Here is a 55613-nt window from a genome sequence, read left to right as displayed (position 1 = left end):
TCTTTAACACGCACTAAAACGTCTTGCTGTTCGGTAACGATATTTTTGAGTTCGCCCATGATAAATCTCCTATTTCACACGATGGTTGGTAGTGGAGATCTATGCCCTGCTTGCGCCGGCCGATCTCCTTGGTAGCCATCATAGGGAAGTGCCTAGAAAATGAACGCAAATATTGTCGGACAATCTTACCACTATAGCGAATAATTTGTGACTCATTGTTCACAAAAAAGCCCGTCACTGGCCAAACACCATGTGACAGGCTTTTGTTGACCAAGCGCTTAACGCTCAGCCATGCAAGCGAAGCTTATTTAGCAGCAGCTAGCGACTTCATGATCTCAGCACGGGCGGCATCAGCATTTTCCCAGCCCATGATTTTCACCCACTTACCAGCTTCTAAATCTTTGTAATGGGTAAAGAAATGCTCGATCTGGCGCAGTAAAAGCTCAGGCAGATCACTGTGCTCTTTCACTTCTTTATAAAGTGGTGACAACTTGTCGTGCGGCACAGCGATCAATTTCGCATCGATGCCCGACTCATCTTCCATCATCAGCATGCCTACTGGGCGAGCACGTATAACAGCGCCGGGCACGACGGGATGTGGAGTCACTACCAATACATCTAGCGGATCGCCATCTTCCGATAGCGTGTTAGGAATATAGCCGTAGTTCGCTGGGTAAAACATTGCGGTGCCGATAAAGCGGTCGACAAATAGCGCATCTGCGTCTTTATCGATCTCATATTTGATGGGCGCGTAATTGGCAGGGATCTCAATGACGACGTAGATATCATTGGGCAAGTCTTTACCAGCGGGGATTTGGGCGTAGCTCATAGCAGGCGGTCTCGAATGGGCGAAAAACGCGCGTATTATAGCCCGCTTACAGCACTTTCGTGCAGCCTTCGCCGACCGCTCAGACGATTTGCGCAGTGACAGTGGTCTAATATGGTAAAAAGATAATAGTTTTTTTGAACTTAGGGCCGCCATGCACGCAGCGTCATCAATTATCTGGCTTCTCGCCGCCGCACTTATCATCGTGCCACTTTCACGCCGACTAGGCCTGCCCTCGGTTATCGGCTATATGATCGCTGGCATGCTCATCGGCCCGCATATCATCGGCATCATTCATGACACCAACGGCGTCATAGAAATTGCTGATTTCGGCATCGCCATGCTGCTGTTTTTGATCGGCATTGAGCTTGAGCCCAGCCGGCTCTGGGTTTTACGGCGCTCGGTATTTGGCCTTGGTAGCGCACAAGTGCTGCTCACCGGCAGCGCTATCGCGCTGGTTTGCTGGCTGATGGGCCTAAGCCCGATTGTTAGCGCAGTCATCGGTGCAGGTTTAGCCATGTCTTCAACGGCGTTTGCCCTGCAATTACTCGCTGAAAAAAACCAACTCAGCGCCCAACACGGCCGCCAAGCCTTTGCTATTTTGCTGTTTCAAGACATGGCAGTAATCCCTCTGCTCGCTATCATTCCCATGCTTTCTGGTGATGCTGCCGAGATGATTAACAGCCCTCAGCTAGTGCCTGTCGTCGCGGTATTTTCTGCGCTGTTTTTCGCCAGCCGATTTCTGGTTCGACCCATTTTTCGCTTCATTGCAAATAGCGAAACGCCCGAGCTATTCACCGGCATGGGACTATTCATCATCGTGGGCATGACATGGCTGATGACCGAAATCCACTTATCGGCATCGTTAGGCGCGTTTGTTGCCGGCGTTTTACTCGCCGATAGCGAATACCGTCATGAACTAGAGGCTCAAATCCAGCCATTCAAAGGCTTGCTGCTTGGGCTCTTCTTCATGACGGTTGGCATGACGGCCAATCTGCCATTGCTGGGCCGAGAGGCGGTCGTCATTGTGCTCGGTGCCGCAGCATTAGTTCTGCTCAAAGGCGCCATTCTTTGGCTCTTGGCTAGACTCAATGGCAGCGACAACAAAGCCGCAATTCGTCTTGCCGTCACACTGCCACAGGGCGGCGAATTTGCCTTTATTGTTTTCACTACTGCCGTAACAGCCGGTCTGCTCGACCGACACCTGGGTGAAATGCTAGTGCTTGCGGTCACGCTCTCCATGGCCATGACGCCAATCGGCTTCTTGCTTTTGGAGCACGTGCTTGAGCCCCGATGGGGAGTGCAACAAGAGCGTAGCTACGATGAAGTGCCCAATGACAATAAGCATGAAGTCCTAATTGCTGGCTTTGGCCGCGTTGGACAAATTGTTGCGCGTGTACTGCGCCTGCATCACATCCCATTTGTTGCTTTAGAAAGTAACGCTCGGCAAGTCGACTTCGTGCGTCTATTTGGCAATAAAGTCTATTACGGCCGCCCAGATTCACACGCACTACTACTTGCCGCGGGAGCAGCCAAAGCCAAAGTTATTGTGCTCGCCATCGATGACGTAGATGAGTCTGTGCATACCGCCAAGCTGATACGCCGCCACTTCCCCAATACGCCCATTTATGCTCGCGCACGCGACCGCATGCACTCTTACCGCTTGATGGATATTGGCGTTAACTTGATACATCGAGAGACTTTTGCCAGCAGCTTGGAGCTCGCTAGTGATGTCTTGCAAGAGATTGGCTTTAGTGAGGGCGATGCCAAGGCTGGCGTGAAGCGCTTTCGTGAGTACGATGAGGATTTGCTGATACGCCAGCAAGCCATCTACCAAAATGAAGCCGAGCTGGTCGCCAGTGCGAAACAGTCGATACGGGAGCTAGAAGAGCTTTTTGCTAGCGATGCGCGCGCCGCCAAACGGCGCAACACATCGGAGCAAAATGACGAAGCTACTTAACGTAGTAAGTCTGCAGAGGTGGGAAGCCGTTGAACTCAACCGAACTGTATGAGTTGGTGTAAGCGCCCGTGGTCAGCCAATACAGGCGATCACGCGGAGCCAAGCTCATGGGCAGATGATAGCCAACATTTTCGTACATGATGTCGGTGGAGTCGCAAGTTGGACCCGCCAGCACTACGCTACCTTCTTTGTTGTCGCTCTCATCCATTTTTTCAGTGTAGATGGGGTATTTGATCGACTCGCCCATGGTTTCCATCAGACCTTGGAAAAGACCGACATCGGTATACACCCAGCGCTTTAAGTCGGTACGCGACTTACGCGAAATCAGCACCACTTCCGACACCAGCACACCAGACTCACCGACCAGTGAACGGCCTGGCTCAAGGATGATTTCTGGAGCTTCATCGCCGTAGTCATCATGCAAATAGCGCAGGATTTCTTGCGCATAGATATTGATCGGGTTGACCTCGGAAATATAGTTAGCAGGGAAGCCGCCGCCCATATTGATCATTTTCAACTCGAGGCCTTCTTCGAACTTCATCCAGTCGAACATATACTTCACTTTCGACAACGCGGCATCCCAGACTGCGATGTCTTTTTGCTGCGAGCCGACATGGAAGGAAATGCCATAAGGGATCAAGCCTTGGTTTTTCGCTTGCACTAACAAGTCGATCGCCATATCAGGGTGGCAACCAAACTTACGCGACAATGGCCATTCGGCGGTCTCACCACCTTCTACCAAGATGCGCACAAAAATTTTCGAGCCCGGAGCGTACTCAGCAATGTTCTGCAAATCGGCTTTCGAGTCGGTAGCAAATAAGCGAATGCCTTGCTCATAGGCCCATTTCACGTGTGCGGCTTTTTTGATGGTGTTGCCGTAGCTAACGCGGTCAGGCGATACGCCCGAGTCCAACACTTTGCTGAGCTCAAACATCGAGGCACAGTCAAAGTTAGAACCTAGGTCGCGCAGCAGATCGATCACTGGCTGGCCCGGGTTAGCTTTCAGTGCGTAATGCACTTTGGCTTTCGGGAAGCAGTTAGTCAGCTCTTCATACTTCTGTTTGATGATGTCGAGGTCGACGACCAGAAACGGAGTCTCTTTATCGTCGGCTACTTTTTTAATTTTTGCCCATTCAGCATCGGTGCAATAGTCAGATAAACGCATAACAAACCTTCCTTCAGTTTGAGAGTAGAAAAAAGCCCTTAGACGCCGGCTTTGGCTAGATTAAAAGGCTGCTCCAAGCGTCAGGTTGCTGCGTGGCACGTGGCTGGTTCGCCCTGGCACTGACGCCGCGAAGGTTAAAGGCAAAAGATGACACAATCAAGAATGCAGAGCCTTACAAATTTGCTTTAGCAGACTCCGTCAACATTAACGTTGAGCGCTCGGCAATAGTTTTACATAGGCGCGTTATTGAACAAACTAGACTGTTAATAGACAGGTGGGCGATAAGCCGCCGCGCAATAGTGGCACACCTCTCTCACAACCAAAGTCGCGAGGGACGTAGTGGTGAGCCGGGCGATCTTCCGGAAGTAATGACCAGCGGCGATAAACCTCAGCGACGAGCTCGCTACAAAACCCGCCTCGGCGGAACGACAGCGCCTCTTCTCCGCGCACCCAAGCACTGATGTGTTGGCGAATGAAGTTGCGATAGGGCTTAGCTCTCCACTCATCAATAAGTGACTCTAAATGCGCTCGAGCCTGCGCATCCGTTTGCACATGCTGAAGGCGACGCACCGCCACTAAGCCTTGATAACTTGCGATACGATCATCTAATGCAACTAATTGAACGCCATCGAAAGGCTTTCCTTCGGTGATGTCATGCACCTTGCTTGCCAACGTTGCCTCCCACAGCAAAGGCGTTTGCGGCATTTCCGGCAAACGCACAACGAGACCGACGTGTGACCATCTACTACCAGTCAAACCACGCACTAGACGTGCCGCAAAGCTTCGCCCAGAAAACAATATTAAATCACCTGTTTTAAGCTGATCACGCATCTGCACATAGGGCTTGTTGGGGAGCATGACAGGGTCTTGAGTGGCGGCCTGCAATGAGAAATTTACTGCATTAGGCTTCTCTTTGGTTTTTTTCATGCGAGCAGTCTGCTGCTCGAGCATGACAGTGACTGGATAGTCCAACGACAGCAAGATTAAGTTTTTATGACTATTTAGTGACAGGCCTTTGCGCCTCCTCTGCGAAGCCCTAGAATCCGCACCATCAATCGTTCTGCTCCGGAGCAGCCCATGAGTCAGTTTGACAACGTCACTGTGATGACAAAAGCCAACGTCTACTTTGATGGCCACTGTGTCAGTCATGCCATTATTTTGGCTGATGGCACACGCAAAACTTTAGGTGTGATTTTGCCCTCAACGCTTACCTTCACCACACAAGCAGCTGAGATCATGGAAATCACCGCCGGCCATTGCCGAGTTCTACTCGCTGGCTCAGATACTTGGACTGATTATCGCGACGGCAGCTCGTTTGACGTGCCAGCGAACTCCAGTTTTGAAATCGAAACGCTCGAAACCCTAGACTATATCTGCCACTTTGCCTGAGAACCGCTATGTTTGAATGGATTGCTGACCCACAAGCTTGGATCACCCTTGCCACACTCAGTCTCTTAGAGATTGTGCTGGGCATCGACAATATTATTTTCCTGACCATTTTGGTCAATAAAGTCGCGCCTGAAAAACGCCAAGCAGCTCGTGTTTTTGGCCTAGGCTTGGCTATGGTCTCGCGTATTGCGCTGCTACTGTCAATCACCTGGGTTATGCGTCTTACCGAGCCATTGGTGACACTCGCTGGCATTGCGATCACTGGGCGTGACTTGATCTTAATTGGCGGTGGCTTATTCCTACTCTGGAAATCGGCAACTGAGATTTTCGATACCGTTGAAGGTGAGTCAGCGCATGTTCAAGTGACGAACGCAGCCTCGGCAGCTGGCGCCAGCTTCTTCGCCATCATTGTGCAAATTGCCATTATTGATATCGTGTTCTCGCTCGACTCTGTCATCACGGCGGTTGGTTTGGCAGACGATGTCAGCATCATGGTGATCGCCATCGTCCTGTCGGTAATTGTGATGATGTTTGCCGCTAAACCGATTGGCGAGTTTGTTGACCATCATCCATCCATCAAGGTGTTGGCATTAGCATTCTTGGTTTTGGTTGGCACCATGCTTATCGCCGAAGGCTTTGGCCAGCACATGCCTAAAGGCTATATCTACGGCGCAATGGCATTCTCGGTAATGGTTGAGATGCTCAACATCCGTATGCGTAAGCGTCGCACGCCTAAAAGTGAGGCTTAAGCGCTAAGCTCGCAAGGCACTAACGCTGGCCATCCCCGCCAGCGTTAGTGCAATCGAGCCCAGCACATGCAAGCTAATGTGCGTCAGTGCCGGCAACCAGAGCTGACGCTGCAATAAGCTCACCGCCTCCAGCGAAAACGTAGAAAATGTCGTTAGACCGCCTAGCAGGCCGGTCATCAAGAGCAAGCGTGTGGTGTCTGAAACGCCAGGGTGCGCGCTAAATAACGCCGCTAAAATGCCAATGGCATAAGCACCAATCCAGTTTGCTAGTAATGTGCCAGCGGGCAGGGTTGGCCATAGTGCGTTAAAGCCCATGCCTAACATCCAACGCAATAAAGCACCGATGGCTGCCCCTACCGCTACGGCAAGTGCCGCCAATAGCGTCATGCGCTGGCTCCATGCTTGCCAGGGCCTTGCTCACCGCCAGCTCGCGCCTGAAGCGCCGCTAGCAAGCGCTGATGAATGCCGCCAAAGCCACCATTGCTCATCACCACAATGGCGTCCCCCACTTTTGCCTCACGGCTCACTCTCGCAATAATCGCATCCAGATCTGTCGCCAAACTGGCTCGCCCATTGCTGGCAGCTACTACGTCGGCCAAATCCCAATCCATGCCCGGTGGCTGATACCAAATGACCTGATCGGCAGGCGCTGACGACTGTGCTAAATGCACCTTGTGAGCACCCAAACGCATGGTGTTTGAGCGCGGCTCAATGATCGCCCAAATACGTGCCGCCCCTTGGCGTTCACGCAGACCATCGAGCGTGCTGCGGATGGCCGTGGGGTGATGCGCAAAGTCATCATAAAGCGCAATGCCGTCGGGCGTGCCGAGCAGCTCCATGCGACGCTTCACGCCAGGGAACTGCGATAGCGCCTCAGCAGCCTTAGCCACACTGACGCCGACATGTTCAGCGCTAGCAATCGCCGCCATGCCATTGCGCACATTGTGCAGGCCAGTCAAAGGCCAGCGCACTTCGGCGGCACGTTGACTGTTGTGCCAGATGGCAAAGGCCGAGCCATCGGCTTCAAGTAGTTCGGCCTGCCAAATTGGCGCTCCTTTTTCACTCGAATGACCAATGGCCATGGTCTGCGTCGGCGTCCAGCAGCCCATAGCAATGACTTCATGCAGCGCCGACTCATCCTGTGGAAATAGAATGCGACCGCCGCCAGGAATAGTCCGAACCAAATGGTGAAACTGCTTTTGAATGGCTGCGAGGTCATCAAAAATATCGGCGTGATCGAACTCAAGATTATTCAGCACCGCCGTGCGTGGCGCGTAATGAACAAACTTCGAGCGCTTATCGAAAAAGGCTGAATCGTATTCGTCAGCCTCCACCACAAAATAACGCCCGCCACCCAGCTGCGCGCTGGCCTCAAAGCCCTGCGGCACACCGCCAATCAAAAAGCCTGGAGCTAGACCAGCTTGCTCCAAAACCCACGCCACCATGGTCGTCGTAGTGGTTTTGCCATGCGTGCCCGCGATGCCGATTACATGCCGGCCTTGCAGTACGTGCTGTGCCAACCATGCTGGCCCCGAGGTATAGGGAATACCTTGCTCTAGCACATACTCCACAGCCTCGATGCCGCGCTTCAAGGCGTTACCAATAATCACTAGATCAGGCGCGGGCTGCAGATGTTCAGCTTTATAGCCTTCCATCAGCGTGATGCCCTGAGCCTGCAGCTGTGTGCTCATTGGCGGATACACGGCAGTATCACTGCCGCTGACTTCATGGCCCAGCGCTTTCGCCAACACCGCCAGCGAGCCCATAAACGTGCCGCAAATGCCTAAAATATGAATGTGCATGGATTACGGCTCCGGCGTCATAGCAGGGGTTGCGGGCTCAGCGACAGGCGCTTCGGGCATTGGCAGCATGTCGGGAAATAGCGCAACGGCGACGACCATAACCAGCAAAATCGGCACCATGGCCTGCAAGATGCCGCGTAGGCGTGAGACTGCCAATGTTTGCGCATAAACATGGCCACGCACATTCAAGCTCCACAAAGTCATCGCGATCTGCAAAATCGCCGCAACGCCAAGCAGCACATCGCCGCCTTGCAGGACGATCAACGCGATTGGCACCGCCAGCGCAGATATCCATGTATCTATCAGTACCAATGCTGAGTAGCTCTGCACCCAGCGATTTTGCCAACCGCGGCGCTGCAAGCAAAAAGCCAGCCATAGCGCTTCAGCCGCGAGTGCCATCGCAGAAAGTTGCAATACCGGCTTATCCATCTCGCTGCCGGCCAAGGCCTGTATGCCAAAGCTAAGTGCTAGGTTTAGCAACACTAGCGGAAGAATTAATCGTGGCGCATACGGCAGCGCTTCTGGCCCGACACGGAAGGTCAGCAAAGGCCAGCCCATCGACAAAACAGCTTTCATGAGTCACCTTAAAAATGGTTAGCGCTTAGATTCTCGCAAAGTGGCGTGAGCACGTCATCTATTGTTCCATGTCTATTCGCACGAAGCCCTGTAAAGTTGACTATCAGTACGATTATTGGAGAGCTTTACCGTGACTAGATCCGATGCCCCAGAGCCTACCGTAGCGCAAAACGCCTCGCGTGAGCGATCGATGCCTGCGCGTGAGCCTATGCCGACTAGCTTCAAGCCATTCTGGCGATTTTTAGGCTTATTGTTTTTACTAACACTGTGCATCGGCGGCGCTTCCGCGATCATCGGGCTTGCCCTGTCTGACTGATTCCTCGACAATTCGCGATCTCCGATATTTAGGATGGCCATTATGACCGCCACCACGCACGCGCCACTCGTTGGCATCATTATGGGCTCACAATCTGATTGGTCGACGATGGAGCACGCCGCGAATACGCTGCGCGATCTAGGCGTCTCCTTTGAGGCCGAGGTTGTCTCTGCACATCGCACGCCCGACAAGCTTTTCAGCTATGCCGAAGCTGCCGCTGGCCGTGGCATTCAAGTCATCATTGCCGGTGCCGGTGGCGCAGCGCATTTGCCCGGCATGTGTGCCGCCAAAACGGTACTGCCAGTGCTCGGTGTGCCCGTGCAATCGCAAGCGCTTAATGGCCTAGACTCGTTGCTTTCAATCGTGCAAATGCCTGGCGGCGTGCCCGTCGGCACCATGGCCATCGGCAAAGCCGGCGCTATTAACGCCGCGCTGTTAGCGACACAAATTTTAGCGCTACATGACGCAAAGCTGCTGACGGCCATCGAAGCCTTCCGCGAGCGCCAAACCGACACTGTTCTGGCCAACCCCATCCCCGGAGTAAAAGCATGAGCTTGCGCATCGGCGTGCTCGGTGGTGGCCAACTTGGCCGCATGATGGCCCTCGCCGGCTACCCACTGAACTTGTCATTTAGCTTCTATGATCGTGCGGAGAACTGCCCATCGGCTGTGCTTGGCCAGCGCTTTGGCGACAACGACTATAGCGCCGAGAGCTTGCAAGCCTTTATCGACTCCGCCGATGTTTTCACTTATGAGTTTGAAAATATCCCGACGGCATGGGTCGAAGCTATTGCTGCGCAGAAGCCAGTTTTCCCTGGCGTAAAGTCCTTGGCTGTGTCGCAAAATCGGCTCAATGAAAAACAGCTTTTTAATGAGCTAAAAATTCCCTCCGCGCGCTATCACGAGATTCGAGCTGAAGCCGATCTTAGTGCTGCGGTTGCCGAATTAGGCTTGCCATTGGTCGTGAAAACTGTGACTGACGGCTACGATGGCAAAGGTCAATTCCTCTTGCGCGAAGCCGAGCAAATTAGCTTGTGCTGGCAGCAACTCGGTGGCTCAGTGCCGCTAATTGCCGAAGAATTTGTACAGTTTCGCCGCGAACTTTCCATCATTGCCGTACGTGCTCAGGATGGCCAAACGCAATTTTATCCGCTCGCTGAAAACCACCATCATCGCGGCATTTTGAGTCACTCAATAGTGCCCGCGCCGCATTTAGATGAAAACACACAGCTCACCGCCGAGCGCTATATTTCCTCGATTTTGCAATCGCTTAATCACGTTGGCGTGCTCACGCTAGAATTGTTTGAAACGCGTCATGGCTTAGTGGCTAATGAAACTGCGCCGCGCGTGCACAACTCTGGGCATTGGAGCATAGAAGGCGCGCATTGCTCACAGTTTGAAAACCATGTTCGCGCTGTCGCAGGCTTGCCGCTTGGTTGCACGCGCGCCGAAAAGCCCTGCGCCATGCTCAATATTATTGGAGAGCATCCAGACAGTGCTGGCATCCTTAGCGTGACCGACGCGCACCTGCATCTTTATGGCAAAACTGAGCGCGCCGACCGCAAACTCGGCCATATCACCGTGCTCGCCGACTCCTATCCCGAGCTTTCGGGCCGCATGCTGAAACTTGCCGATATGCTGCCAAACCCCATGTCCCTGCACTTATCCCGCTAACACGTGGCGAGCGCCCACTTGCCCACTCGCGGCAACTAACGCAATAGCCTAAGCTCAGCCCTCAGCCTGAGCTTAGGAGGCCATTATGGCCAAAACTCCATCCGCTAAAAAAGGCTCCCGCTTACTCAGCCTCGCTGGCATGACCGCGCGCATCGGTGGCGATGTTGCTCGTGATCGCTGGCAACGCCTATGGCAAAAAGACATCGACCGCAGCGCTGCAGACGCCGAGCTTTATACGCGCATAGGCAAAGAAATCGCTGGCACACTCGGCTCGATGAAAGGTGCGGTGATGAAGGTCGGGCAAATCATTTCGCAATACCGCGATGTCTTGCCGCCAGAACTGATTGAGGCCTTAAGCAGCCTGCAAAACCAAGCCCCGCCTCGGCCTTTCAATGAAATCGAGGCCCGGCTGATTGAGGCTTTTGGTAGCGACTGGCGCCAACACTTCAGTCATTTCGATGAAACTGCTTTAGCTAGCGCATCGATTGCTCAAGTGCATCGCGCACGCACGCTAGATGGCCGTGAGGTCGTGGTGAAGGTGCAGTATCCCGATGTTGATGCCAGCATCAAGGCCGATCTTGGTCAGCTGCGCATGGCCTTTAAAATCGCCCGAGTGCTACCGGTCAAAGGCGATCTACTCGATGCTATATTTGAAGAAATTCGCCAAAGCCTAAACGACGAGCTCGATTATTTTCTCGAAGCTTCTACGCTGCAACGCTTCCGCGAGTTTCACAGTGATGATGCTCAAGTTATCGTTCCCGAAGTGCTAGTGGAACTCAGCACACGCCGAGTACTAACGCTGATCTACGAGCCTGGCGACCACTTCGCTCAACTCGACGAGCGCTATGATCAAGCGATACGAAACATCTTGGGCGAGCGCCTATTTCGCACCATCGCCCGCCAGCTTTTTGTGCTGAAAACTGTGCATTGCGACCCGCATCCTGGCAACTTTGCCGCTCGCCCCGATGGCAGTGTGGTGATTTACGATTTCGGCTCAGTGAAAACCATGAGTCACGCTGGTGTGCAGCGCTATGCTGCCATCACTCAAGCCGCTTTTGCTGGCGATGCGCAGCTACTCGAACAAGGCCTGATTGCTATGGGCGCGCGCAATACCGAGCATACACCGCACTTGGGCAGTGATTTTTACGCGCCATGGATACGCTTAGCTCAAGCCAGTATCGACAATAAACTGGTGAAATATGCAGAGTTTCCGCTCGCAGAAATTGCCATGAAGCTAAGCCGCGAAGCGCTGCCACAATGGCGAGCATTTCAGCCGGTGCCTGAGCAAGTCATGATCAATCGTGCTATCGGTGGGCATTACTGGAATTTGCGCGAGATTCGCGCTGAGCTTGCCATGCGGCCATTTGCGGAGAAATTAGTGGCCGAAGCATTGGCTGGTGAAGCGCCGGTCTTGAAACAATAACAGCGTCACAAAGCTAGGCAGCTTTGCATCAGTGCCTAGCTTTGTTAGGGAGCTAAACCTCACTCATCGATGTAATAAACATTACCGCTTTTAGTGCGAATCTCACGCTTGCCGCTTGTGCTCTCAGCTGGCTCTGCGGCGGGAGCTGACGCCGAAGATGCCGGGGCAACGTAAGGCTTAGCAGACGGCGCTGGCACAAACTCAGCTCGTGGCGCAGGCGCCGCAGGAGCATTTGTTGGAGCCGGCGAGGTATCACCTAATGGCCTGTAGACATTGCCACTTTTCGTGCGAATTTCACGTGGCGGCTCAAAGCTATTGCTCGATGACGCAGGTGATGCAGCAGCTGGTGCACGTTCAAAACGCGGCTCTGTGGGTTCTGAAAGCACAGGGTCGCGATCTGATACAAATGGACGTGCTTGCGTTGCTGGTGGCACCATCGGCGGCTGATATGCCCGAGTCTGCGAGGCTGCAGGAGCAGACTTTACGGGAGCCGGTACGCGCTGAATCACCGTTGCATTGTTGGGCATCGGCGTCGACTCAATTGGCTCGGCAAGATCAGCGCTATATACCGAAGGCTCTTCCAGCGCAGCACGAGGCGACGCGGGAATGGTGCGAATTGCTGGCTCTTTCACCACTGGCGCAATAACTGGCGCCGGCTTCGCTGCTGGTGCAGGAATTGGCACTAATGTTGGCGCATCCGCATCCTTTTTATCGCCATCGCGCTGAGTGCCACCTTGATAAATATCTTGGATATTTGGTGGTAGCTTGGTTAAGCGGCCATCGGCATCTAAGCCTAAGTCAACGCGACGCACGGCACCGTATTGACGCTGCGAAATAGTTGCGGCCTGTATGCTGCTGCGAACGATCGTCGGCTGCAGGAACACTAATAGATTACGCTTGGTGCGAGTGTCGCTGGTTGAGCGGAACAGAAAGCCAATGCCTGGGATATCGCCCAAATATGGCACTTTGCTAACCGACTTGGTCACGTCATCCTGCACCAAGCCACCGAGCACAATGGTTTGGCCATCGTCAGCTAGAATCGACGTCTCGATTGAGCGCTTATTGGTAATAATATCTGAGGAATTAATACCATCTACCGAAGGCACGACCGATGACACCTCCTGCTGGACATCTAAACGTACGGTGCCGCCATCGGTAATGGTCGGCGTCACTTTCAGTGTGATACCAACGTCTTGGCGCTCAATCGTAGTGAATGGGTTGCTAACGCCCGAGCCGCTGGTGCCGGTCGAGCCAGTAATAAACGGAACGTTTTGACCAACCACAATTTTCGCTTCTTGGTTGTCCAACGTCATGATACTTGGTGTCGACAGCAAGTTAGCATCCGTTACCGAGCTCAATGCTTGGATGAGCGCACCATAAAATGAGCGATCGCCATTGGAATTGGTTTTCGACGTACCCAAACCAAACGCGGCGCCATTACCTAGGCCGGCCTGAGTGAAGTCATTTGTTGCAAAGGCGGTTGCCAAGCTTGTTACGCTAGCACCCGCATTATTAAAGTTGACCAAACCAACGCCAGCCTGCGGGTTGCCTGCAGCCCACTGCACGCCAAGCTGCTCAGCGTTACTACCAGAGACTTCAACAATAGCAGCCTGAATTAGCACCTGCGCACGACGCTTATCTAGGTCATCAAGCACTGACTCAATTTGGCGCAACTGTGTCGGCTTGGCTCGAACGATCAGTGCATTTTGCGTCTCATCGGCAATCAGGCTAGCGCCTTCTACGGTGATGGTCGTCGTTGATGCACCGCTGCGAGGTGAACTGCTGCTGTCACTGCCGCTGCTGCCAGAGGCTGTTGACACGGTCGAGGAAGATGAAGATTTTTTGCTATCGGTAGTCAGTACGCCTTTCAACACCTCAGCCACTTGGCGCGCGCTAGCGAACTTCAAGCGATAGACCTTTACTTGGTCATCATTCATGTCTGGTGCGGAGTCTAGACTCTGAATAACCGCACGCACGCGGTCACGCAGGGCGCGATCACCACGAACCAGCAAGCGATTGGTGCGCTCGTCTACCACTAAGCGTACTTTGCCAGACTGGCCGCCATTTTTCATAACAGCCGGCGCGCCAGACTCCATGGTTTCAAGAATATTGAGCAGATCAGATGCCTTACCATTTTTGACGGGGATGATCTCAATTGCATCGTCTTTTTCGCCATCATCTAAGTCACGAATAATCGCAACCATGGCTTCGACGTTGCTAGCACGATCGGAAATCACCAAGGCGTTATTGCCCGGCACTGAGGCCATGTGGGCAAACTGCGGCATCATGGGACGAAGGGCCGCCAGCAATTCGGTGGCATTAGCCTGCTGCAAGATCACCACTCGAGTGACTAGCTCTTCGCCATCGCGATAGCTACCGCTATCAACACGAATGCCTGATTGACGAGCATTGGTATCTGGCAAAATCTTCACCACCGGCCCGCTAGGCACGGCAGCAAAACCATTGATGCTCAAAACACTTTGAAATAACTCGTAGAGCTCGCTGGCCGACATTTCGCGAGTGGAGATCACCGTGACATTGCCTTTAAGGCGCGGATCAACCACAAAGTTTTTGCCGGTAATCTCAGCCATCTCGCTAACGAGTGCAGAAATATCGGCATCCTTCAGGTTGATCTTCCAAGTTTTTTCGGCAAAGGCCGCATGGCTGGTGACCAGCATCATGCACAAGGCGAGTGTTTTAAAGACGGGTTTTTTCATAGGGCTTAGAGCCTTTGTTCTAACGTGAGTGTCTGAGTGCCGCGCTGTACTTCGACACGCGCGTTACCGGATTCTTGTAATTGGCCAAGGACTTTCTGGTCGGCCTCAACATCTTTGCCAACAGTTTGGCCATTGATGCTGACAACACGATCGCCAGGCTTTAAGCCAAAGCGAGTCAGCATTTCTTTTGGCGCCGTGATGCTAACAATATAGCCCTGAGATGTGCGGCGCATACCCATCTGACGCAAAGCCGTCATTGGTGAGTTAGCTAAGCGCTCGGCCAAATTGCTCAACACGTTGCGCGCTTGCGCGGCTCGTGCCACGGCTGCATTCGGCACTACTGCTGCCGTGGTAGCGCCAGTTTGGCTAGGCAGATCGAAGCGCAAAATCTCTTCGCGACCAGCGCGGAGCAAAACCACGGTGCTATCTTCGATACGATCAATTTTAGCGCCACCAGGCACTTCGTCACCGGGGCGATATATTTCAGGGCTACCCTTACCGCGCTCGGATATAAATGCGCGCGACAACTCTGCATTCTGGCTCTCTAAGAGGCCATCAAGGCGAAGCTGTAAAGTGGTGTCAGCCACCGCTGATTGTGCCGCTTCTTGCTCACCGAACATTGTGCCAATGCGCCGAGCATCGACCGTTGGCGGCACGCGCAAAGACAGCGACAAATCTGGCGCCACCAAAGGCGCTGATACGCCGGAAAAAATCAGCCATAGATACTTCGCCAACAACCACGCTAGCCATACCGCAGCAATGACGATAATCACAGTGGCTGGATGCTGTGTACGGCGCTGCTCCCAGAGCTGCGTAAAGCGATCACGCATGTTCTAGGCCCTCATTTATGGCTAGCTCAATAGTGTCGGCATCATGCCACAGTGAATAGGCCGCCGTCATAATGGCTCAGCCACAGTCAAAACAATCAGGTCGGGACTATTAGTGCTGCTATAGGTCGGCTTTAAGCGCAGTAAACGATCACGAATCTGCCATTGAATGCGATTGTCATGAGTCAGCGTCAGCGTCGCCAAGGCCATATTGCCCTCGCGTTGGCGTAAATCGCCGACCAAGTTACCGTCTTTGATAGTCCAATTAAGCGCCGAGCTCGGCAGGTTAATTTCCTGCACTTGGCCCTGCAAATTTAAACGCAGCATGCCGCCAGCTGTTAGTAGCGAACCTTCGGCCTGAGTCCAATAACCATCGCTAGAGCGAGCAATTACTAAGGATGGACTTTTCCAGGCAGGGATAGCTGTACCAGGACCTAAGAAAACACTTTGACCGGCAGGCAAGCGCAAATCAGTCAAATCCATTTGCCAGCCTAAGGGGCTTTTCGATGCCGCTAGCACCGCATCAAAAGGTCCGGCAACGCTGGCATTGGCGCTTAAGCGCAAGCGTAAGACTTCCGCGGCTCGCCATTGCCAAGTAATGAAGAATGGCTTTTGGCTATAGGCACCCAGCATTTGACCGTTAAACAACGTGCCGCCCCAATTACTGACGCCAATAGTGGGCTGCATTAGAGGCGCAAGCAGGCGAGCGGGCGCGTGATATAGGACTGAAAAGCCAAATACCAAGAGCAATAGACAAACGAAGGCAAAACGCTTCAAAGAGACCTCAACAGACATCGCGGTCTTGCTGTCATCTAGCAGAGCAAATAACAAACAAGACGTAACTCTTATAGTGGCGACATCATAGCGTGAAATTTCTCGCTTTGCCGCACTCTACGATGCCCTGTTACAAAAACGAACGCCCCGTCAAAGGGGCGTCGATTCACTTACGAAGCGCGGGAAAGCGCTAGAACGGGATGTCGTCATCGAAATCTTCCATTGCTGCCGGCGCGGCGGCTCGCGGCGGCGCAGACGGGCTTGGGCGCGGCGACGATGGCCGAGCTGCTGGAGCCTTGGCTTGCGACGAACCACCACCATCATAGTCATCATACGATGGTGCATTACCATCATCTGAGCTCGATGAATTGCCGCCCTTGCCATCTAGCATTTGCATAGCCATCGCTTTAATTTCGGTTGCGTACTTGTCTTGGCCTGTCGCCTTGTCCTGCCACTTACGTGTGTGCAGACTGCCTTCTAGATAAACCTTAGAGCCCTTGCGCAAGTACTCGCCAGCAACTTCAGCTAAACGCCCGTAAAAAACCACACGATGCCATTCAGTTTGCTCTTGCATAGCGCCGGTATTTTTATCCTTCCAAGCCTCGCTGGTAGCGACAGTGATATTGGCCACGGCACCACCTGACGGCAAATAACGTACCTCGGGATCGCGCCCTAAATTACCCACCAAAATGACCTTATTTACACCACGCATGGCTCTCTCCTAAACGCTATTTTGTTAAAACTAATGTAGACCAGTGACCTAGGCTTCGCCACCTTATGTGGCAATTATTCTTACTGGCCATGGCGTCAGCGATTCTGGCTGCCAGTGCAGCTTATCAACTTTCAAATAAATCAGCGCATCATCGGGAAGCACGACAAGCTCCTCTACGCCAGCAAGCGCACGAATATCCGACAATGCTTGTTCGCTCAGTAACTGCCCTATACCTGGACTTGCCTCACCAACCTGGCCACGACCCTCACCCTCTGGTTGCAGTATTACGCTATGCAAATAGGCTGGCTGTGCCATGGAGTAGGCACGCCATAGCCAAAACATCGTCGCGACTGCCAGTACTAAGAATAGCCCGCCGCCCTGCTGCCATTGATGCAACGCTCCGCCGGTAACGCCGCCCAAAAATGCACCTAAAAACTGCGATGTACTGTAAATACCCATCGCCGTACCTTTGCCGCCAGCGGGGCTGATTTTGCTCACCAACGACGGAAGTAGTGCTTCAAGCAGATTAAATGCGAAGAAAAATAGCGCCACCGAAATAATGAGAGCAACCAGTCCTTTATGCGCAAATGCCAAGGCAATCATGGCGACAAATAGCAGCACCACGGCACTCAAATAAACCTCCCGCATGCGGTGCTTTTTCTCAGCAATAATCACCGCAGGGATCAGCGCAATAAAAGCAATCAACATCACCGGCAAATACAGCCAGCCGTGCTGACTCACGGGCAATCCCGCCGCAACTAGTAATGGTGGCAACGACACAAAGCAAGCAGTCATCACCAAGTGCAGTGTAAAAATACCTATATTTAATCGACGCAACTCAGGTACTGCGAGCATTTCACGCAAATGCGTCATGTAGTGTGGCGGCAGCTGGCGCTGGGCTTGACGAGCACGCGGCACCCGCCAAACACAGAGCAGCATGGCGGCAACACCCATGATAGTGGTTACCCAAAACAGCCCAGACAAGCCAAAAATATCGGCTACCCAAGGCCCTAATACAAAGGCAATGGCGAAGGAAATACCAATACTCATGCCCACTACCGCCATCGCGCGCGTACGATGCTCATCACGCACCAAGTCCGACAGTAGCGCCATCACTACAGCTGAAATTGCGCCTGCGCCTTGCAAAAATCGGCCAATAATGACCCACCAAATACTCGTCGCTTGCGCCGCCACAGCGCCGCCAATGACAAACAGTAATAAGCCGATGAGGATGAGCTTTTTTCGATCGAAACGGTCAGCCCATAAGCCGAAGGGAATTTGCAGCATCAGCTGTGCTAGCCCGTAACTACCGACAGCAAGACCTATCAATAGTGGTGTTGCGCCATCTAACGAGGCGCCATATACCGAAAACACCGGCAAGATCATGAAAAGACCGACCATGCGCAGTGAGAAAATCGTGGCTAGTGAGAATACGGCGTGACGCTCACCGGTGGTCATTGCGGACATATTGGTCTGACAACGAAAATCTGGGGGCATGATTCTAGCACTGACTTGCTCACGGCACAGTGCTGGATTTTTATCTTGTCTAGCATTTGATCTAGCGCATTAGCCTGCGGATGGGCGCCGCTTTTGCGTATACTGGAACATTGATTTTTTCTAGGCTTCAGCATGAATAGCATTAAGGTACGTGGCGCACGTACGCACAACCTGAAAAATATTGATGTCGACATCCCTCGCGATAAATTCGTCGTCATTACAGGGCTGTCTGGCTCAGGCAAATCTTCACTCGCTTTCGATACGCTTTACGCTGAGGGCCAGCGTCGCTATGTCGAGTCACTTTCGGCCTATGCACGGCAATTTTTATCGCTCATGGAGAAGCCCGACGTTGATCATATCGAAGGCTTATCGCCGGCCATTTCGATCGAGCAAAAATCAACGTCACACAATCCTCGCTCAACGGTCGGCACCATTACCGAGATTCACGACTACCTGCGCCTATTATTTGCCCGCGCAGGCACGCCACGCTGCCCAGAGCATAATGTTGAGCTAGCAGCACAAACGGTCAGCCAAATGGTTGATCACGTGCTTGAGATACCTGAAGGCACTGCGCTCATGCTCTTAGCGCCGATCGTGCGTGAGCGTAAAGGCGAGCACTTGCATGTCTTTGATAAGCTCCGTGCTGAAGGTTTTGTTCGCGCTCGCATCAACGGCATCGTTGTCGATCTTGATGAAGCTCCAGCGCTAGATAAACAGAAAAAGCACAATATTGAAGTCGTGGTTGACCGCTTTAAAGTGCGAGCCGATCTGCAGTTACGGCTGGCAGAATCGTTCGAGACCGCCCTGCGCATTGCTGATGGTGTCGCCTGGGTTGTGCCGATGAACGAAGACGGCGCTGAGATGGTGTTCTCTGCACGCTTTAGCTGTGCTCATTGTGGCTACGCCATTGCCGAGTTAGAGCCGCGCCTATTTTCATTCAACAACCCAGCCGGCGCCTGCCAAAGCTGTGATGGCCTTGGCGTTAAGCAATACTTCGATGAGCGTCGCTTGATTGCGCACCCTGAGCTTTCTCTATCGCAAGGTGCTATTCGCGGTTGGGATAGGCGCAATTTTTATTATTACGCCATGCTCGAATCACTTGCTGAGCATTATCAGTTCAGCCTCGATACGCCGTGGGAAGAGCTCAACGCGAAGATTAAAAAATCACTATTAAGTGGCTCAGACAAAGAAGACATTAACTTCACATACCTTGGCGATCGTGGACGGCAAGTACAACGCGCCCACCCCTTTGAAGGCATTCTCACTAACCTTGAACGACGCTATCGCGAAACCGACTCTGCAAGCGTCCGCGAAGACCTGTCCCAGTTCCTTAATTCAGCATCCTGTAGCGACTGCGAAGGCTCACGACTGCGCCTAGAGTCTCGGCATGTCTTTGTTGGCGAAACTAACTTGCCAATGGTTTCGCGCCTGCCTATCGCCAAAGCCAATGCCTATTTTCACGATCTGAAATTGCCGGGTGCAAAAGGCCAAATCGCCGAGAAGATACTTAAAGAAATTCGCGACCGCCTGCAATTCTTGGTCAATGTCGGCCTAGACTATCTCAGCCTTAATCGCTCGGCCGATACGCTGTCTGGCGGCGAAGCTCAGCGCATTCGCTTAGCGTCACAGATCGGTGCAGGCTTAGTCGGCGTCATGTATGTGCTCGATGAGCCATCGATTGGTCTGCATCAGCGAGACAACGAGCGCCTACTTAGCACGCTGATCCATCTTCGTGACCTCGGTAATAGCGTATTAGTGGTTGAGCATGACGAAGACGCCATTCGTGCGGCCGACTTTGTAATTGATATTGGCCCAGGCGCAGGTGCACATGGCGGGCAAATCATCGCCAGCGGCAACGTCGACGACATCATCAACTGCACCGAGTCGGTGACTGGCGACTACCTATCTGGTCGCCGTCGCATCGAAATACCCGCTAAGCGTCACACACCGGATGCTCAAGCACAGCTCCGCATCGTAGGTGCGCGTGGCAATAACCTAAAAAACGTAACTGCCGCCATTCCACTCGGTCTTATGACTTGCATCACAGGCGTGTCCGGATCTGGCAAATCAACGTTGATCAACGGCACGCTATTTCCAATTGCTGCTACCAAGCTCAACGGTGCTGGCGAACGAAATCCTGCGGAACATGATGCGATTGAAGGCATAGAGCTGCTCGACAAAGTCGTCGATATCGATCAAAGCCCTATTGGCAGAACTCCGCGCTCTAATCCAGCGACGTATACCGGCCTGTTCACGCCGATTCGTGAGCTATTTGCCGGCACACAGGAAGCTCGCTCACGCGGCTATGGCCCCGGTCGATTCTCATTTAACGTCAAGGGTGGGCGCTGCGAGGCCTGCCAAGGTGATGGAGTCATTAAGGTCGAAATGCATTTTCTACCGGATGTCTATGTATCCTGCGATACCTGCAAAGGCCTGCGGTATAACCGCGAAACACTAGATGTCCGCTACAAAAATAAAACCATTACCGAAGTCTTAGGCATGACGGTAGAGGTCGCGCGCGAGTTCTTCGACGCCATCCCAGCGCTAGCACGAAAGCTACAGACACTGATTGATGTCGGACTCTCTTACATCACGCTTGGCCAAGCCGCGACCACACTATCTGGCGGCGAGGCTCAGCGGGTGAAGTTAGCGCGGGAGCTATCTAAGCGTGACACCGGACGCACACTGTACATTCTTGATGAACCGACTACCGGCCTGCATTTTTACGATATAGAACAGCTGCTTGGCGTCTTGCATCGCCTGCGCGATGCCGGCAACACCGTCGTTGTGATTGAGCACAATCTAGATGTCATTAAAACTGCTGACTGGGTTTTAGATCTTGGCCCTGAGGGTGGCGACGGTGGCGGTATGATCATTGCCGAGGGCACGCCAGAAGATGTCGCCAATAACTCCGCATCGCATACAGGACGCTTTTTGAAGCCACTGCTGAGCTTATAAGCCAGCAGTAGTTTTAATGGCAATTCTCAGACACAAAAAAGCCAGCGTTAGCTGGCTTTTTTGAATCACACATCCAAAACTTAATGCTTATTCAGCATCAGTCGCTGGACCTGCGATAGCACGATCAACGAGCTCAACATAGGCCATTGGTGCGTTGTCGCCTGGACGGTTGCCAGCTTTCAATACACGCAAATAGCCACCGTTACGCTCTTTATAACGTGGACCAAGAACGGTGAACAATTTGCCAACCATTTGCTTCGAGCGAGTGCGGGCAAATGCCAAGCGGCGATTAGCCACTGTGTCATTTTTGGCCAGCGTGATCAGAGGCTCTGCCACGCGACGCAGTTCTTTTGCTTTAGGCAAGGTTGTGCGAATCAGCTCATGCTCAAACAGCGACACAGCCATGTTTTGGAACATAGCATTACGGTGTGCGCTGGTACGGCCGAGTTTTACATTACTATTACGATGACGCATGGCAGTCTTCCTACACTAATTCAGTTGCCGATTAACGGCCGCGAAAATTCAAACGGTCGTCATTGCGCAGGCTAGCTGGTGGCCAGTTCTCCAAGCGCATCCCCAAAGACAAGCCTTTGGAAGCCAAGACATCTTTGATTTCAGTCAATGATTTCTTGCCTAAGTTCGGCGTCTTCAACAGTTCTACTTCAGTGCGCTGAACCAGATCACCGATGTAGTAAATATTTTCAGCTTTCAAGCAGTTAGCCGAACGAACGGTTAACTCTAGGTCATCAACTGGACGCAACAAGATCGGATCAACATCGTTGCCTGGTAGCGGAGCCACGGATGGGCTATCTGCTTCCAAATCAACGAAGACGGCGATTTGCTGTTGTAACACTGTTGCTGCGCGACGAATCGCTTCTTCAGCATCAATGGTACCGTTTGTTTCCAAGTCAATTACCAGCTTGTCCAAGTCAGTACGCTGTTCAACACGCGCACTTTCAACGACGTAAGCAACACGTAGAATCGGGCTAAACGAAGCATCTAAAAGTAAACGGCCAATTGGACGCGTTTCATCTTCTTCGTAACGACCGTCTGCGGGCTCATAGCCGCGACCGCGTGCAACACGCAGCTTCATTTTCAAGTGCGCGTTAGCGCCCAAGGTTGCAATAACATGCGAAGGGTTAACCACTTCGCAGTTATGTGGCAACGACAAATCAGCAGCAGTTACAACGCAAGGACCTTTAGCATCAATCGCTAAAATGGCTTCTTGCTGTTCAAACAATTTTAGTGCCAAGCCTTTCAGGTTGAGCAGGATTTCGATGACATCTTCCTGAACACCTTCAATGGCGCTGTACTCATGCTCAACGCCTTCGATTTCAACATCGACCACTGCCGCACCGGGCATGGAAGATAGCAAAATGCGACGCAAAGCATTACCCAGCGTATGACCGAAACCGCGTTCAAGCGGCTCCAGGGTGACCTTGGCGCGGGTAGCGCTGACTGCCTGCACAGCGATGCTGCGCGGCGTCAGAAACTCATTAACCTGTGACATGGATGACACCCTCAAATCAAGCGATTACTTGGAGTACAGTTCAACGATCAAGTTTTCGTTGATTTCAGAGGACAAGTCGGAACGTTCCGGACGTGTCTTAAATGTACCTTCGAGCTTGGTGTTATCCACCTGAAGCCATACTGGAACACCACGTTGAGCAGCTAATTCCAAAGCGTTTTTAACGCGCACTTGGCCTTTCGCTTTCTCGTGAACAGTGATGACATCACCAGGAGCTACCTGAATCGAGGCAACGTTGACGCGAACGCCATTTACCAAGATTGCGCGGTGGCTAACCAGCTGACGTGATTCGGAGCGAGTAGCACCGAAACCCATGCGATACACAACGTTATCTAAACGCGACTCAAGCAAAAGCAACAGGTTTTCACCAGTTGAACCACGAAGACGAGCAGCTTCTTTGTAGTAATTGCTGAATTGACGCTCAAGCACACCGTAAATACGACGAACTTTCATTTTTTCACGATGCTGAGTACCGTACTCCGACATGCGACCCTTGCGGGATGCGCCATGCTGGCCTGGTGCTTGATCAGCTTTGCATTTGGTGTCCAGTGCACGAACGCCGCTCTTCAGTTGAAGATCGGTTCCTTCGCGACGGGAGAGCTTACATTTTGGGCCAATATAACGAGCCATATTCCCAGTCTCCTCTTACACGCGACGCTTTTTAGAAGGACGGCATCCGTTGTGCGGGATGGGTGTCACATCTGAAATGCTATTGATCTTATAACCAGCTGCGTTCAAAGCGCGCACGGCGGATTCGCGGCCCGGGCCCGGACCCTTCACTTGCACATCCAGATTTTTCAAACCGTATTCAGCAGCTGCTTTACCAGCAACTTCTGCGGCAACCTGTGCGGCAAATGGGGTGGACTTGCGGGAACCGCGGAAGCCCTGACCACCAGAGGTGGCCCAGGCCAGTGCGTTACCTTGACGATCGGTAATCATCACAATGGTGTTATTAAAAGACGCATGAATGTGCGCGATGCCGTCAGAGACCTGACGGGTCACCTTCTTACGTGCGCGCGAGTTATCTTTCGCCATCTTTTAGCTTCCGAGTTCGGCAGAATGAATAAAAATTACTTTTTAAGTGCTTTGCGCGGGCCCTTACGGGTACGAGCATTCGTTTTAGTACGCTGACCGCGGACCGGAAGGCCACGACGATGACGCATACCACGATAGCAACCTAAATCCATGAGACGCTTAATGTTCATGGACACTTCGCGACGGAGGTCACCCTCAGTTGCGTGTGTAGCTACTTGTGCCCGAACTAAATCGAGCTGCGCATCGGTAAGATCTTTGATCTTAGTTTCCGGTGCGATGCCTACGGCAGAAAGAATCTTCACCGAGGTAGTGCGACCGATACCAAAAATGTAGGTCAATGAAATGACCGCATGCTTGTTATCAGGAATGTTGACGCCGGCAATACGAGCCATTGACCTTTACTCCACTTCTTTTCGTATCAGACCGATGATTCGGACCAAGCGCAAGGCGCGAGAGTCTAACGACTCAACTGGCCGAATGCAACCGTTTGCTGAGATTAACCTTGACGTTGTTTGTGGCGCGGTTCAGCGCTGCAGATCACACGAAGGCTTCCATTGCGACGAACAATTTTACAGTTGCCACAAATCTTTTTTACTGAGGCTTGAACTTTCATGGTCCACCTACTCCAACAAAATTACTAAACGCGAGAATTAACGAATTTGACCAGCAGGACCGAAGCCTTTCAAGTTAGCCTTCTTCATCAATGACTCATACTGCTGCGACATGAGATGGGATTGAACTTGAGACATAAAGTCCATCACCACAACCACGACAATCAACAACGAGGTACCACCGAGATAAAACGGCACATTGAATGATACCTGTAAAATCATCGGCAACAGACATACAGCTGTCATGTAAAGCGACCCAACCAGTGTTAAGCGACCCAATACGGTGTCGATATAACGGCTGGTTTGCTCACCTGGACGAATACCTGGAATATAAGCACCAGATTTCTTCAGGTTATCTGCTACATCACGCGGGTTGAAAACTAAGGCCGTGTAGAAGTAGCAGAAGAAAATAATTAGTACGGCAAACAGTAGTAAGTACAGCGGCTGTGCCGGCGCTAACAGCAAAGACATTTCCTGCAAGATACGCTGGAAGGTCGTTGGGTTAGGCGACTGTGCAAACCATTGACCGATACTGGCCGGGAACAACAATAACGAGCTAGCAAAAATCGCAGGAATAACGCCAGCCATGTTTATCTTTAATGGCAAGTGACTTTGCTGCGCTGCAAATACTCTGCGACCCTGTTGGCGCTGCGCGTACTGCACTGTAATGCGACGCTGGCCGCGCTCCATGAACACAACAGCAGCAACGACAGCAATGGCTAGAACAGTAATTACTAGCAACGCCAGAATACCAATCTCACCTTGGCGAGCTGACTCTAAAGCCATGCCTACGGCGCCAGGCATACCAGCAACAATGCCGGCGAAAATCAGCATTGAAATACCGTTACCAACACCGCGCTCAGTAATCTGCTCGCCAAGCCACATCAAAAATACAGACCCGGCAACCAAACTAACTACTGCTGGCACAAAAAATGCCATGCCATCATTCAACGTTATGCCTTGTGAAACCAAACCAGCTGACATGCCAATCGATTGAATTAGCGCCAGAAAAACCGTGCCATAGCGAGTGTACTGAGTGATCTGCCTACGACCAGCCTCACCTTCTTTCTTTAACGCTTCCAACGACGGGATAATCGTCGCGGCAAGCTGCATGATAATCGACGCAGAAATATACGGCATGATGCCGAGTGCGAGGATAGACATGCGCTCTAAAGCACCACCCGAGAACATGTTAAACAAGCTCAGGATAGTGTCTTTATTTTGATCAAATAGCTCAGCTAACCGGCTCGGGTTAATACCCGGAACCGGAATGTGAGCACCGAGGCGAAAAACCAGCAAGGCCAACAACAAAAAGCCGATGCGGCGCCACAGCTCAGACATGCCTTTTTGCATACCTGGGCTTTGTAACATCTCACGTGCTTGTTGTCCGCCTTGCTTCGCCATTCGGCTTATTCCTCTACTGTGCCGCCGGCTGCTTCAATAGCAGCACGAGCGCCTTTAGTCACTTTCAGGCCTTTGACTGTGAGGGCGCGAGCCACTTCACCAGACAAAATTACACGAGCACGTGTCATGTCGTTACGCACAACGTTGGCAGTGATTAAGCTAGCCAAAGTAACTTCATCACCATCAACCAAGCCAATTTCAGACAAACGCACTTCAGCAGTTACTTGTTGCTTTAGTGATGTGAAGCCGAATTTTGGCAGACGACGATACAAAGGCATTTGACCGCCTTCGAAGCCTGCACGTACCTTGCCTTTACCGCGTGATTTTTGGCCTTTAACACCAACACCACCAGTTTTACCTAAGCCTGAGCCAATACCACGGCCACGGCGCTTAGGAGCATGGGTTGAGCCTGGAGCAGGACTCAGATCATTTAAATGCATGATTAACCCTCAATCTTCACAAGGTAATGAACCTTGTTGATCATGCCGCGGTTTGACGGCGTATCAATAACTTCCACCGTGTGACCTATGCGGCGAAGACCAAGACCCTGCAAGCAAAGCTTGTGGTTCTTGAGCTTGTGTGCGCCGGAGCGCACTTGTGTGACTTTAATGGTGCTCATCGCATTACCCCAGGATTTCTTCGACCGTCAAGCCGCGCTTTGCAGCAACTTGATCCGGCGATGTCATCTCAGACAGGCCATTGAAAGTGGCGTGAACCACGTTGTTAGCATTCGTAGAGCCGTAGCACTTTGCCAACACGTTTTGCACACCAGCAACTTCCAGAACTGCACGCATTGCGCCACCAGCGATAACACCCGTACCTTCAGAGGCAGGCTGCATATACACGCGGGTTGCACCATGACGACCATTAATGGGGTGCTGAATGGTTGTGCCATTCAAATCCACTTGGATCATATTGCGTCGAGCAGCTTCCAGTGCTTTTTGAATGGCAGCAGGAACTTCACGCGCTTTACCGCGACCGAAGCCCACACGACCATTACCATCACCAACAACAGTTAGTGCTGTGAAAGCAAAAATTTTACCGCCTTTGACGGTCTTAGAAACCCGGTTGACCTCAACCAGCTTCTCGACGAAACCTTCGTTTTGTTCAAGCTTAGCCATGATTCAACCCTTAGAATTCCAGACCGGCTTCACGCGCAGCATCTGCTAATGCTTGCACGCGACCGTGATACTTAAAGCCGGAGCGATCAAACGCTACGCGGGTGACACCTGCCGCTTTGGCACGTTCAGCAACCAATGCGCCAACTTTCTTGGCTGCATCGATATTGCCTGTTCCGCCATCGCGCAGTGATGCGTCCAGGGTGGAAGCCTGAGCCAGAATCGAACCACCGTCTGCCGAAATAATCTGGGCATACATATGACGTGGCGTACGATTCACGCAGAGACGAACAGCACCTTGTTCGCGAATCTTGATGCGTGTGCTGCGAGCACGACGCTGACGAGCAACTTTCTTGTCGTTCATGGTGAGTCTCTACCTCGTTACTTCTTCTTGGCTTCTTTACGCAGAACATTCTCGTCTGAGTAACGAACACCTTTGCCCTTGTAAGGCTCTGGCGGACGGTAGCCACGCACGTTGGCGGCGACCTGACCGAGGAGCTGCTTGTCGACTGACTTCAGAATAATTTCAGTCGGTGTTGGCGTTTCCGCGGTAACACCTTCTGGCAATTCGTAGTCAACCGGGTGCGAGAAGCCAAGCGCTAAGTTTAGCGTTTTGCCTTTAGCAGCGGCTTTGTAACCCACACCAATGAGCTGCAATTTGCGCTCGAAGCCTGCGGACACACCGATTACATAGTTGTTAAGAACAGCGCGAGCCGTACCTGTTTGCATCCAGCCAGCTTGTGTGTCTTCGCGTGGCGAAAACTTCAACTCACTACCTTCTTGCGAAACAGCGACTAAGTCATTGAGCATAATGCTCAAAACGCCTTTGCCACCCTTAACTTGAACGTCTTGGCCCTTAATGATTACTTCAACGCCAGCTGGCAGAGTAATCGGGGATTTGGCAACACGAGACATCTTCGCTTCCTCTTACGACACGAGCGCGATGACTTCGCCACCCACGCCAGCGGCGCGTGCGGCACGATCAGTCATGATGCCCTTGTTAGTCGACACAAGCAGAACACCTAAGCCCTGCTTGACGCGTGTTAACTGGTTCGAACCTTTGTAAATACGAAGGCCTGGACGGCTAATACGCTTAATTTCTTCGATTACTGGCTTGCCTTCGAAATACTTCAAAGTCAACGTAAGTACAGGCTTTGGACCTTCACTTACTTCTGAGCCAGCGACATAACCTTCGCTTTGCAAAACGTTGGCTAGCGAAACTTTTAGCTTCGATGACGGCATACCAACTGTTGGCTTACCGGCACGTTGGGCATTACGAATGCGCGTTAGCATATCCGCAACGGTATCTTGCATACTCATTCTGTAACCCTCTTACCAGCTAGCCTTAACGACGCCTGGCACATCGCCACGCATCACGGCTTCACGTAATTTAATACGCGACAGGCCAAACTTACGGAAATAGCCGTGTGGACGACCCGTTAAACCGCAGCGATTACGCAGACGGCTTGGGCTCGAATCACGTGGCAAGCCTTGTAGGCGCAGAATGGCAGACCAACGATCTTCTTCACTGGCGCTAACACTCGAAATCGTTGCCTTCAGTTCCTGACGAAGCGTTGAGAACTTGGCAACTAGTTTTTCGCGCTTTAATTCGCGATTCTTCATGCTCTTCTTAGCCATGTCTCAGCCTCACTTAAACGGGAACTGGAAAGCTCGCAGCAATGCGCGACCTTCTTCGTCGGTACGCGCAGTAGTCGTGATAACCACGTCCATGCCACGCAGGCGATCGATTTTGTCGTAATCGATTTCTGTGAAAACGATTTGCTCTTTTAGGCCGAGGCTATAGTTGCCACGACCATCGAATGATTTCGGGCTGAACCCGCGGAAGTCACGAATACGAGGAATCGTGATGCCAATCAGACGATCTAAAAATTCATACATCATGTCGCCGCGCAAAGTTACTTTGCAGCCAATTGGCCAGCCATCACGGATTTTAAAGCCTGCGATGGATTTGCGAGTGAGCGTGACAACGGGTTTTTGGCCAGAAATCAACTGCATATCGGCCACGGCGCCATCGACAAGCTTCTTGTCTTGGCTGGCACCGCCCACTCCCATATTCAGAGTAATCTTTGTGATGCGTGGAATCTGCATCACGTTCTTGAGACCCAGCTCTTCTTGCAGCTTGGGCGAAATCTCATTTTTAAATACAGCTTTCAGTCTGGCCATTTAAACCAACCTACCTTACTTAGTGTCAGCGACTTCGCCGGTCGATTTGAAAATACGGACTTTTTTGCCGTCTTCTAAAATCTTATAACCAACGCGGTCTGCTTTATTTGTGGCCTGATTGAAAAGGGCAATGTTGGAAATATTCAAAGCGGCTTCGCGCTCCAAAATACCACCTTGTTCGCCACGGTTCGGATTCGGCTTAACGTGTTTCTTCACCAGGTTTACACCGGCTACCAATACACGACCTTCGGCAACGTTTAGCACCTTGCCGCGCTTGCCTTTATCTTTACCTGCAATCACGACCACTTCGTCGTCACGCTTAATCTTTGCCATCTCTGTCTACCTCACAGCACTTCAGGGGCGAGCGAGATGATCTTCATGAACTGCTCATTACGCAATTCACGGGTCACCGGCCCGAAGATACGGGTGCCGATCGGGGACTTGTTGTTGTTCAAGATCACGGCAGCATTGTCATCAAAGCGAATCACGGAACCGTCTGGGCGGCGAATACCTTTTTTGGTACGCACAACCACGGCGTTCATGACGTCGCCTTTCTTGACCTTACCGCGAGGAATTGCTTCCTTAACAGTAACCTTGATGACATCACCGACCGAGGCATAACGGCGGTGTGAACCACCGAGAACCTTGATACACATGACACGACGAGCACCGCTGTTGTCAGCGACCTCGAGCATCGTTTCGGTCTGAATCATTACTCTCTCCAAACCCTACAAAAAGGGAGCCCCCTCTATGCGGGGCGCGAAATCCTAACTGATGCGACACAAAGTCGCAAGCCAAACTGCTTAAGCTTTGGCTTTCTCTAGTACTTCCACCAAGACCCAGTTTTTCAACTTGGACAGTGGGCGGCACTCCTGAATGGAGACCACATCACCTTCTTGGCAAATGTTTTGTTCATCATGTGCATGCATTTTAGTTGAGCGCGTGATGTATTTACCATACAGCGGGTGCTTAACCTTACGCTCAATCAGCACAGTGATGGACTTATCCATCTTGTTGCTGACTACTTTGCCAACGACGATACGTTGAGTTTTGGACTGTTCCGTCATGGTCAGTTACCTTCCTTTTCTGTCAGGATGGTCTTTACACGGGCGATGTCCTTGCGAACCACATCGATCTTGTGGTTTTGAGCCAGCTGACCGGTCGCCTGAGCCATACGCAGCGTAAACTGCTGACGCTGTAAATTGCTGAGCTCTTTGTTCAAGTCCTCAACGCTCTTTTCACGTAAATCTTTGCCGTTCATTACATCACCGTCCGAGTAACAATGGTGGTCTTGAGAGGCAGCTTGGCGGCAGCCAGGGTAAACGCTTCACGAGCCAAGTCGTCAGGGACGCCTTCCATCTCATAAAGAATCTTACCTGGCTGAATTTCAGCCACCCAATACTCCACGCTACCCTTACCTTTACCCATACGAACTTCCAAAGGCTTCTTGGTGATGGGCTTGTCCGGGAAAACGCGGATGAAAATTTTGCCGCCACGCTTCACACGACGCGAAATAGCACGACGAGCCGCTTCAATTTGACGAGCAGTGATACGACCACGCTCAACAGATTTCAATGCAATCGTACCAAATGCAACTGTGCTGCCACGAAGCGCCAGGCCAGTGTTGCGGCCTTTGTGCATCTTGCGGAACTTAGTTCTTTTAGGCTGTAACATCTCTCAACCCCTTAGTTCTTCGGGCCGCGCTTTTTAGCGGGACGGGCTTCCTCGGCAGGAGCTGGCGCATAGGCCTGATCCATACCACCCAGGATTTCACCCTTGAAAATCCACACTTTAACGCCGATACAGCCGTAGGTGGTTTCAGCACGCACGATCGAATAATCGATGTCAGCGCGCAGAGTGTGAAGTGGCACACGGCCTTCGCGGTACCATTCGGTACGAGCAATTTCTGCTCCGCCTAAACGGCCCGACACTTCAACCTTGATCCCTTTAGCGCCAGCACGCATGGAGTTCTGTACCGCGCGCTTCATAGCACGACGGAACATCACACGACGCTCGAGTTGCGAGGCAATACCTTCAGCAACGAGCTTGGCATCTAAGTCTGGCTTACGAATTTCGTCGATGTTGATCTGTACCGGCATCTTCATCAATTTGGCGACTTCACGGCGTAGACGTTCGACGTCTTCACCCTTCTTGCCAATCAGCACGCCAGGGCGAGCTGTCGAAATCGTAATGCGTGCGTTTTCAGAAGGACGCTCAATGAGAATCTTGCTCACTGAAGCGGCTTTTAGACGCACATTTAAAAACTCACGCACTTGCAAGTCAGCGAGTAAGAACTCAGCGTATTGCTTCGGGCTGGCATACCAGTTGGCGTTATGTTTTTTAATAACACCTAAGCGGATACCGATTGGATGAACTTTCTGACCCATTTCTTCAGCCCCTTACTTGCCTTCAGCCACGATGACGGAGATGTGGCATGTGCGCTTGCTAATACGATCCGCACGGCCTTTAGCGCGTGGCAGGATACGCTTAAGCGTTACACCCTCATCTACAAAGATAGTGGCGACGCGTAGTTCGTCCACATCCGCCCCCTGGTTGTGCTCGGCATTAGCTATTGCTGATTCGAGCACTTTTTTAACGAAGCCTGCGGCCTTCTTATCGCTGAAATTCAGCGTATTGAGGGCCAGCTCAACGGACAAGCCGCGAACTTGATCGGCGACAAGGCGAGCCTTTTGAGCCGAGATCGGCGCGCCACGCAATTTTGCGGTAGCTTCCATCATGCTCTCCTTAACGCTTCGATTTCTTGTCGACAACGTGACCGCGATAGGTACGAGTCGGCGCGAATTCGCCAAGTTTATGACCAACCATGTGTTCAGTGATGAACACAGGCACGTGTTGTTTGCCGTTATGAACAGCAATCGTTAAGCCAACCATTTCCGGCAGAATCATCGAGCGACGCGACCAGGTCTTGATAGGCTTTTTCGAGTTGGCTGCCGCCGCTGCTTCCACCTTAACAAACAGATGGGTATCAACGAACGGACCCTTTTTCAGTGAACGAGGCACAATAAGACTCCTCTACCCATTACTTGACGCGACGGTCGCGGACAATCATGCCGCTAGTACGCTTATTATTACGGGTTTTATAACCCTTGGACGGCGTGCCCCATGGCGACACCGGCTGCATGCCCTTGTTACGACCTTCACCACCACCATGCGGGTGATCAACCGGGTTCATGGCCATACCACGAACTGTCGGACGAACACCACGCCAGCGGCTAGCACCGGCTTTACCCAACGAACGCAAGCTATGCTCGCTGTTGGATATTTCACCGAATGCAGCGCGGCAGTCGACGTGAATTTTACGCATTTCGCCTGAGCGTAAGCGCACGATAGCGTAGCTACCATCACGACCGAGCAACTGAGCCGAAGTACCTGCCGAACGAACCAACTGAGCACCTTTACCAGGCTTCAGTTCGATGCAGCAAATTGTCGAACCTAGTGGCATATTGCGCAATGGCAACACGTTACCCACCTTGATCGGCGCTGCGTCACCCGACATTACTTGATCGCCAACTTGCTGATTTTTCAGCGCGATCATGTAACGACGGTCGCCATCAGCATACTTCAACAATGCGATGTGAGCGGTACGGTTAGGGTCGTATTCAATACGCTCAACGGTGGCTGGAATGCCATCTTTGCCGCGCTTGAAATCGATCACTCGATATAACTGTTTGTGACCACCACCAATGTGACGCATGGTGATGCGGCCATTATTGTTACGACCACCAGTGCGCGACTGTGATTCGACCAAAGGCGCGTGTGGGCGACCTTTGTGAAGGTGCTTATGAACCACCTTCTCAACGAAACGACGGCCTGGCGAGGTCGGTTTGCATTTTACAATTGCCATGTCAGTTCTCCCGGCCCTTATTCGACTGTGCCAATGGCATTAAAGTCGATGTCAAAGCCTTCCTTCAACGAGACGTAAGCCTTTTTGAAGTCTTGGCGACGGCCCTGGGAGCGACCAAAGCGTTTGCTTTTGCCCTTGACCAGCACAGTGTTAACCGCATCAACTTTAACGTTGAGCAGATCTTCAACGGCCTTCTTGATTTCTAGCTTGTTGGCGTCGCGACTCACCTTAAAAACCACTTGACGATGCTTATCAGCTACCATCGTGGCTTTCTCGGACACATGCGGCGCAAGCAATACTTGCAACAGACGTTCCTGGCTCATCCCAATTCCACCTCAAGTTTCTTGGCTGCAGGCACAGACATCAGTACCTTTTCGTAGCCAATCAAGCTCACCGGATCAACAGCCGTTGTATCGATCACATCGATATGCGGGATGTTACGTGCCGCGAGATACAAGTTCTCGTCAACAGCATCAGTGATGATCAGCGCGTTCGTCAGACCTAAGCTTTGCAGCTTAGTCATCAGTTCTTTAGTTTTCGGTGCAGAAACCGTGAAGTCATCCACAAGCACTAAGCGGTCTTGGCGAACGAGTTCAGCCAAGATGCACTGCATAGCACCGCGATACATCTTACGGTTTACTTTTTGATCCCAGTCTTGCGGACGTGCTGCAAAGCTCTTTCCGCCGCCACGCCAAATGGGGCTGCGAATTGAACCAGCACGGGCGCGACCCGAACCTTTTTGTTTAAATGGCTTTTTGCCGCCGCCACTGACTTCGGCACGCGATTTCTGCGCCTTAGTGCCCTGACGAGCACCAGCCATGTATGCAACAACAACCTGGTGCACTAGGGCTTCGTTGAATTCTTTACCGAAAGCAACTTCGGAGAGCTCAACGGCGGACCCGGATACAGTCTTGAGGTTCACGTTATTCTCCTCAGGCCTTCACGGTCGGACGTACGATGACGTCATTACCGGTTGCGCCCGGCACAGCACCTTTAATAACGAGCACGTTGCGCTCGAGATCAATCGATACCACTTCCAGACCTTGAACTGTGACGCGCTCGGCACCCATATGACCAGCCATCTTCTTGCCCTTGAAAACCTTACCTGGGCTTTGGTTCTGACCGGTGGAGCCGTGCGCACGGTGCGACACGGAGTTACCGTGCGTGGCATCTTGCATACTGAAGTTCCAGCGCTTAACACCGCCCTGGAAACCCTTGCCTTTAGATGTACCAGTGACATCAACCACCTGACCAGGAGTAAACATGGTCACGGCTAATTCACCACCAACAGCCAACTCAGCGGCTTCATCGCCAGCGATGCGGAATTCCCACACGCCACGACCAGCTGCCACATTAGCTTTAGCGAAGTGACCAGCCATTGGCTTCGTAACACGGGAAGCACGACGCTCGCCTGTAGTTACTTGCACTGCTTGGTAACCATCGCTTTCGAGCGATTTGATTTGCGTAATACGGTTTGGATCGACTTCGATCACAGTCACAGGAATTGAAACACCTGCTTCTGTGAATACGCGCGTCATCCCGCATTTACGACCGACTAATCCAATAGCCATTTATTCAGACCTCTTTGGCACACTGTCTCAGAGGAGACCTTCTGCTGAACGATCAACCCAAGCTGATTTGAACATCTACGCCAGCGGCGAGGTCCAATTTCATTAGCGCATCGACTGTTTTGTCTGTTGGCTGAACAATGTCAACCAAGCGCTTATGGGTGCGAATTTCATACTGATCGCGCGCGTCTTTATTGACGTGCGGCGAGGTCAGTACGTTGAAACGCTCGATGCGCGTTGGCATCGGGATAGGGCCACAAACTTGCGCCCCTGTACGTTTCGCGGTTTCCACAATCTCGAGCGCCGATTGGTCGATCAGACGATGATCGAACGCCTTCAGGCGGATGCGGATTCTCTGGTTAGCCATTCCAGCAACTCCAAAGCAAAAAAGAACTAGCCCACTACTAGCTTGCTAACTAATAGAAGACTTCTCACAAACCAGGCCGGAAACTATGCTCCGGATGTACACCCCAACTTTCTGGGGTGGCGTATATTAATAGCTGACGGGTTCTGCCGCAAGTACTATTTGCGAATTTCCTACAGATACTAATAACGATTTGCTGCCTGCCCTAAAAGCCTCGAGAGCAAATGCCGCTCGAGGCTTTGAATCACCGCTTAGGCGAAGATTTTAGCAACAACACCAGCGCCGACGGTACGACCGCCTTCACGGATGGCGAAGCGCAAGCCTTCTTCCATAGCAATTGGTGCGATCAGCGTGACGTTCACGTTGATGTTGTCGCCAGGCATAACCATCTCTACGCCTTCGGCCAACTCAATAGCGCCTGTCACGTCTGTTGTACGGAAGTAGAACTGTGGGCGGTAGCCTTTGAAGAATGGCGTGTGACGACCACCTTCATCTTTGCTCAGCACATAGATTTCCGATTCAAACTGGGTGTGTGGCTTGATCGTGCCTGGCTTAGCCAGAACCTGACCACGTTGCACGTCTTCACGCTTAGTACCACGCAGCAACACGCCGCAGTTCTCGCCTGCACGACCTTCGTCGAGCAATTTGCGGAACATTTCAACGCCAGTACAGGTCGTTTTAACAGTGTCTTTCAAACCAACGATTTCGATTTCTTCGCCGACTTTAACGATGCCACGCTCAACACGACCAGTCACAACAGTACCGCGACCAGAGATGGAGAATACGTCTTCGATAGGCATCAGGAATGGCTTGTCGATTGCACGTAGTGGCTCTGGGATATAGCTATCCAGTGTTTCAACTAGTTTAGCAATCGCAGGCATGCCGAACTCGGTTGTTTCGCCGTTCAATGCTTGCAGCGCTGAACCACGGATGACTGGTGTGTCATCGCCTGGGAATTTGTACATGGTTAGAAGTTCGCGAACTTCCATTTCCACCAATTCCAGCAGCTCTTCGTCATCGACGAGGTCGCATTTGTTCAAAAACACAACGATGTATGGAACGCCAACTTGACGTGATAGCAGGATGTGCTCACGTGTTTGCGCCATAGGGCCGTCAGTTGCCGCGATCACGAGGATAGCGCCGTCCATTTGAGCAGCACCGGTGATCATGTTTTTCACATAGTCAGCGTGACCTGGGCAGTCGACGTGCGCGTAGTGGCGAATCGGGCTGTCGTATTCAACGTGCGATGTATTAATCGTAATACCACGAGCCTTTTCTTCAGGGCTCGAATCGATTTGGTCGTAGCCTTTAGCGTCGCCGCCATAAAGCTTAGCGCACGATGTAGCGATAGCAGCTGTCAGCGTGGTTTTGCCATGGTCGACGTGACCAATAGTGCCGACGTTGACGTGCGGTTTATTACGTTCAAACTTTGACTTTGCCATTTCTTAAAATCCTCAAGGGTTCTGTAAAGCGCTGCACCCAAATCTGGAGGCAGCACCCAGGTTACTTATTCGCCAGCGCTACGCTTAGCGGTGTATTTTGTGATGATCGCATCAGCCACGTTTTTCGGAGTTTCGGCATACTTGCCGAACTCCATGGTGAATGTGGCGCGGCCTTGTGACATCGAGCGCATGTCAGTGGCATAGCCAAACATTTCAGCCAAAGGAACTTCAGCACGAATCGACTTAGCACCGCCAGGCAGGTCATCCATGCCTTGCAAGTTACCGCGACGACGACTCAAGTCACCCATGATGTCGCCCATGTAGTCTTCAGGTGTTTCCACTTCGACTTTCATGACCGGCTCAAGCAACACTGGATCTGCATCCATGAAGCCGCGCTTGAAGCCCATGCTAGCGGCGATTTTAAACGCCATTTCGTTGGAGTCGACATCGTGGTAAGAACCGTCATACAGCGTGGCCTGAATACCAACGATTGGATAGCCCGCGAGCACGCCATTGGCCATTTGCTCTTGGATACCCTTGTCGACAGCACCGAAGTATTCTTTCGGAACCGTACCACCAACAACTTCTTCGACGAACTTGTAGTCAACGCCTTCCTCAACGCCATAAATAGGCTTGAGGCGAAGCAACACGTGACCATACTGACCACGACCGCCGGACTGACGAACAAACTTGCCTTCAGTGTCGACTGCTTTACGGATGGTTTCACGGTAGGCGACTTGTGGCTTGCCGATGTTAGCCTCAACACCAAACTCACGACGCATACGATCAACAAGAATGTCTAAGTGAAGCTCACCCATGCCGGAGATGATGGTTTGGCCAGACTCTTCGTCGGTGCGAACACGGAACGATGGATCTTCTTTAGCCAGACGGCCCAAGGCAATCGACATTTTTTCTTGGTCAGCTTTTGTTTTCGGCTCAACGGCAACCGAAATCACTGGCTCAGGGAACTCCATGCGCTCGAGTGTGATGACTTTATTTTCGTCACACAGCGTGTCGCCTGTTGTTACATCTTTCAAGCCAACAAGAGCTGCGATATCGCCTGCACGAATCTCGGAAATTTCTTCACGCTGGTTTGCATGCATCTGCAGAATACGGCCAATACGCTCTTTCTTGCTCTTAACAGGGTTCCAAGCCGCCTCACCCGATTTCAGAACGCCCGAATACACGCGCACGAACGTTAGGTTACCAACGAACTTGTCATTCATGATTTTGAAAGCAAGTGCAGAGAAGGGCTCATCGTCTGATGACTTACGCTGACCTTCGGATTCGTCTTTGTCATCAAGCACGCCAGTTACAGGAGCAACGTCGTTGGGTGCAGGCAAATAACGAATCACGGAATCCAACATCAGCTGGACGCCTTTATTTTTGAAGGCGGTACCGCACAACATTGGCTGAATCTCACAAGCCAATGTACGCATACGAATTGCTTTGTAAATTTGCTCTTCGCTAAGCTCACCGCTTTCTAAGTACTCATTCATCAGCTCTTCAGATGCTTCAGCGGCTGACTCAACAAGGTTTTCACGCCACTTGTCGCACTCGTCCTGCAAGCTTGCTGGGATATCGCGCAAATCAAAGGTCATACCTTGAGACGCTTCATCCCAATAAATTGCTTTCATCGTGACCAAATCAACAACGCCTTCGAAGTTCTCTTCGGCACCGATGGGCACAACGATTGGAACAGGGCTGGCACCGAGGCGCGTCTTCATCTGCTCAACAACGCGGAAGAAGTTTGCACCAGTACGATCCATTTTGTTCACAAAGGCCAAGCGAGGCACTTTGTATTTGTTGGCTTGGCGCCACACAGTTTCAGACTGCGGCTGAACGCCACCAACGGCGCAATACACCATGCAAGCACCATCTAGAACACGCATGGAGCGCTCAACTTCAATAGTGAAGTCAACGTGACCCGGAGTGTCAATGATGTTGATTTGATGCTGATCGAACTGCTTCGCCATGCCAGACCAGAAGCATGTCGTTGCCGCGGAAGTAATAGTAATACCGCGCTCTTGTTCTTGCTCCATCCAGTCCATTGTGGCTGCGCCATCATGAACTTCACCGAGCTTGTGATTTTTACCTGTGTAAAAAAGCACGCGCTCAGTGGTAGTGGTTTTGCCGGCGTCAATGTGCGCCGAAATACCAATATTACGGTATAGGTTTAACGGGGTAGCTCTAGCCACGTGAGTCTCCTGAGATCAAGATTAGAAGCGGTAGTGCGCGAAAGCTTTGTTAGCTTCAGCCATACGGTGAACGTCTTCACGCTTCTTGATAGCAGCGCCTTTGCCTTCGTTGGCATCGAGCAACTCACCAGCTAAACGCAGAGCCATGGTTTTTTCCGAGCGCTTACGTGCGGAATCTACCAACCAGCGCATAGCCAATGCAGTACGACGGGAGGGGCGTACTTCCATTGGCACCTGGTAGGTGGCGCCACCGACGCGACGAGCCTTGACCTCAACCATTGGACGCAGTTTTTCTAGAACCGATTCAAAAATTTCCACGGGATTGCCTTTGTTTTTTTCAGCAACGCGTGCAAGCGCGCCGTAAACAATCGACTCTGCGGTGGATTTCTTGCCGGATTCCATCACCTGGTTCATGAACTTGGCGAGGGTTTGGCTACCAAATTTTGGATCTGGTAGGATTTCGCGGACTGCTACAACTCTTCTTCTTGGCATGACTCATTAAACCTTTTATGAAGCTTCAGGGGTGTCCGGGACGATTACATCTGCCCGGCCTTACTGCGCCTAAGTCTTACTTCTTAGGACGCTTGGTACCGTACTTGGAACGCGACTGCATGCGGCCTTTGACGCCTGCGCAATCGAGCGAACCACGAACAGTGTGATAACGCACACCGGGCAAATCTTTAACACGACCGCCACGGATTAGAACCACGCTGTGCTCTTGCAAGTTGTGGCCTTCACCACCGATGTAAGAGCTAACTTCAAAACCTGACGTTAAGCGCACACGGCAAACTTTACGCAGAGCCGAGTTTGGCTTTTTAGGTGTCGTTGTGTAGACACGTGTGCAAACACCGCGACGTTGCGGGCTGCCTTTAAGTGCTGGAACACCGGACTTTTCGACCAGTGCTTGCCGACCCTTGCGGATCAATTGGTTAGTAGTTGCCATAGCAGCCTGTTCTCTCCCGTTAATTTTACACAACCGAAAAAAGAGCCGAGAGGCTCCTTTTCAGGGTTGCGCATTCTATGAGCAGTTCGGCCGCCCGTCAAGACGGCCGCCTACCCGTATCTAGCTTACTCTTCAGCCGAATTCAGCGCTTCCGAGAGTGCTTGTTCTACATCTGCTGCGCTTGGGCCTTGGTCTACAACCTTGGCCTCTAGGCGCTGCTGACGACGCTGTGCGTGATAAGCGAAGCCTGTGCCGGCTGGAATCAAACGACCAACAACGACGTTTTCTTTCAGACCGCGCAGGTCATCTTCTTTACCAGTTACAGCAGCTTCGGTCAGGACTCGTGTAGTTTCCTGGAATGACGCAGCCGAAATAAACGACTCTGTCGACAACGAAGCCTTGGTAATACCCATCAGGACACGTTGGAACTTGGCGCCGAACTTATCCATGCCGTTAAGCACTTCGTTTTCGTCTAGCACACGAGCCAACTCGACCTGCTCGCCTTGAATAAAGGTGCTGTCACCGTTTTCAGTGATTTCAACTTTACGCAACATCTGGCGAATAATAACTTCGATGTGTTTATCGTTAATTTTAACGCCTTGTAAGCGGTAAACGTCTTGGACTTCATTAACGATATACGTCGCCAACGCAGTCTCACCTTTCAAGCGAAGAATGTCGTGTGGATTTTGCGGGCCATCAGAAACGACCTCACCACGTGACACGCGTTCGCCTTCGAAAACGTTGAGCTGGCGCCATTTTGGAATCAGCTCTTCGTAAACTTCAGCGCCGTCATCTGGCGTGATAACCAAACGGTGCTTACCTTTGGTCTCTTTGCCGTAGCTGACGATGCCGCTAATTTCCGCCAAGATTGCTGGTTCTTTCGGCTTACGCGCTTCGAACAAGTCAGCAACACGTGGCAAACCACCGGTGATGTCACGTGTTTTCGACGATTCTTGTGGAATACGGCCGATAACATCGCCAATACCGATTGTCGCGCCATCTTGCAAGGTTGTGATCGACTCTGATGGCAGGAAGTACTGCGCAGGCTGATCACTGCCTTCGATATTAATAATGTTGCCTTTGGCATCGAGCAAACGAATCGCCGGACGCAGCTCTTTACCAGCGGCTGGACGGTCTTTCGGATCCATAATTTCGATGTTAGTCAGACCTGTGAGTTCGTCAGTTTGATGGCGAACTGTCAAGCCGTCTTCCATGTCGACGAATTTCACATTACCGGCAAGCTCAGTCACGATGGGGTGGGTGTGTGGATCCCAGGTTGCAACAACCTGTCCGCCCTTCACTTCCTCGGCATCGGCTACAGTAATAACTGCACCGTATGGCAGTTTATAGCGCTCGCGCTCGCGACCACGTGAGTCGGCAATGCCGATTTCACCGGAACGCGATACGGCCACTAAGTTACCACCAGCGTGCTGCACCAACTTAATGTTGTGGAAGCGCACTTTGCCGTCGTTGCGAACTTGCACGCTCGACACAGCAGAAGCACGGCTTGCCGCACCACCGATGTGGAAGGTACGCATGGTCAACTGCGTGCCTGGCTCACCGATCGACTGAGCGGCCATAACGCCGATAGCTTCACCGATGTTAACGCGATGACCACGCGCCAAGTCACGGCCATAGCACATCGAGCAAACGCCGAAGCGCGTGTTACAGGAAATAACCGAGCGCGCATAGACTTCATCGATGCCTGCGGCTTCTAAACGGTCAACCCAACGCTCATCGAGCAGCGTGCCTTTTGGTGCGAAAATTTCATCGCTGCCTGGGAGCAAGACATCGCTAGCAGTGACACGACCCAATACGCGTTCGCGCAATGGCTCAACGATGTCACCACCTTCAATTAGCGGCGTCATCACCACACCATTGCTGGTGCCGCAATCGATTTCAGTAACAACCAAATCTTGCGCAACGTCGACCAAACGACGCGTTAGATAACCGGAGTTAGCGGTTTTCAACGCGGTATCGGCGAGGCCTTTACGAGCACCGTGAGTCGAGATGAAGTACTGAAGAACCGTCAAACCTTCACGGAAGTTAGCTTTAATGGGTGTTTCAATAATCGAGCCGTCTGGCTTGGCCATCAGACCACGCATACCGGCAAGCTGACGAATCTGGGCAGCGGAACCACGAGCACCAGAGTCGGCCATGATGTAGATGGAGTTGAACGACTTCTGTTCTTCCATGCTGCCATCTTTGGCTTGTACGGTTTCAGTCGACAAGTTGTCCATCATGGCTTTAGCGACCAACTCATTGGTACGCGACCAAATGTCGACAACTTTGTTATAGCGTTCGCCTTTTGTCACCAAGCCTGAACCAAACTGCGCTTCAATTTCGCGCACTTCTTCTTCAGCACCATTGATGATGGTTTCTTTCTCAGCTGGAATGACCATGTCTTCCATGCCGACCGAAACGCCTGAGTATGTGGCTTGAGCAAAGCCCAAGTACATCAGTTGGTCAGCAAAAATAACAGTGTCTTTCAAGCCCAGCACGCGGTAGCAGCTGTTGAGCAAACGCGAAATGTTCTTTTTCGTCATCGGCTGGTTGATCAGATCAAACGGCAGACCTTTCGGAACGATGTTCCAGAGCATGCAACGACCTGGCGTGGTATCAGCCAAGAATTTGCGCTCAATTTTGTTGCCATCTTCATCGATAGTGATTTCCAGCACGCGCACTTTAATGCGAGCGTGGATCTCCACTGCCTTGTTAGCCAAAGCACGTGTCACTTCGTTGTAGTCGGCGAAAATCATGCCCTCGCCTTTACCATTCACACGATCACGCGTGATGTAGTAAAGACCGAGCACCACGTCTTGCGACGGCACAATGATCGGCTCACCGTTGGCAGGCGACAAAATGTTGTTTGTCGACATCATCAGTGCGCGCGCTTCAAGCTGAGCTTCAATAGTCAGCGGCACGTGCACAGCCATTTGGTCACCGTCGAAGTCGGCGTTGAATGCCGTACATACCAGCGGATGCAGCTGGATGGCTTTACCTTCAATCAGGACCGGCTCAAACGCTTGCAGGCCGAGACGGTGAAGTGTCGGTGCGCGGTTAAGCATGACGGGATGTTCGCGAATCACGTCGGCGAGAATATCCCAAACTTCTGGAGTTTCACGCTCAACCATTTTCTTCGCGGCTTTAATCGTTGTCGCCAAGCCTTGGGCTTGGAGCTTGCCGAAAATGAAAGGCTTGAATAGTTCCAAAGCCATTTTCTTCGGCAGGCCGCACTGGTGCAGACGCAGAGTAGGGCCAACGGTAATAACCGAACGACCGGAGTAGTCAACGCGCTTGCCGAGCAAATTCTGGCGGAAACGACCTTGCTTACCCTTGATCATATCGGCCAAAGATTTCAGCGGACGCTTGTTGGTGCCAGTGATGGCGCGACCGCGACGACCGTTGTCAAGCAAGGCATCAACCGCTTCCTGCAACATGCGCTTTTCGTTGCGCACGATGATGTCAGGCGCGCTCAGATCGAGCAGGCGCTTGAGGCGGTTGTTACGGTTGATGACACGACGATAGAGATCGTTCAAGTCTGAGGTTGCAAAGCGGCCGCCATCGAGTGGCACCAAAGGACGCAAGTCCGGTGGCAGCACAGGCAGAACCGTCAGCACCATCCACTCAGGCTTGTTGCCCGAGCTTTGGAAGGACTCAACTAGCTTCAAACGCTTCGACAGCTTCTTCAGCTTAGTCTCAGAGTTTGTTGCAGGAATCTCTTCACGCAGACGCGTAATTTCTGATTCTAAGTCGATGTCGGCTAAGAGCAGCTGAATTGCTTCAGCGCCCATGCGCGCGTCGAACTCATCGCCATGCTCTTCAAGAGCGGTGTAATACTCTTCATCGTTGAGCAGCTGACCTTTTTCAAGCGTGGTCATACCTGGATCAATAACGATAAAGCTTTCGAAATACAGCACGCGTTCGATATCACGCAGCGTCATATCAAGCAGCAGGCCGATACGCGATGGCAGTGATTTCAAGAACCAAATGTGTGCAGTTGGTGAAGCTAGTTCAATGTGGCCCATGCGCTCGCGGCGCACTTTCGCCATGGTGACTTCGACGCCGCACTTCTCGCAGATAACACCGCGGAACTTCATGCGTTTGTACTTACCGCACAAGCATTCGAAGTCTTTGATTGGGCCAAAGATTTTGGCGCAGAACAGGCCATCACGCTCTGGTTTGAACGTACGGTAGTTAATGGTTTCTGGCTTTTTAACTTCACCAAAAGACCATGAACGAATTAATTCTGGCGACGCCAGACCAATGCGGATGCGATCGAATTCTTCGACCACCTGACCTTGGTTGCGTAGTTGGCTGAGCAGATCTTTCAAGGCAATTCTCCCAAAGCAACATGTGAAGGTGGCGACCAAACTGGCCGCCACCACACGTCAGGCTTATTCGTTGTCCAATTCCATATTGATACCCAGCGAGCGAATCTCTTTCACCAATACGTTGAAAGATTCCGGCATACCTGGGTCCATGCGGTGATCGCCATCGACAATATTTTTGTAGACGCGCGTACGACCATTCACATCGTCGGACTTCACGGTGAGCATTTCTTGCAGGGTGTAGGCGGCGCCGTAGGCTTGCAACGCCCAGCACTCCATCTCCCCGAAACGCTGACCACCGAACTGTGCTTTACCGCCCAATGGCTGCTGCGTGACCAGCGAGTATGAACCCGTTGAACGCGCATGCATTTTGTCATCGACCAAGTGGTTGAGCTTGAGCATGTACATGTAACCAACCGTAACTTGACGATCAAAGCGCTCGCCGGTGCGGCCATCGTACAGCCATTGCTGTCCATTCTCGTTCAGACCTGCCAGTTTCAGCAGCGACTTGATTTCGTTTTCATGCGCACCGTCAAACACAGGCGTAGCGATAGGGACACCGCCACGCAAGTTTTTCGACATAGCTAGCACTTCGTCATCCGTCATCGAGTTCAAGTCTTCTTGCTGACCACCGACGCCGTTGTAGATTTGATCTAAGTACTTACGCAAATCGGCAATTTTACGTTGCTCATCGAGCATCTCACCGATGCGCTCACCCAAACCTTTAGCGGCCCAGCCTAAGTGAGTTTCAAGAATCTGACCTACGTTCATACGTGATGGAACGCCAAGCGGGTTAAGCACGATATCAACAGGTTCGCCATGCTCATCATGAGGCATGTCTTCGACAGGCATGATGATGGAAACAACACCTTTGTTACCGTGACGGCCGGCCATTTTATCACCAGGCTGAATGCGACGCTTCACAGCCAAGTAAACTTTGACGACTTTCAACACGCCATGAGCGAGGTCATCGCCAGTCATGATTTTGCGTTTCTTGTCTTCGAATTTCGCTTCGATGTCGGCTTGACGCTCAGCCAAGAACGTTTGTGCACGCTCAAGTTGCTCGGCAATACCTTCATCCGCTGGGCGAATCTCAAACCATTGCGCCAGATCTAGCTCAGCCAAGTCAGTTTCAGTGATCGCCGAACCTTTTTTCAGGCCAGCACCACCGTTGACTTTTTGACCAAGCAGGACTTCATGCAAACGTGCAGAGGTCGCTTCTTCAAAGATTCGATATTCTTCTTTCAAGTCTTTGCGGTAGTCATTGAGCTGTTCTTTCTCAATGGCTTTCGCACGCTCATCTTTCTCGATGCCGTCACGCGTGAAGACTTGAACGTCAATCACGGTGCCCTTGGTGCCCGATGGAACGCGTAAAGATGAATCTTTTACGTCACTGGCTTTTTCACCAAAGATGGCGCGCAGTAGTTTCTCTTCTGGCGATAGTTGCGTCTCGCCTTTAGGCGTGACTTTACCAACCAAAATATCACCAGCATTCACTTCTGCACCGATGTAGACAATGCCGGACTCATCGAGTTTCGACAGAGCGGCTTCGCCAACATTGGGGATATCTGCTGAAATTTCTTCAGAGCCCAACTTGGTATCACGCGCAATACACGACAATTCTTGGATGTGAATTGAAGTGAAGCGATCATCTTTTACAACGCGCTCAGACAACAAGATCGAATCTTCGAAGTTGTAGCCATTCCACGGCATAAAGGCGACGCGCATGTTTTGGCCAAGCGCCAACTCACCCATATCGACAGAAGGACCATCGGCTAGGATGTCACCAATTTCAACCGCATCGCCGACGTTTACTAATGCACGCTGGTTGATACAGGTATTTTGGTTCGAGCGAGTGTACTTGGTCAGGTTATAGATGTCGGCACCAGCCTCACCCATCACCACTTCTTCGTTACGAACACGTACAACGATACGTGCGGCATCGACATAATCGATAACACCACCACGTTTCGCCACCACACAGACGCCAGAGTCACGGGCGACATAGCGCTCCATGCCGGTACCCACGAGTGGTTTGTCAGCGCGCAATGTTGGCACGGCTTGACGTTGCATGTTCGAACCCATGAGTGCGCGGTTGGCGTCATCGTGTTCCAAGAATGGAATCAACGAAGCTGCAACCGAAACCACCTGACGTGGCGACACGTCCATGTAGGTGACCTTCTCAGGCGCCATCACGGTAAATTCGTTTTTGTGACGCACAGCAACTAGGTCGTCAACTAATGAGCCTTTTTTGTCTACTTGCGAGTCCGCCTGAGCAATAACTTCCTCAGCTTCTTCAATGGCAGACAAATACACATAGTCATCAGTAACCAAACCATCGATCACTTTACGGTAAGGTGATTCAAGGAAGCCGTAGTGGTTGGTACGAGCAAAACTCGCCAACGAGTTGATCAAACCAATGTTTGGACCTTCTGGCGTCTCGATTGGACAAACACGACCATAATGCGTTGGGTGAACGTCGCGGACTTCGAAGCCTGCGCGCTCACGAGTTAAACCGCCTGGGCCTAACGCTGAAACACGACGCTTGTGCGTAATTTCAGATAGCGGGTTGTTTTGGTCCATGAACTGCGACAGCTGCGATGAGCCGAAGAACTCTTTAATGGCAGCCGAAACTGGCTTGGCATTAATTAAGTCTTGCGGCATCAAGTTGTCGGATTCGGCCATCGACAAGCGCTCTTTAACAGCGCGCTCAACACGAACTAAACCAACGCGGAATTGGTTTTCGGTCATCTCGCCAACAGAGCGAATACGACGGTTACCCAAATGGTCGATGTCGTCGACTTCGCCTTTACCGTTACGGATATCAATCATGCCGCGAACGACATCAACAATATCTTCACGCGACAAGACGCCTTCGCCGAAATCGCTATCACGATTTAAGCGACGGTTGAATTTCATACGACCGACGTTTGATAGGTCATAACGCTCAGGTGAGAAGAACAGGTTTTTAAACAAGTTCTCAGCCGCTTCTTTAGTGGGCGGCTCGCCTGGGCGCATCATGCGATAAATTTCGACCAGCGCTTCCAGCTCAGAGCGTGCAGGATCTGCTCGTAAGGTATCCGCGAGGAATGGGCCGTGGTCTAGATCGTTGGTGTAAATAATGCTGAAAGCTTTAACGCCGCCTTGCACGATTTTCTTCAACGATTCATCGGTGATGATGCTGTTGCAGTCCGCTAAAACTTCGCCAGTTTTTGTGTCGACAAGATTTTTCGCCAGCACTTTACCGAATAAGTATTCAGCAGGAACGTCGAGCTGAGTCAGACCGGCTTTCTCGATGTCGCGAATGTGACGCGCAGTGATGCGGCGGCCGGACTCAACAATGGTTTTGCCTTTGACAACGATATCAAACAGTGCTGTTTCACCGCGCAGACGTTCGGCGATCAAGTCTAACTTGAAGCCCTCTGCGGTGACGGCAACATTGCTCGAGTCGAAGAACATGTCGAGCATTTCTTCGGAGTTATAGCCTAAAGCGCGCAGCAAAATAGTCGCTGGCAATTTGCGGCGACGATCGATACGTGCGAATACCAAATCTTTAGGATCGAACTCGAAGTCTAGCCACGAGCCACGGTAAGGAATAATGCGCGCGTTATAGAGCAGCTTGCCCGATGAGTGCGTTTTACCTTTGTCATGGTCAAAGAATACGCCTGGCGAACGATGCAACTGAGACACGATAACGCGCTCAGTACCATTGATCACGAAGGTACCGTTTTCGGTCATTAAAGGCATTTCGCCCATATAGACTTCTTGCTCACGGATATCTTTGATGGTTTTAACAGAAGCTTCGCGATCATAAATAATCAGGCGAATTTTTACGCGCAATGGAGCTGCGTAAGTGACGCCACGGCTAACGCACTCGCGCACGTCAAACATTGGCGTGCCGAGAGCGTACTCGACAAATTCTAGTGCCGCATTACCGGAATAGCTGGCGATAGGAAAAACTGACCGAAAGGCCGCTTGAAGACCAACGTCTTCGCGCGATTTCGGAGTCTTGCCATCCTGCAGGAAGGCTCGATACGAGTCGACCTGAATAGCCAGAAGATAGGGCACGTCCATCAGTGCCGGGAGCTTACCGAAGTTCTTTCGGATGCGTTTCTTCTCGGTGTAAGAGTATGCCATCTGGGTCCTCAACTATGCTTGAGCCTCGAAAAGGCGTCACTTTCATACGGCAAAGTGACGGCCTGAAAGGTTGCTTGGGCAACCGCTCAGGCCGGCACTCGGCGACCTGTGCCCGCATAAATATGCCAAAGCATACTTAAACGGAAAAAGGCCGGAGGCTCGGCGAGCCTCCAGCCGTGCAGCGTACTGGGCTAAGCCCGCACCCCGTCTGTTGCCAAATTACTTGACTTCGACAGTTGCGCCAGCTTCTTCCAGTTGCTTTTTCACATCTTCAGCTTCGTCTTTCGACACAGCTTCTTTCACTGCTTTTGGAGCTGCTTCAACCAAATCTTTGGCTTCTTTCAAGCCCAGACCGGTGATCGCACGAACAGCTTTAATAACAGCAACTTTGTTAGCACCGAAGCTGGTCATAACAACGTTGAATTCTGTTTGCTCTTCTTCAACAGCAGCACCACCAGCAACGGCAGCAACGGCAACAGCAGCAGCAGAAACGCCGAACTTTTCTTCAACAGCTGAAATCAGTTCAACTAATTCCATCACTGTCATTTCAGCAACGGCGTTTAGAATATCGTCTTTGGACAGAGCCATGTTCAATCTCCCAATAGGGTTTATATAGGTGTGTATTTCAAGCAGCGATTAAGCGGCTTCTTTCTGTTCTTTGACCGACGTCATCAGTCGGGCGAACTTCGAAATTGGCGCTTGCAGTACCGAAGCAAACATAGTGAGGGCTTGCTCGCGATTCGGCAGCTTAGCCACAACATCAATGTCTTCTGCACCGTAGAGTTTGCCGTCAATTGACAAGGCTTTAACCGCTAGCGGTGACTTCGGGAAATCCTTGCGGAAGTCTTGGAAAATACGAGCGGCAGCGCCCATATCATTTTCATCCATAGACAATGCAATGATCGTCGGACCCACTAACGAGGCATCTAAAACCTCAAAAGCGGTGCCAGCAATGGCACGACGAGCCAATGTGTTACGCACTACACGTAAATACACTGACTTATCACGAGCTTGTGCGCGGAGCTGAGTTAACTGCCCAACGGTTAGGCCGCGATAGTCGGCGACGACTGCAGCAAAGGCCTCGCTGGCCGCTTTATTGACGGCAACAACGATTTCTTTCTTATCTTCTAGTCGCAGAGTCACTGTAACCTCCTTAACTTCAGTCTATCGGCGGAGAATCCGCCGACCCCATTTGCAGCAATGCTGCACGCGAGGGGGTTACAGAGCTCTTCAGCTTGAAACCACACCGCGTCTACCCAGGCTGTTGGATTAAGCCCCTTAACATCAAGGGCACCTGTGGTCTTTGACGCTCGCCTGCAAGCAGGCGACTTTCAAAGTACCTTCACAACTCTAGGCACCTGCCCAAAGTTGAAAATTTTTAGTCTTAAACTGCTAAGTTCGACAGGTCGATCGTTAGGCCTGGACCCATCGTTGTCGACAAGGTTACTTTCTGCAGGTAAATGCCCTTGCTAGTAGCTGGCTTTGCTTTCTTCAAGTCAGCAACCAAAGCTTCTACGTTTTGGCGGATAGCATCACTGCTGAAGCCAGCTTGACCAACGGCTGCGTGGATAATGCCACCTTTGTCTACACGGTAGCGCGCTTGACCAGCTTTGGCATTTTTAACGGCTGTTGCGACATCTGGGGTCACGGTGCCGACTTTGGGGTTAGGCATCAAGCCACGTGGACCCAAAACTGTACCGAGCTTACCAACGACACGCATAGCATCTGGTGAGGCAATAACTACGTCGAAGTCTAGATTGCCGGCCTGAATTGATTCAGCCAGATCATCAAAACCAACAATGTCAGCACCAGCTGCTTTAGCGGCCTCGGCATTTGCGCCCTGCGCAAAAACAGCAACGCGCACTGTTTTACCTGTGCCGGCTGGCAGCACGGTTGCACCACGAACGACCTGGTCGGATTTACGTGGGTCAATACCCAAGTTCACGGCCACGTCGATTGATTCTTTAAACTTTGGTGCTGGCAGTGCAGCTAACAGGCTTACAGCCTCTTCGATGCTATAGAGCTTGCCTGGAACCAATTGAGCTTTGATAGCGGCTTGACGCTTGCTTAACTTAGCCATGATTAGACTCCCTCAACATCAAGGCCCATGGAACGGGCAGAGCCAGCCAATGTACGCACAGCGGCGTCCATATTAGAAGCAGTTAGATCTGGCTTCTTGATAGTGGCAATCTCTTCCAGCTGAGCACGAGTAACCTTGCCAACTTTTTGAGTATTTGGACGCGGTGAGCCACTTTTCAGGCCAACAGCTTTTTTCAGCAAGTAAGTTGCTGGAGGTGTTTTCATCACAAATGTGAAGGAGCGATCTGAATACACCGTGATGACGACGGGGATCGGCTGACCAACTTCCATTTTCTGTGTGGCAGCGTTAAATGCCTTACAGAATTCCATGATGTTTACGCCTTTCTGACCCAGAGCTGGACCAATGGGTGGCGATGGGTTTGCCTTGCCTGCAGGAACCTGCAGTTTGATATAGGCATCAATCTTCTTTGCCATGCTACTACTCCGTGGGTGCAAGCGCCTTGCGGCTCCCCGTATCTACTCAAACAGACTATCTGCCCGAGGTTGCAGCGCCTAAACGCTGCAAAAATTAAACTTTTTCTACTTGGGTGAACTCAAGCTCAACTGGCGTAGCGCGACCAAAGATCATCACAGCCACACGCAAACGGCTCTTCTCGTAGTTCACTTCTTCAACTGTGCCGTTGAAGTCGGCGAATGGGCCATCGGCCACACGAACCACTTCACCCGGCTCAAACAATGTTTTTGGACGCGGCGCATCAACGTTTGTTTTAATGCGATTCAAAATCACATCCGCTTCGCGATCACTAATCGGCGCCGGCTTATCTGCCTTGCCACCGATAAAGCCCATGACCTTCGGGCACTCTTTAACCAAGTGCCAGCTGGCGTCATTCATTTCCATATTCACCAAAACGTAGCCGGGGAAGAACTTCCGCTCAGTCTTACGCTTGACGCCATTTTTCATTTCAACGACTTCTTCTGTCGGAACAAGAATATCGCCAAACAAATCTTCCATTTCAGCCAAGCGCACACGTTCAATGAGCGAGCGCATTACTTGCTTTTCGAAGCCTGAATAGGCGTGCACTACAAACCAACGCTTACTCATCGATGCCTCCTAATTAGCCAATAACCGCTGAAATGGCCAAGCCAAACAACGAGTCCATGCCCCATAACAGCAGCGACATAATCAAAACAACGACCAAAACGATTAGTGTTGTTTGTGTCGTCTCGGAACGAGTAGGCCAAACCACCTTACGAACTTCCACCTGCGCCTGGCGCAACAAGTCAATAAAGCTACGACCTTGGCTGGTAGTGAAAACCAGAGCTAGCGCAACAGCACCGAGACCCAACATCATCAAAAGACGCATGATGGAGGATAATTCTGGCAGGTAGCGACTCAACACAGTAGCTGATGCTAGAAGCACCATGGCCAACAGCCACTTTACTTTGTTGAGCGGATCACGAACGGTTTCGACCGGTGTCGTCATATATCTAAACTCTCAGACACGACAAAAACGCGTTACCGCGCCTTGAAAATGGCAGGCCAGGAGGGACTCGAACCCCCAACACCCGGTTTTGGAGACCGGTGCTCTACCAATTGAACTACTGGCCTGTAAAACAAAGGCTCGCTACCCGAAAGCGGCGAGCCAAGTTACATCTGCTTAGGCGAAGATTTTAGCAACAACACCAGCGCCGACGGTACGACCGCCTTCACGGATGGCGAAGCGCAAGCCTTCTTCCATAGCAATTGGCGCGATCAGCGTGACGTTCACGTTGATGTTGTCGCCAGGCATAACCATCTCTACGCCTTCGGCCAACTCAATAGCGCCTGTCACGTCTGTTGTACGGAAGTAGAACTGTGGGCGGTAGCCTTTGAAGAATGGCGTGTGACGACCACCTTCATCTTTGCTCAGCACATAGATTTCCGATTCAAACTGGGTGTGTGGCTTGATCGTGCCTGGCTTAGCCAGAACCTGACCACGTTGCACGTCTTCACGCTTAGTACCACGCAGCAACACGCCGCAGTTCTCGCCTGCACGACCTTCGTCGAGCAATTTGCGGAACATTTCAACGCCAGTACAGGTCGTTTTAACAGTGTCTTTCAAACCAACGATTTCGATTTCTTCGCCGACTTTAACGATGCCACGCTCAACACGACCAGTCACAACAGTACCGCGACCAGAGATGGAGAATACGTCTTCGATAGGCATCAGGAATGGCTTGTCGATTGCACGTAGTGGCTCTGGGATATAGCTATCCAGTGTTTCAACTAGTTTAGCAATCGCAGGCATGCCGAACTCGGTTGTTTCGCCGTTCAATGCTTGCAGCGCTGAACCACGGATGACTGGTGTGTCATCGCCTGGGAATTTGTACATGGTTAGAAGTTCGCGAACTTCCATTTCCACCAATTCCAGCAGCTCTTCGTCATCGACGAGGTCGCATTTGTTCAAAAACACAACGATGTATGGAACGCCAACTTGACGTGATAGCAGGATGTGCTCACGTGTTTGCGCCATAGGGCCGTCAGTTGCCGCGATCACGAGGATAGCGCCGTCCATTTGAGCAGCACCGGTGATCATGTTTTTCACATAGTCAGCGTGACCTGGGCAGTCGACGTGCGCGTAGTGGCGAATCGGGCTGTCGTATTCAACGTGCGATGTATTAATCGTAATACCACGAGCCTTTTCTTCAGGGCTCGAATCGATTTGGTCGTAGCCTTTAGCGTCGCCGCCATAAAGCTTAGCGCACGATGTAGCGATAGCAGCTGTCAGCGTGGTTTTGCCATGGTCGACGTGACCAATAGTGCCGACGTTGACGTGCGGTTTATTACGTTCAAACTTTGACTTTGCCATGACCTACTCCGAACACGCGCTCGTGCGCACAAGTAAAAAACAACAAAAGACAACCGCCCGTTAGACGACTGCCTATTTTAAATGGAGCTCATAACCGGATTCGAACCGGTGACCTCTTCCTTACCAAGGAAGTGCTCTACCTACTGAGCTATATGAGCCTTTAATTCCAATTCTCCAGCAATGCTGGAGCGGGTAGCGGGAATCGAACCCGCACCATTAGCTTGGAAGGCTAAGGTTCTACCACTAAACTATACCCGCATATTTCTGCTGAGCTGCTGCAATGGTGGTGGGAGAAGGATTCGAACCTTCGAAGCTTTCGCGTCAGATTTACAGTCTGATCCCTTTGACCGCTCGGGAATCCCACCTTTACAAGTACTTAAGCTATATACAGCCTAAGCAGTACTCCATTTACACGCTCTCGCTTGGTGCCGGCACCAGGAGTCGAACCCGGGACCTACTGATTACAAGTCAGTTGCTCTACCAGCTGAGCTATACCGGCTTCTTCATACGAGGCGCAGAAGTTTAATGAATACTGCGACGGTAAACAACACCGTTTTACGCTTTTCGTATGTACAACCGCTCTTTATTTCAGCAGTTGCACATATCTAGCGCTCAGTTGCGGACTTAGCTGGGCTCCAAAGTGACAAAGGAGCATCGCGCGTAACACGATCGGCTGTTTGTACACTAGCTCCTGCCTGCCAATAAATCATCGCAGCAAGGAGCAGAGCAACAGCACTTAACGCCAAAGCAGTGGACTTCATTTATTTCCCTCAATAAGGTGGTCTAGTGCGATGAGCATACCTTCAAACACTAATAGCGGGCGTTTTTCAGCTTCGAGATGGCCTTCGAAATATGGCGCATCCCCCCCCGTTATATATAGCGAGGCGCGCTCAACAGTTTGGCCAAACTCTTCACCGACATCATTGGCAAGCGTCACTAGCGCACGCAAACTGCCATGACTCACGCACTCACCCGTTGACAGCCCAAGACGTACTTCGCCGAGCTGAGACCGTGGAAAACTCACTGCGGCTGTTTGTTGCGCCAAAACATCACGCTGCAATCTCAAGCCAGGAAGGATATATCCTCCCTGATGCTTACTATTGCTCAGCACATCAATCGTGCAGGCTGTACCAGCATCGATTACGACCGCTTCGCCGCGCTTGGCAAAAGGCAGTAACGCAAGCCAACGATCAATCCCCAGCTGCTCGGGAAACTCATAAGAAGTCGCCAGTAGACCTGCATCGTATTGAAGCCGAAAAACCTGAATAGAAGGCAAATAACTTTTGAGAGTGGAACTAACTAGCTGATAGCTTTCTCGAGCGGCAACAGAGGCAATAGCGACTACTGTAATTGAGGTGGCATTACGCTCTAACCACACTGCAAGCGTATGATTATCGACGATCTCACCTACCAACTGCAGCGATTCGCCGTGAGCACATGCTTTTAAACGCGTATTGCCGAGATCTATTAGTAGCTTCATGTATTTATTCGCACACTTACTTCGCCAGAATGGCAACGCACTATTTCAGAGTTGCATTCAATTAGTAAGGCGCCCTGCTCATCAATTCCATGAGCGATACCCTCACGCCATTCACCTTGATGCTCGAAGCTAACTAATAGCCCAAAAAGTGCATCGTAACTGGGCCAGAGCTCGCGCCACGATACCAGTCCAAAACGACTAAAGTCTGTCAGCATCTGGATTAAGTTGCTGCAAAGTACAGCTAATAACGCATGGCGATCGTAGTCAATACTCATGTCTTGTAACGATGCTACAGGCCTTGCCAGAAGTTGCTTTTCAGAATCTAACAGCAGCTCATTTATACCGAAGCCAATAATTAAGCGGCTAGGGCCCTCCGCCATGGCATCCATTTCAACCAAAATACCACCCAGCTTCTCTCCATGCAGCCACAAGTCATTTGGCCACTTCAACTCAACGGGCCATCCCAGCTGACGCAAGCTAGATGCCAGGCTTAGACCTACAGCAATAGCCACACCTACCCACGCAATTGGACCCTGAGCAGACACAAGGCCGATGCTTGCCGTAATTTGCCGACCCGGTAGGCTCATCCATTCCCGCCCACGACGCCCCTGACCTTTCTGCTGAAAATCAGTCACTGCAATATGCATCTCTCCAAGTGCTGCTTGAGAAATGTGCTCGCGCATCCAAATATTTGTTGAGTCAACACGATTAAGTACAAAGCAACTTGTTAAGGCTGTTAGGCCGTTTAAGTGAACCTTTAATATCGATTCATCCCACCATGCGTAGCGATAAGCAAGTTTGTAGCCCACTCGCGGCAATGCCTCGATCAGCACTCCGGACTCTCTAAGGGTATTAATGCGCTTTGCAATCGCTGCGCGCGTACAGCCAAACCGTACGGCAAGGCGCTCACCAGATGTGGGTTCGTCGGCAGATAGCGCAAGCAATAACGATAACGGCATGGGTTCGCCAGAAAACTAAACAATGGTGGCTGATCATAGCGTTGAAAGCATGCCCCGTAAAAGCAACTTACAGTCGTATACGAGTCCCAGCGGGTGTTAGTTGCGTGCCCTTTCTTAAATTTCAGGCAGCAAAAAGCCCCCGTCATTTCTGACGAGGGCTGTTGCATTAGGTGCCTGGCAATGACCTACTTTC

The 55613-nt window shown here is 51.6% G+C and carries 64 protein-coding genes and 5 tRNA genes (1 of these 69 running past the window's edge); 8 read left to right on the top strand and 61 right to left on the bottom strand.

Annotation, left to right across the window (positions count from 1 at the left end; genetic code table 11):
• Both ACFQ0F_RS11390 and ppa read right to left on the bottom strand, forming a co-directional pair.
• Positions 1 to 59, bottom strand: the beginning of a protein-coding gene (locus ACFQ0F_RS11390; RefSeq protein WP_340674482.1) for a hypothetical protein. Its footprint begins 343 nt before the window's first position; only the first 59 of its 402 coding nucleotides appear in the window; the start codon lies at positions 57 to 59; the stop codon falls past the left edge of the window.
• A gap of 245 nt (positions 60 to 304) precedes the next feature.
• On the bottom strand, positions 305 to 829 hold the full coding sequence (gene ppa / locus ACFQ0F_RS11385; RefSeq protein ID WP_340674483.1) for an inorganic diphosphatase: 525 nt from the start codon (positions 827 to 829) through the stop codon (positions 305 to 307).
• 151 nt (positions 830 to 980) lie between these two features.
• On the opposite strand from ppa, the gene ACFQ0F_RS11380 reads away from it, so the two are divergent.
• Positions 981 to 2786: a monovalent cation:proton antiporter-2 (CPA2) family protein gene (locus ACFQ0F_RS11380; RefSeq protein WP_340674484.1), complete on the top strand. Its 1806-nt coding sequence runs from the start codon at positions 981 to 983 to the stop codon at positions 2784 to 2786.
• Here ACFQ0F_RS11380 and ACFQ0F_RS11375 read toward each other — a convergent pair.
• Both ACFQ0F_RS11375 and ACFQ0F_RS11370 read right to left on the bottom strand, forming a co-directional pair.
• Complete coding sequence (locus tag ACFQ0F_RS11375; RefSeq protein ID WP_340674485.1) at positions 2779 to 3951, bottom strand: type III PLP-dependent enzyme; 1173 nt, start codon at positions 3949 to 3951, stop codon at positions 2779 to 2781. The two genes, ACFQ0F_RS11380 and ACFQ0F_RS11375, sit on opposite strands and share 8 nt — an antisense overlap.
• A gap of 255 nt (positions 3952 to 4206) precedes the next feature.
• Complete coding sequence (locus ACFQ0F_RS11370; RefSeq protein ID WP_379072307.1) at positions 4207 to 4878, bottom strand: hypothetical protein; 672 nt, start codon at positions 4876 to 4878, stop codon at positions 4207 to 4209.
• Between the two features lie 150 nt (positions 4879 to 5028).
• Here ACFQ0F_RS11370 and ppnP point away from each other — a divergent pair, with 150 nt between their 5' ends.
• Both ppnP and ACFQ0F_RS11360 read left to right on the top strand, forming a co-directional pair.
• Positions 5029 to 5340 (top strand): pyrimidine/purine nucleoside phosphorylase, encoded by a 312-nt coding sequence (ppnP, locus tag ACFQ0F_RS11365; RefSeq protein ID WP_379072304.1) that lies wholly within the window; start codon positions 5029 to 5031, stop codon positions 5338 to 5340.
• An 8-nt stretch (positions 5341 to 5348) separates the two neighbouring features.
• Positions 5349 to 6089, top strand: a complete 741-nt coding sequence (locus ACFQ0F_RS11360; protein ID WP_379072302.1) for a TerC family protein — start codon at positions 5349 to 5351, stop codon at positions 6087 to 6089.
• 3 nt (positions 6090 to 6092) lie between these two features.
• On the opposite strand, the gene crcB is transcribed toward ACFQ0F_RS11360, so the two are convergent.
• Genes crcB through ACFQ0F_RS11345 form a run of 3 tightly spaced genes read right to left on the bottom strand, consistent with a single transcriptional unit; the run spans position 6093 to position 8467 of the window.
• Entirely contained in the window at positions 6093 to 6476 is a 384-nt protein-coding gene (gene crcB, locus ACFQ0F_RS11355; RefSeq protein WP_379072299.1) for a fluoride efflux transporter CrcB, read from the bottom strand.
• Positions 6473 to 7891: a UDP-N-acetylmuramate:L-alanyl-gamma-D-glutamyl-meso-diaminopimelate ligase gene (gene mpl, locus ACFQ0F_RS11350; RefSeq protein WP_379072296.1), complete on the bottom strand. Its 1419-nt coding sequence runs from the start codon at positions 7889 to 7891 to the stop codon at positions 6473 to 6475. Before mpl ends, crcB begins: the two co-directional genes overlap by 4 nt.
• Before the next feature lie 3 nt (positions 7892 to 7894).
• Positions 7895 to 8467 (bottom strand): hypothetical protein, encoded by a 573-nt coding sequence (locus ACFQ0F_RS11345; RefSeq protein ID WP_340674491.1) that lies wholly within the window; start codon positions 8465 to 8467, stop codon positions 7895 to 7897.
• A 130-nt stretch (positions 8468 to 8597) separates the two neighbouring features.
• Here ACFQ0F_RS11345 and ACFQ0F_RS11340 point away from each other — a divergent pair, with 130 nt between their 5' ends.
• From ACFQ0F_RS11340 to ACFQ0F_RS11325, 4 genes are all read left to right on the top strand, one after another.
• A complete protein-coding gene (locus ACFQ0F_RS11340; protein ID WP_379072293.1) occupies positions 8598 to 8783 on the top strand; it encodes a hypothetical protein in 186 nt (61 codons plus the stop codon).
• A gap of 33 nt (positions 8784 to 8816) precedes the next feature.
• The gene (gene purE, locus ACFQ0F_RS11335; protein ID WP_379072290.1) at positions 8817 to 9335 is read left to right on the top strand and encodes a 5-(carboxyamino)imidazole ribonucleotide mutase; all 519 of its coding nucleotides are present in this window, start codon (positions 8817 to 8819) and stop codon (positions 9333 to 9335) included.
• Entirely contained in the window at positions 9332 to 10456 is a 1125-nt protein-coding gene (locus ACFQ0F_RS11330; protein ID WP_340674494.1) for a 5-(carboxyamino)imidazole ribonucleotide synthase, read from the top strand. The genes purE and ACFQ0F_RS11330 overlap by 4 nt, the downstream gene beginning before the upstream one ends.
• Before the next feature lie 85 nt (positions 10457 to 10541).
• Positions 10542 to 11879: an ABC1 kinase family protein gene (locus tag ACFQ0F_RS11325; RefSeq protein ID WP_379072287.1), complete on the top strand. Its 1338-nt coding sequence runs from the start codon at positions 10542 to 10544 to the stop codon at positions 11877 to 11879.
• 59 nt (positions 11880 to 11938) lie between these two features.
• Here the strand turns inward: ACFQ0F_RS11325 and gspD are convergent, their stop codons facing one another.
• From gspD to ACFQ0F_RS11300, 5 genes are all read right to left on the bottom strand, one after another.
• The gene (gene gspD, locus ACFQ0F_RS11320) at positions 11939 to 14596 is read right to left on the bottom strand and encodes a type II secretion system secretin GspD (RefSeq protein ID WP_379072284.1); all 2658 of its coding nucleotides are present in this window, start codon (positions 14594 to 14596) and stop codon (positions 11939 to 11941) included.
• A gap of 5 nt (positions 14597 to 14601) precedes the next feature.
• Positions 14602 to 15426 (bottom strand): type II secretion system protein N, encoded by an 825-nt coding sequence (locus ACFQ0F_RS11315; RefSeq protein ID WP_379072281.1) that lies wholly within the window; start codon positions 15424 to 15426, stop codon positions 14602 to 14604.
• A 66-nt stretch (positions 15427 to 15492) separates the two neighbouring features.
• Positions 15493 to 16254: a hypothetical protein gene (locus tag ACFQ0F_RS11310; RefSeq protein ID WP_379072279.1), complete on the bottom strand. Its 762-nt coding sequence runs from the start codon at positions 16252 to 16254 to the stop codon at positions 15493 to 15495.
• Between the two features lie 133 nt (positions 16255 to 16387).
• Positions 16388 to 16909, bottom strand: coding sequence for a single-stranded DNA-binding protein (gene ssb, locus ACFQ0F_RS11305; RefSeq protein ID WP_379072276.1), 522 nt, complete (start codon positions 16907 to 16909; stop codon positions 16388 to 16390).
• Positions 16910 to 16972: 63 nt separating this feature from the next.
• The gene (locus tag ACFQ0F_RS11300; RefSeq protein ID WP_449304935.1) at positions 16973 to 18367 is read right to left on the bottom strand and encodes an MFS transporter; all 1395 of its coding nucleotides are present in this window, start codon (positions 18365 to 18367) and stop codon (positions 16973 to 16975) included.
• A gap of 171 nt (positions 18368 to 18538) precedes the next feature.
• On the opposite strand from ACFQ0F_RS11300, the gene uvrA reads away from it, so the two are divergent.
• Positions 18539 to 21364 (top strand): excinuclease ABC subunit UvrA, encoded by a 2826-nt coding sequence (gene uvrA, locus ACFQ0F_RS11295; protein ID WP_379072270.1) that lies wholly within the window; start codon positions 18539 to 18541, stop codon positions 21362 to 21364.
• An 87-nt stretch (positions 21365 to 21451) separates the two neighbouring features.
• On the opposite strand, the gene rplQ is transcribed toward uvrA, so the two are convergent.
• The 49 genes from rplQ to ACFQ0F_RS11050 form a co-directional block, all read right to left on the bottom strand.
• The gene (gene rplQ / locus ACFQ0F_RS11290; protein WP_340674999.1) at positions 21452 to 21838 is read right to left on the bottom strand and encodes a 50S ribosomal protein L17; all 387 of its coding nucleotides are present in this window, start codon (positions 21836 to 21838) and stop codon (positions 21452 to 21454) included.
• Between the two features lie 31 nt (positions 21839 to 21869).
• The gene (locus tag ACFQ0F_RS11285) at positions 21870 to 22874 is read right to left on the bottom strand and encodes a DNA-directed RNA polymerase subunit alpha (protein WP_340675000.1); all 1005 of its coding nucleotides are present in this window, start codon (positions 22872 to 22874) and stop codon (positions 21870 to 21872) included.
• Between the two features lie 24 nt (positions 22875 to 22898).
• A complete protein-coding gene (rpsD, locus tag ACFQ0F_RS11280) occupies positions 22899 to 23522 on the bottom strand; it encodes a 30S ribosomal protein S4 (protein ID WP_340675001.1) in 624 nt (207 codons plus the stop codon).
• 15 nt (positions 23523 to 23537) lie between these two features.
• Positions 23538 to 23927 (bottom strand): 30S ribosomal protein S11, encoded by a 390-nt coding sequence (gene rpsK, locus ACFQ0F_RS11275; RefSeq protein ID WP_340675002.1) that lies wholly within the window; start codon positions 23925 to 23927, stop codon positions 23538 to 23540.
• Between the two features lie 35 nt (positions 23928 to 23962).
• Positions 23963 to 24319 carry a 30S ribosomal protein S13 gene (gene rpsM / locus ACFQ0F_RS11270; protein ID WP_340675003.1) on the bottom strand — a complete coding sequence of 119 codons (357 nt, stop codon included), beginning with the start codon at positions 24317 to 24319 and terminating at the stop codon, positions 23963 to 23965.
• A 104-nt stretch (positions 24320 to 24423) separates the two neighbouring features.
• Positions 24424 to 24540, bottom strand: a complete 117-nt coding sequence (gene rpmJ, locus ACFQ0F_RS11265; protein ID WP_082968850.1) for a 50S ribosomal protein L36 — start codon at positions 24538 to 24540, stop codon at positions 24424 to 24426.
• 37 nt (positions 24541 to 24577) lie between these two features.
• The gene (gene secY, locus ACFQ0F_RS11260) at positions 24578 to 25909 is read right to left on the bottom strand and encodes a preprotein translocase subunit SecY (protein ID WP_340675026.1); all 1332 of its coding nucleotides are present in this window, start codon (positions 25907 to 25909) and stop codon (positions 24578 to 24580) included.
• A 38-nt stretch (positions 25910 to 25947) separates the two neighbouring features.
• The gene (rplO, locus tag ACFQ0F_RS11255; protein WP_379072259.1) at positions 25948 to 26382 is read right to left on the bottom strand and encodes a 50S ribosomal protein L15; all 435 of its coding nucleotides are present in this window, start codon (positions 26380 to 26382) and stop codon (positions 25948 to 25950) included.
• Between the two features lie 2 nt (positions 26383 to 26384).
• Positions 26385 to 26561: a 50S ribosomal protein L30 gene (gene rpmD / locus ACFQ0F_RS11250; protein ID WP_340675005.1), complete on the bottom strand. Its 177-nt coding sequence runs from the start codon at positions 26559 to 26561 to the stop codon at positions 26385 to 26387.
• Positions 26562 to 26565: 4 nt separating this feature from the next.
• Positions 26566 to 27063, bottom strand: coding sequence for a 30S ribosomal protein S5 (gene rpsE, locus ACFQ0F_RS11245; RefSeq protein ID WP_340675006.1), 498 nt, complete (start codon positions 27061 to 27063; stop codon positions 26566 to 26568).
• Between the two features lie 10 nt (positions 27064 to 27073).
• Positions 27074 to 27424 carry a 50S ribosomal protein L18 gene (gene rplR / locus ACFQ0F_RS11240; RefSeq protein ID WP_340675007.1) on the bottom strand — a complete coding sequence of 117 codons (351 nt, stop codon included), beginning with the start codon at positions 27422 to 27424 and terminating at the stop codon, positions 27074 to 27076.
• A 17-nt stretch (positions 27425 to 27441) separates the two neighbouring features.
• Complete coding sequence (gene rplF, locus ACFQ0F_RS11235) at positions 27442 to 27975, bottom strand: 50S ribosomal protein L6 (protein ID WP_340675008.1); 534 nt, start codon at positions 27973 to 27975, stop codon at positions 27442 to 27444.
• A gap of 12 nt (positions 27976 to 27987) precedes the next feature.
• Positions 27988 to 28380: a 30S ribosomal protein S8 gene (gene rpsH, locus ACFQ0F_RS11230; protein WP_340675009.1), complete on the bottom strand. Its 393-nt coding sequence runs from the start codon at positions 28378 to 28380 to the stop codon at positions 27988 to 27990.
• Positions 28381 to 28392: 12 nt separating this feature from the next.
• Positions 28393 to 28698 carry a 30S ribosomal protein S14 gene (gene rpsN, locus ACFQ0F_RS11225; protein ID WP_340675010.1) on the bottom strand — a complete coding sequence of 102 codons (306 nt, stop codon included), beginning with the start codon at positions 28696 to 28698 and terminating at the stop codon, positions 28393 to 28395.
• Positions 28699 to 28707: 9 nt separating this feature from the next.
• Positions 28708 to 29244 carry a 50S ribosomal protein L5 gene (gene rplE, locus ACFQ0F_RS11220; RefSeq protein WP_340675011.1) on the bottom strand — a complete coding sequence of 179 codons (537 nt, stop codon included), beginning with the start codon at positions 29242 to 29244 and terminating at the stop codon, positions 28708 to 28710.
• A 15-nt stretch (positions 29245 to 29259) separates the two neighbouring features.
• Entirely contained in the window at positions 29260 to 29577 is a 318-nt protein-coding gene (gene rplX / locus ACFQ0F_RS11215) for a 50S ribosomal protein L24 (RefSeq protein ID WP_340675012.1), read from the bottom strand.
• 11 nt (positions 29578 to 29588) lie between these two features.
• Complete coding sequence (gene rplN, locus ACFQ0F_RS11210; protein WP_340675013.1) at positions 29589 to 29957, bottom strand: 50S ribosomal protein L14; 369 nt, start codon at positions 29955 to 29957, stop codon at positions 29589 to 29591.
• A gap of 90 nt (positions 29958 to 30047) precedes the next feature.
• Positions 30048 to 30311, bottom strand: a complete 264-nt coding sequence (rpsQ, locus tag ACFQ0F_RS11205; RefSeq protein WP_340675014.1) for a 30S ribosomal protein S17 — start codon at positions 30309 to 30311, stop codon at positions 30048 to 30050.
• Between the two features lie 2 nt (positions 30312 to 30313).
• On the bottom strand, positions 30314 to 30505 hold the full coding sequence (gene rpmC, locus ACFQ0F_RS11200) for a 50S ribosomal protein L29 (protein ID WP_340675015.1): 192 nt from the start codon (positions 30503 to 30505) through the stop codon (positions 30314 to 30316).
• Positions 30505 to 30918, bottom strand: a complete 414-nt coding sequence (rplP, locus tag ACFQ0F_RS11195; protein ID WP_340675016.1) for a 50S ribosomal protein L16 — start codon at positions 30916 to 30918, stop codon at positions 30505 to 30507. The genes rpmC and rplP overlap by 1 nt, the downstream gene beginning before the upstream one ends.
• An 11-nt stretch (positions 30919 to 30929) precedes the next feature.
• A complete protein-coding gene (rpsC, locus tag ACFQ0F_RS11190) occupies positions 30930 to 31631 on the bottom strand; it encodes a 30S ribosomal protein S3 (protein WP_340675017.1) in 702 nt (233 codons plus the stop codon).
• 12 nt (positions 31632 to 31643) lie between these two features.
• Positions 31644 to 31979, bottom strand: a complete 336-nt coding sequence (rplV, locus tag ACFQ0F_RS11185; protein ID WP_340675018.1) for a 50S ribosomal protein L22 — start codon at positions 31977 to 31979, stop codon at positions 31644 to 31646.
• A 10-nt stretch (positions 31980 to 31989) separates the two neighbouring features.
• Complete coding sequence (gene rpsS, locus ACFQ0F_RS11180) at positions 31990 to 32265, bottom strand: 30S ribosomal protein S19 (RefSeq protein WP_340675019.1); 276 nt, start codon at positions 32263 to 32265, stop codon at positions 31990 to 31992.
• 19 nt (positions 32266 to 32284) lie between these two features.
• Positions 32285 to 33109 carry a 50S ribosomal protein L2 gene (gene rplB / locus ACFQ0F_RS11175; protein ID WP_340675020.1) on the bottom strand — a complete coding sequence of 275 codons (825 nt, stop codon included), beginning with the start codon at positions 33107 to 33109 and terminating at the stop codon, positions 32285 to 32287.
• Positions 33110 to 33126: 17 nt separating this feature from the next.
• Positions 33127 to 33432: a 50S ribosomal protein L23 gene (rplW, locus tag ACFQ0F_RS11170; protein ID WP_340675021.1), complete on the bottom strand. Its 306-nt coding sequence runs from the start codon at positions 33430 to 33432 to the stop codon at positions 33127 to 33129.
• Positions 33429 to 34031, bottom strand: coding sequence for a 50S ribosomal protein L4 (gene rplD / locus ACFQ0F_RS11165; RefSeq protein WP_340675022.1), 603 nt, complete (start codon positions 34029 to 34031; stop codon positions 33429 to 33431). Before rplD ends, rplW begins: the two co-directional genes overlap by 4 nt.
• 10 nt (positions 34032 to 34041) lie before the next feature.
• Positions 34042 to 34680: a 50S ribosomal protein L3 gene (rplC, locus tag ACFQ0F_RS11160; protein WP_340675023.1), complete on the bottom strand. Its 639-nt coding sequence runs from the start codon at positions 34678 to 34680 to the stop codon at positions 34042 to 34044.
• Between the two features lie 52 nt (positions 34681 to 34732).
• A complete protein-coding gene (gene rpsJ / locus ACFQ0F_RS11155) occupies positions 34733 to 35044 on the bottom strand; it encodes a 30S ribosomal protein S10 (protein WP_340675024.1) in 312 nt (103 codons plus the stop codon).
• 248 nt (positions 35045 to 35292) lie between these two features.
• The gene (tuf, locus tag ACFQ0F_RS11150; RefSeq protein WP_379072214.1) at positions 35293 to 36483 is read right to left on the bottom strand and encodes an elongation factor Tu; all 1191 of its coding nucleotides are present in this window, start codon (positions 36481 to 36483) and stop codon (positions 35293 to 35295) included.
• Between the two features lie 65 nt (positions 36484 to 36548).
• Positions 36549 to 38681 carry an elongation factor G gene (fusA, locus tag ACFQ0F_RS11145; RefSeq protein WP_379072244.1) on the bottom strand — a complete coding sequence of 711 codons (2133 nt, stop codon included), beginning with the start codon at positions 38679 to 38681 and terminating at the stop codon, positions 36549 to 36551.
• Between the two features lie 21 nt (positions 38682 to 38702).
• Positions 38703 to 39173 carry a 30S ribosomal protein S7 gene (gene rpsG / locus ACFQ0F_RS11140; RefSeq protein WP_379072242.1) on the bottom strand — a complete coding sequence of 157 codons (471 nt, stop codon included), beginning with the start codon at positions 39171 to 39173 and terminating at the stop codon, positions 38703 to 38705.
• 76 nt (positions 39174 to 39249) lie between these two features.
• On the bottom strand, positions 39250 to 39624 hold the full coding sequence (gene rpsL / locus ACFQ0F_RS11135) for a 30S ribosomal protein S12 (protein ID WP_379072239.1): 375 nt from the start codon (positions 39622 to 39624) through the stop codon (positions 39250 to 39252).
• Between the two features lie 125 nt (positions 39625 to 39749).
• Positions 39750 to 43958 carry a DNA-directed RNA polymerase subunit beta' gene (gene rpoC, locus ACFQ0F_RS11130; RefSeq protein WP_379072237.1) on the bottom strand — a complete coding sequence of 1403 codons (4209 nt, stop codon included), beginning with the start codon at positions 43956 to 43958 and terminating at the stop codon, positions 39750 to 39752.
• Positions 43959 to 44021: 63 nt separating this feature from the next.
• Entirely contained in the window at positions 44022 to 48092 is a 4071-nt protein-coding gene (rpoB, locus tag ACFQ0F_RS11125; protein WP_379072234.1) for a DNA-directed RNA polymerase subunit beta, read from the bottom strand.
• A gap of 219 nt (positions 48093 to 48311) precedes the next feature.
• The gene (gene rplL / locus ACFQ0F_RS11120) at positions 48312 to 48680 is read right to left on the bottom strand and encodes a 50S ribosomal protein L7/L12 (RefSeq protein ID WP_379072231.1); all 369 of its coding nucleotides are present in this window, start codon (positions 48678 to 48680) and stop codon (positions 48312 to 48314) included.
• A 48-nt stretch (positions 48681 to 48728) separates the two neighbouring features.
• The gene (gene rplJ / locus ACFQ0F_RS11115) at positions 48729 to 49235 is read right to left on the bottom strand and encodes a 50S ribosomal protein L10 (protein WP_379072228.1); all 507 of its coding nucleotides are present in this window, start codon (positions 49233 to 49235) and stop codon (positions 48729 to 48731) included.
• Between the two features lie 241 nt (positions 49236 to 49476).
• Positions 49477 to 50172 (bottom strand): 50S ribosomal protein L1, encoded by a 696-nt coding sequence (gene rplA / locus ACFQ0F_RS11110; protein WP_379072225.1) that lies wholly within the window; start codon positions 50170 to 50172, stop codon positions 49477 to 49479.
• Positions 50173 to 50174: 2 nt separating this feature from the next.
• Positions 50175 to 50606 (bottom strand): 50S ribosomal protein L11, encoded by a 432-nt coding sequence (gene rplK, locus ACFQ0F_RS11105; protein WP_379072222.1) that lies wholly within the window; start codon positions 50604 to 50606, stop codon positions 50175 to 50177.
• A 94-nt stretch (positions 50607 to 50700) separates the two neighbouring features.
• On the bottom strand, positions 50701 to 51234 hold the full coding sequence (gene nusG, locus ACFQ0F_RS11100; RefSeq protein ID WP_379072219.1) for a transcription termination/antitermination protein NusG: 534 nt from the start codon (positions 51232 to 51234) through the stop codon (positions 50701 to 50703).
• A 13-nt stretch (positions 51235 to 51247) separates the two neighbouring features.
• Entirely contained in the window at positions 51248 to 51616 is a 369-nt protein-coding gene (secE, locus tag ACFQ0F_RS11095) for a preprotein translocase subunit SecE (protein ID WP_379072217.1), read from the bottom strand.
• Positions 51617 to 51665: 49 nt separating this feature from the next.
• Positions 51666 to 51741 (bottom strand) — tRNA-Trp (locus ACFQ0F_RS11090).
• 49 nt (positions 51742 to 51790) lie between these two features.
• The gene (gene tuf, locus ACFQ0F_RS11085) at positions 51791 to 52981 is read right to left on the bottom strand and encodes an elongation factor Tu (protein ID WP_379072214.1); all 1191 of its coding nucleotides are present in this window, start codon (positions 52979 to 52981) and stop codon (positions 51791 to 51793) included.
• 82 nt (positions 52982 to 53063) lie between these two features.
• Positions 53064 to 53139: transfer RNA gene (locus tag ACFQ0F_RS11080), tRNA-Thr, on the bottom strand.
• A gap of 26 nt (positions 53140 to 53165) precedes the next feature.
• Positions 53166 to 53239 (bottom strand) — tRNA-Gly (locus tag ACFQ0F_RS11075).
• A gap of 23 nt (positions 53240 to 53262) precedes the next feature.
• Positions 53263 to 53346, bottom strand: a tRNA-Tyr gene (locus tag ACFQ0F_RS11070).
• 58 nt (positions 53347 to 53404) lie between these two features.
• A tRNA-Thr gene (locus ACFQ0F_RS11065) sits at positions 53405 to 53480 on the bottom strand.
• Positions 53481 to 53586: 106 nt separating this feature from the next.
• Positions 53587 to 53742: a hypothetical protein gene (locus ACFQ0F_RS11060; protein WP_379072211.1), complete on the bottom strand. Its 156-nt coding sequence runs from the start codon at positions 53740 to 53742 to the stop codon at positions 53587 to 53589.
• Positions 53739 to 54461: a type III pantothenate kinase gene (locus ACFQ0F_RS11055; RefSeq protein WP_379072209.1), complete on the bottom strand. Its 723-nt coding sequence runs from the start codon at positions 54459 to 54461 to the stop codon at positions 53739 to 53741. Before ACFQ0F_RS11055 ends, ACFQ0F_RS11060 begins: the two co-directional genes overlap by 4 nt.
• Positions 54458 to 55420 carry a biotin--[acetyl-CoA-carboxylase] ligase gene (locus tag ACFQ0F_RS11050; protein ID WP_379072207.1) on the bottom strand — a complete coding sequence of 321 codons (963 nt, stop codon included), beginning with the start codon at positions 55418 to 55420 and terminating at the stop codon, positions 54458 to 54460. The genes ACFQ0F_RS11055 and ACFQ0F_RS11050 overlap by 4 nt, the downstream gene beginning before the upstream one ends.
• Positions 55421 to 55613: the final 193 nt, after the last annotated feature.

It is taken from the genome of Paraperlucidibaca wandonensis (assembly GCF_042677145.1).
Classification (GTDB): Bacteria; Pseudomonadota; Gammaproteobacteria; order Pseudomonadales; family Moraxellaceae; genus Perlucidibaca; species Perlucidibaca wandonensis.
Note: the sequence above shows the minus strand (reverse complement) of the source record. Positions and strands in the feature narration are given on the sequence as shown.

Bases quoted from the DNA above. Each gene is read 5' to 3' on its own strand.
- rpsD (WP_340675001.1), bottom strand. From the start codon at position 23,522: ATGGCTCGTTATATTGGCCCAAAATGTAAGCTCTCCCGTCGCGAAGGA.
- rplB (WP_340675020.1), bottom strand. From the start codon at position 33,109: ATGGCAATTGTAAAATGCAAACCGACCTCGCCAGGCCGTCGTTTCGTT.
- rpmD (WP_340675005.1), bottom strand. From the start codon at position 26,561: ATGAGCACCATTAAAGTCACACAAGTGCGCTCCGGCGCACACAAGCTC.
- rplP (WP_340675016.1), bottom strand. From the start codon at position 30,918: ATGTTACAGCCTAAAAGAACTAAGTTCCGCAAGATGCACAAAGGCCGC.
- rplN (WP_340675013.1), bottom strand. From the start codon at position 29,957: ATGATTCAGACCGAAACGATGCTCGAGGTCGCTGACAACAGCGGTGCT.
- ACFQ0F_RS11380 (WP_340674484.1), top strand. From the start codon at position 981: ATGCACGCAGCGTCATCAATTATCTGGCTTCTCGCCGCCGCACTTATC.
- rplQ (WP_340674999.1), bottom strand. From the start codon at position 21,838: ATGCGTCATCGTAATAGTAATGTAAAACTCGGCCGTACCAGCGCACAC.
- gspD (WP_379072284.1), bottom strand. From the start codon at position 14,596: ATGAAAAAACCCGTCTTTAAAACACTCGCCTTGTGCATGATGCTGGTC.
- rplE (WP_340675011.1), bottom strand. From the start codon at position 29,244: ATGGCCAGACTGAAAGCTGTATTTAAAAATGAGATTTCGCCCAAGCTG.
- rplV (WP_340675018.1), bottom strand. From the start codon at position 31,979: ATGGAAGCTACCGCAAAATTGCGTGGCGCGCCGATCTCGGCTCAAAAG.
- ppa (WP_340674483.1), bottom strand. From the start codon at position 829: ATGAGCTACGCCCAAATCCCCGCTGGTAAAGACTTGCCCAATGATATC.
- ACFQ0F_RS11345 (WP_340674491.1), bottom strand. From the start codon at position 8,467: ATGAAAGCTGTTTTGTCGATGGGCTGGCCTTTGCTGACCTTCCGTGTC.
- ACFQ0F_RS11375 (WP_340674485.1), bottom strand. From the start codon at position 3,951: ATGCGTTTATCTGACTATTGCACCGATGCTGAATGGGCAAAAATTAAA.
- ACFQ0F_RS11330 (WP_340674494.1), top strand. From the start codon at position 9,332: ATGAGCTTGCGCATCGGCGTGCTCGGTGGTGGCCAACTTGGCCGCATG.
- uvrA (WP_379072270.1), top strand. From the start codon at position 18,539: ATGAATAGCATTAAGGTACGTGGCGCACGTACGCACAACCTGAAAAAT.
- ACFQ0F_RS11060 (WP_379072211.1), bottom strand. From the start codon at position 53,742: ATGAAGTCCACTGCTTTGGCGTTAAGTGCTGTTGCTCTGCTCCTTGCT.
- rpsN (WP_340675010.1), bottom strand. From the start codon at position 28,698: ATGGCTAAGAAGAGCATGAAGAATCGCGAATTAAAGCGCGAAAAACTA.
- rpsJ (WP_340675024.1), bottom strand. From the start codon at position 35,044: ATGGCTAACCAGAGAATCCGCATCCGCCTGAAGGCGTTCGATCATCGT.
- rpsQ (WP_340675014.1), bottom strand. From the start codon at position 30,311: ATGACGGAACAGTCCAAAACTCAACGTATCGTCGTTGGCAAAGTAGTC.
- rplA (WP_379072225.1), bottom strand. From the start codon at position 50,172: ATGGCTAAGTTAAGCAAGCGTCAAGCCGCTATCAAAGCTCAATTGGTT.
- purE (WP_379072290.1), top strand. From the start codon at position 8,817: ATGGCCATTATGACCGCCACCACGCACGCGCCACTCGTTGGCATCATT.
- rpsG (WP_379072242.1), bottom strand. From the start codon at position 39,173: ATGCCAAGAAGAAGAGTTGTAGCAGTCCGCGAAATCCTACCAGATCCA.
- tuf (WP_379072214.1), bottom strand. From the start codon at position 36,483: ATGGCAAAGTCAAAGTTTGAACGTAATAAACCGCACGTCAACGTCGGC.
- rpmJ (WP_082968850.1), bottom strand. From the start codon at position 24,540: ATGAAAGTTCAAGCCTCAGTAAAAAAGATTTGTGGCAACTGTAAAATT.
- secE (WP_379072217.1), bottom strand. From the start codon at position 51,616: ATGACGACACCGGTCGAAACCGTTCGTGATCCGCTCAACAAAGTAAAG.
- ACFQ0F_RS11325 (WP_379072287.1), top strand. From the start codon at position 10,542: ATGGCCAAAACTCCATCCGCTAAAAAAGGCTCCCGCTTACTCAGCCTC.
- rpsM (WP_340675003.1), bottom strand. From the start codon at position 24,319: ATGGCTCGTATTGCCGGCGTCAACATTCCTGATAACAAGCATGCGGTC.
- ssb (WP_379072276.1), bottom strand. From the start codon at position 16,909: ATGCGTGGTGTAAATAAGGTCATTTTGGTGGGTAATTTAGGGCGCGAT.
- rplX (WP_340675012.1), bottom strand. From the start codon at position 29,577: ATGGCAAAGATTAAGCGTGACGACGAAGTGGTCGTGATTGCAGGTAAA.
- ACFQ0F_RS11300 (WP_449304935.1), bottom strand. From the start codon at position 18,367: ATGACCACCGGTGAGCGTCACGCCGTATTCTCACTAGCCACGATTTTC.
- tuf (WP_379072214.1), bottom strand. From the start codon at position 52,981: ATGGCAAAGTCAAAGTTTGAACGTAATAAACCGCACGTCAACGTCGGC.
- crcB (WP_379072299.1), bottom strand. From the start codon at position 6,476: ATGACGCTATTGGCGGCACTTGCCGTAGCGGTAGGGGCAGCCATCGGT.
- rpsH (WP_340675009.1), bottom strand. From the start codon at position 28,380: ATGAGTATGCAAGATACCGTTGCGGATATGCTAACGCGCATTCGTAAT.
- rpoB (WP_379072234.1), bottom strand. From the start codon at position 48,092: ATGGCATACTCTTACACCGAGAAGAAACGCATCCGAAAGAACTTCGGT.
- ACFQ0F_RS11315 (WP_379072281.1), bottom strand. From the start codon at position 15,426: ATGCGTGATCGCTTTACGCAGCTCTGGGAGCAGCGCCGTACACAGCAT.
- rplC (WP_340675023.1), bottom strand. From the start codon at position 34,680: ATGGCTATTGGATTAGTCGGTCGTAAATGCGGGATGACGCGCGTATTC.
- mpl (WP_379072296.1), bottom strand. From the start codon at position 7,891: ATGCACATTCATATTTTAGGCATTTGCGGCACGTTTATGGGCTCGCTG.
- ppnP (WP_379072304.1), top strand. From the start codon at position 5,029: ATGAGTCAGTTTGACAACGTCACTGTGATGACAAAAGCCAACGTCTAC.
- ACFQ0F_RS11050 (WP_379072207.1), bottom strand. From the start codon at position 55,420: ATGCCGTTATCGTTATTGCTTGCGCTATCTGCCGACGAACCCACATCT.
- rpsC (WP_340675017.1), bottom strand. From the start codon at position 31,631: ATGGGTCAGAAAGTTCATCCAATCGGTATCCGCTTAGGTGTTATTAAA.
- nusG (WP_379072219.1), bottom strand. From the start codon at position 51,234: ATGAGTAAGCGTTGGTTTGTAGTGCACGCCTATTCAGGCTTCGAAAAG.
- rpsE (WP_340675006.1), bottom strand. From the start codon at position 27,063: ATGGCTAAGCTTGAACAAAACGAAGGTTTCGTCGAGAAGCTGGTTGAG.
- rpsK (WP_340675002.1), bottom strand. From the start codon at position 23,927: ATGGCGAAAGATAACTCGCGCGCACGTAAGAAGGTGACCCGTCAGGTC.
- rplF (WP_340675008.1), bottom strand. From the start codon at position 27,975: ATGTCTCGTGTTGCCAAATCCCCGATTACTCTGCCAGCTGGCGTTGAA.
- ACFQ0F_RS11285 (WP_340675000.1), bottom strand. From the start codon at position 22,874: ATGTCACAGGTTAATGAGTTTCTGACGCCGCGCAGCATCGCTGTGCAG.
- rplK (WP_379072222.1), bottom strand. From the start codon at position 50,606: ATGGCAAAGAAGATTGATGCCTATATCAAACTGCAGGTTCCTGCAGGC.
- ACFQ0F_RS11360 (WP_379072302.1), top strand. From the start codon at position 5,349: ATGTTTGAATGGATTGCTGACCCACAAGCTTGGATCACCCTTGCCACA.
- rplL (WP_379072231.1), bottom strand. From the start codon at position 48,680: ATGGCTCTGTCCAAAGACGATATTCTAAACGCCGTTGCTGAAATGACA.
- rpmC (WP_340675015.1), bottom strand. From the start codon at position 30,505: ATGAACGGCAAAGATTTACGTGAAAAGAGCGTTGAGGACTTGAACAAA.
- rpsL (WP_379072239.1), bottom strand. From the start codon at position 39,624: ATGGCAACTACTAACCAATTGATCCGCAAGGGTCGGCAAGCACTGGTC.
- secY (WP_340675026.1), bottom strand. From the start codon at position 25,909: ATGTTACAAAGCCCAGGTATGCAAAAAGGCATGTCTGAGCTGTGGCGC.
- rplR (WP_340675007.1), bottom strand. From the start codon at position 27,424: ATGAACGACAAGAAAGTTGCTCGTCAGCGTCGTGCTCGCAGCACACGC.
- rplW (WP_340675021.1), bottom strand. From the start codon at position 33,432: ATGAGCCAGGAACGTCTGTTGCAAGTATTGCTTGCGCCGCATGTGTCC.
- ACFQ0F_RS11370 (WP_379072307.1), bottom strand. From the start codon at position 4,878: ATGAAAAAAACCAAAGAGAAGCCTAATGCAGTAAATTTCTCATTGCAG.
- rplO (WP_379072259.1), bottom strand. From the start codon at position 26,382: ATGCATTTAAATGATCTGAGTCCTGCTCCAGGCTCAACCCATGCTCCT.
- ACFQ0F_RS11055 (WP_379072209.1), bottom strand. From the start codon at position 54,461: ATGAAGCTACTAATAGATCTCGGCAATACGCGTTTAAAAGCATGTGCT.